Genomic DNA, 42,169 nt, shown 5'->3' with positions numbered 1-42,169 from the left:
AATGCCAAGGGCCTCCTAGAGGGCGGCATCGATCTGTTCGTGGCCTGCGGGATCCTCGCCATGGAACGTGGTGAGCCCACCATTGGCGAAATCTACCGCCTCGCCTCCTCAGGCGGTGACAAGTCCAAGCAATATGCGGGCTATGCAGAGGAAGTGCGCAGCGCACCTGCAAAGCTGATCTTCGAGCGGCTGGCCTCGACCAATGACCGCACACTGACTTCCTATCTCTCGCTTCTGATGACGTCGGGGCTCAGCGCCTGGGACAACCCGACCATCGACCGTGCGACATCTGTGTCGGATTTCGACTTCGCAAGCTTCCGGCGCAATCCGCAGACAGTTTATCTGGTCGTTTCACCGGACAATATCAAACCGCTGGCCCCGCTGATCAGGCTCTTCTTTTCGGATATGATCGCTTGTCTGCAGGACCATGAGCCGGGTGAGGAAGAACCCTGGCCCGTGATGATCCTGCTCGATGAATTTGATCGCCTTGGCAAAATGCCGATCGTCGCCGAGAGCATCAAGACCCTGCGTTCCTATGGGGGCCATCTGGCAATCATCACCCAGACCATCCCAGCCCTCGACGAAATCTATGGCGAGAACACCCGCCTCTCTCTTCAAGGAGGTGCCGGGGTCAAGCTTTACATGACCCCATCCGAGAAGCGCACGGTCACCGAGGTCAGTGAATCCGCGGGCATGACCACCAAGCGTGTGGTGTCGAAATCCCGCTCCATGGGGCGGGGCATGTTCGACACCAATGTCAGCGAGCGGACCGAGGAACGCCCGCTGCTGACCGAGGATGAGGCCGCGCGGCTCGATCTTGATGACATCATCCTCGTGATCGACGGTCAGCACCCGGCGCGCGCCAAGAGGATCAAATACTATGAGGACACGAAGCTGCGCCATTTCTTCGAGGGGCAGACAGGGGATTATCCCTTGCCGCTGGGGGGCAAGCTGAATGCGCAGGATGCGTCTGAGATCGATGACCGGGTGGTGGCCATCGTCCAGCGGCAGACCGAAGGTATCATCGCCGTGCAGAGGGTTGGAGCGGGCAGTGTCTCCACACCCCCGCCCGTCACAGCGCTCAGCCCAAGGCCACGCCGTGTGAGCAGGCTATTGATGGCGGCCCAGGTCATCGACCTCTCCGCCTTCGATCCCTCCAAGGCACCACAGCCGATCTTTGATCGCGCGAAGACCACCACACGGCTTCTCAAGGTGCGACGCGGTCGCAGTAGCAACATCCTGGCAAAGGCAAACCTCATCGCGCCAACACCCGAGAATTGCAATGCTGTTGAACGCATCGCGGATATTCTGGAGGGTGGTGCAGGCAGTGCAGCCGCTTGAGACGCAGTGCTCGGCCAATGCCTGTTGGTCTGCCTTTGCCTTGGAAGTAGGCACCGCACCCAACGCTGAGCGCGGCAAGCCGACGGTGAAGCTGCAGCATGGCATCTGCAGCATTTTGCTAAAGCTGCCAGTTGTCATGTCGGCCTGGATAGGCAGCAGTATGCAAGGGGCGAAGCTTGCAAAGTCAGGAAGCGAAGGTGTCGGTTTTTGGCTTTGCTAAGACCCTGCGCTACGTTTGCGCATTGCAGAATAAACGCCCCAGATCAGCAGACAGAGTGTAATGAACAAAACGCTCGCACTAATTGGGCGCTGAAGGAATGTCATCGGATCGCCCCGACCAAGCAGCATGGCACGACGGAAATGCTCCTCCATCAAGGGGCCAAGAACGAAGCCCAGTATCATGGGCGCAGCAGGAAAGGATAGGTAGCGCAACACATAGCCCAAAATGCCGAAGAATGCGACCAGAAGCACATCGAAGCCGCTGTTATTGACGCTGTAGGTGCCGATGCAGACGAACATCAGGACAGCAGGAAACAGCCATTGATAGGGAACGGTCAGCAGGCGGACCCAAAGTCCGATCAGCGGGATATTCAGAACCAGAAGAAGCAGGTTTCCAATCCAGAAACTCATGACCAAGCCCCAGAACAACGCCGGTTGCTCTGACATCAGCTGCGGCCCCGGTGCGATGCCGTGGATCATCAGGGCCCCCAGCATCAGGGCCATTGTGGCGGATCCGGGTATACCAAGGGCAAGCGTCGGAATGAAGGCAGTCTGGTCAGCCGCATTGTTGGCTGATTCCGGCCCCATGATCCCTTCAATTGCACCCTTCCCGAACCGTTCGGGTTCCTTGGCGACCCTCCGTTCCAGGGCGTAGGACATAAACGCGGCAATCGAAGGCCCCGTCCCGGGCAAGGTTCCGAAAAACGATCCAACGGCAGAGCCGCGCAGCATTGGAAACCATGAACGGCGCATGTCATCCCGCGTAGGCTTCATCGCCTTGAAGCGCACCGCGTCCGGGTCCACCCCTTTCGCGCTGATCTTGCCGACACTTGCGATCACCTCGGATATTCCGAACAGCCCAAGCGCAAGGGCAACCAGTGCAATACCATCTGCAAGTTCAACAAGCCCGAATGTAAAGCGCCGCGCACCGGAATATATATCAGACCCCACCAGACCGAACAGAACCCCCAGACACACCATGATCAACCCTTTGATCATCGCCCCGTTGGACATGCCTGATGCCGCAATCAGGCCCAGCAGCATAAGCGCGAAATACTCGGTGGAGGAAAACTGCAACGCCATCTGGCTGATTGTGCCGGAAAACCCCATCAGCAGGATGATCCCGACAGAACCGCCAAAGAAGGACGCAAAGGTCGTCATCAGCAACGCAACACCTGCACGGCCTTGCTGTGCCATTGGGTATCCATCCAGCGCGGTGATGGCGCTTGATGGGGTGCCCGGCACGTTTAGAAGGATTGACGCCGTGCTGCCGCCATAGGTGGTGCCATACCAAATGCCCGCCAGCATGATAAGTGCCGCTGTCGGTTCAAGCTGGAAGGTAAGCGGAAACAGCATCGAGATTGCAGCCAGAACGCCAATGCCGGGGATGACACCCAGAAGCGTGCCCATGAACACGCCGACGAAACACCACATCAGGTTGTTCAACGACAGCGCGGTTTCCAGGCCCAGCAAGATGTTGTCAAAAAAGGTCATGACCAGTTCCATGCAATCAGGGAGAAGGACAGGCCAAGGCCAAACTTGAATATGACCGTGGCAAGCACGACCAGAATAAGCGCCAGCACCGCGATACCAAGCGGCTTGTTTCGTGCATCTGACAGCGCGGAAATACTTACCACCGCGATTACCGCAGGGATCAAACCCATTGGACGCAACAACACTGCAAAAGCGACCACGCCAGCCACGGTCAGGCCGACTGTGCGCAATTCAAACTGGACCGGGGGCCAGTCATGGCTGGCATTCGCTTGCAAGCTGCGCCAGCTATTGAGCGCAAGCACCATCCCAAGCAGCGACAGGACCGCGCCCAATCCGGCAGGGAACATGCCCGGACCCATGCGGCGCAAGGTTCCCATCGGATAATTTCCATAGGCATAGATGACGATGATACTGCCAACTGCGCAAATCAGCAGTCCTGCAACTATGTCAGCGCGCGCGTTCTGGATCATCTCTCCCCCTCCCGATTGGAAACGACATGCGGGCCGTGGCATGTCAGCCACAGCCCGCATTCTGCCACTTACGCTCTAGCGCAAGCCTGCGGCATCAACAACGTTGGCCCAGGCGGCGACTTCGTCAGCCAGAAAGGCGCGGAACTCCTCTGCGGTGCCGCCAAGGACAACACTACCCTGTGCCTCAAGCGCTGCACGCAATTCGGGTTCTGCAAGGGCGTCATTCACTGCCTGATTCAATGCCGCGACTGCATCTTCGGGCATACCGGCCGGACCCACGACTGCCTTCCAGTCTTCGGCCAGATACCCGTCAAACCCAAGCGAGGCGACAGTCGGAACATCCGGCACCAGCGGGTGAGGTTGGGCCGAAGTTACGGCCAGCAGACGCACATTTCCAGCCTCCACATGCTGCATGACGCTGGGCAGCGACCCGACATAGATATCAACCACGCCGCCCATCACATCAGAAATTGCCTGCGCAATACCCGTATAGGGCACATGTTCAAACACCAGATCGTCCTGCGCCATCAGGCGTTCAATCGACATGTGGGACACGGTTCCGGTGCCGGGCGTGCCATAAAGGACGGATCCGGGTTCTGCGCGCACAGCCTCCAGCACCGCCGCAAAATCCGCAAACGGGCTGTCATTATGGGTGATAATCCCCATGGGCTGGGTGTTGACCAGGGCGATGGGGGTAAAGTCCGCCAGCGGATCGTATTGCACCTCGGGGTTCAATGCCGGATTGACGGCCAGATTCGATGTCTGCCCCATCCCGATAGTCTGCCCGTCACCATCCGCACGGGACAACTGGTCCATCCCGATTGTCCCGCCAGCGCCGGGCTGGTTCAGAATGACAAAATTCCAGCCGGTACTGCGCGCAATCTGGTCATTCAGCTGCCGCGCAAGCACATCGGTGCCACCGCCTGGCGGATAGGGCACAATATAGTCAATGTTTCCGCTGGGATAGGATTGTGCAAAAGCACTTCCCCCCAAGGCAATGAATGCAGCGCCTGCCAGCGCGAAAAGTTTGGTTTTCATGGTTTCTCTCCTCCTTAAGTAATCGATAGGGTCTTGCTCAGGCAGCGGGAAGCGCGCAGCCAAGGCGGCGCAATGTCTCGTCTATCCAGCTGCGGTCGTTTGTTCGCGCGGTGATTTGCGCCATGAGTTTGGCCTCGGCCATCTGCTTGGCCTCCGTTTTTTCCAGAACTTCAGAAGCAACCTCAAAGGGCACGGCCAGAACCCCGTCCCCATCGCCGATGACCAGATCACCGGGCTCGATGACCATGCCATCCAATGCAATGGGTACGTTGATTTCGCCGGGGCCGTCCTTGTAGGGACCGCGATGTGTAACGCCCGCAGCCCAAAGCGGCAGGTTCGCTTCAGCAATAGCATCTGCATCGCGGATCGCGCCATGAATGACAAAACCTGCGACGCCGCGGTTGATTGCGTGGGCCAACATCAATTCGCCCATCAGCGAATTGGTCAGATCGCCCCCCCCGTCGACGACGATCACATCGCCGGGCCCAGCCATGTCGATGGCCTTGTGCAGCATTAGGTTGTCACCCGGTCGCGCCTTGACCGTGATGGCCGGCCCGGCCATTGCGCCGCTGCGATGCATCCGCATCAGGCGCGGCCCTGCCCCTGTCATGCGGTGCATAGCATCGCTGACATTTGCTACGGGTAGTGCCGCGAAGCGGGCGATCAGATCAGTGGAAACCGCGCGTTCACGGTTGAGGATACGAAAACCGATGGACATGTTATTCTCCTGTCGCCGGAGCCAGTTGGGCCAGCAAGTGCCGGTTCATGATGCGATGCGCGGGAATTTCGCGCCCTTCAAGCATGTCGATGATCCCGCTCACGGCTTCTGTGCCGACGCGGGCATTGGCCTCATCGGTGACACCACCGATATGCGGCGTGACCAGAACGCGGGGATCGGACAGGAAAGGATGGTTCGCGGGCGGGGGTTCCACCGCAAATGTATCCAATCCCGCCCCCGCAAGATGACCTGACCGGATTGCTTCCAACAACGCATCTTCGTCGATCAGCCCGCCGCGTGCGGTATTGATAACGTAGGATCGCGCGGGCATCTGGGCGATGTTCGCGGCATTTACAACCGCGCGCGTAGCGTCGTTCAAGGGGCAATGCAGACTCAGGATATCCGAGTTGCGCAACAGTTCGGCCAAGGTCTTGCAGCGGTCAATATCGATGCGTGCAAATGCGTCATCGGGTGCAAAAGGGTCAAAGGCGTGCAGCTTCAGGCCAAGCCCGCATGCCATTCGCGCTGTGGCCTGTGCGATTGCCCCCATCCCCAGCAGGCCCAGCCGCAACCCGGCCAGTTCCCGCCCTGAATACTCCGGTTTTTCCCAACGACCGGCCCGCAAACCCGCATCGAGAGGACCCAGTCGCTTAACAACCCCAAGTATAAGCGCAATCGCGTGTTCGGCCACGGAAATGGCATTCGCACCAGTCGCGGCCAGAACCGGAATACCGCGAGCGGCGGCGGCGTCCAGATCGATATTGTCCACGCCGGCACCATGCTTGGAAATAACCCGCAGGCCGGGCGCGGCATCCATCACGGCTGCATCAATCCGGCCCATCCGCGCGATGATCGCTGCAGCGCCGCTCTCGGCGAGCGCTGCCACCAGTTGGTCGGGGCTGGCATAGGGCGGGGCGTAGTGAAGCGCATATCCCGATGCGGTTGCCAACCTGACAGCGTCGGGGTGCAGGTTCGGTCCAGTAACGAGGATGGATTTCGACATAATGTTCCTTGGCGCAGAGAGCTTGTTGCCCTGCTGTTTCTGAGTCTCATAATTGATTGGGTCGGCCCCTTCTCCCAAGGGGTTGGCATTCTCCTGCCACCTGTCATATCGAATAATATTGCTTTACAAAAACGCCAATTTTGACATATTAAGTTTAGAAAAATTGGATTAATATGGATACGAGACAGCTTCGCACCCTATTGGCCATCGTCCAGCATGGCGGTTTCGCCAAAGCGGCGGAGGTTGTCCATATCACCCCGTCGGCGGTCAGCCAGCAAATCCAAGCCTTGGAGAAGGAACTAAACGTAAGGCTGTTCGAACGCAGCTGCCGCCCCCCGTCGCTGACACCACAGGGCCTGCAAGTGGTCGAAATGGCAACGAATATTCTGCGTATGGTCACGGAAACACGCACAGATCTGTCAGGCAATCAGGTGAATGGCACGCTTTTTCTTGGGTCGGTGCGCACCAGTGCGTTGGGGGTCCTGCCGCGCGCGATCATGAAAATGCGCACGAAATATCCACAACTCAAGATTAATCTTCGTGTGGGCAATTCCTCCAGCTTGATCGCTGAAGTTGCCGCCGGGCGACTGGATGCAGCTGTTGTCGCGGAAAATATGAGTATCCCGCAACTGATCCGCTGGAGTCCCTTCCTGCGCGAACCCCTTTGGGTAGTAGCCCCAAAGGACCTGGCGTCTGATGATCCTGTCGCAATGCTCAAAACTCTGCCCTTTGTCCGCTTTCAAAGCCCGGTGCCGTTGGCAGGGCTCATCGACACCGAACTGGCCCGATTGCAGATCGCAACGCAGGATATCGCGGAAATGGATTCGATCGCATCCATCATCAATTGCGTGGCAGAAGGGATGGGCATTTCCATTGTTCCGGACATAGCGCTGCGCGAACCAGAAGCTGAAAACCTTATCTACCGTCCCTTTGGCCAGCCGCAGGTTTATCGCCAGATCGGCCTGATCGAGCGGATTAATTCCGGCCGGGCTGCGGTTATCAACCATTTCCATGGGATCCTGGCCGAGATATGCGGCGAACATGGGGTTGTGCGCGACGCGACAAGCGAAGGTTATCTTTAAAAGGTGACGCCGCAAGCTATCATCGATTTTGTTTGCCTTGATTTGCCGATCGTCACGCATATGTGGCATCCAGCTTTGCGGTTCGCAAATCGGCTAGTTGCGTGCCTTCGCTGCGATGTGTCTGAGCAACCGCATCGGCTAACCCAGATCAACCGGGCGCCAGTCCGCAAAGGGCCGACGACGTATATGTAGATGCTGTCTTTACCTTCGCAACGGGCGGACAACCGACTGTGACCTTGCAGCAATGCATCCGCAGCATCTTGCGAAAGCGGCCAGTCGCCCTGACGCGCTTGAGCGGCAGTACTGCGCAGATATGCGCGCCGATATCGTCGCAGCGCCCCGTCACGAAATCGCGTCAGTTTCCGCTATGGATTGCGGCCCCTCGGCCTGCGCCTCGCCCGAGCCATTGGGTATGGACACTCTCGGCCAGCCCTGCGCCAGTCTTGTGCCAACTCAGGTCAGTGGGGCCGCAACTGAACTGGGACAAGCGCTGGCTAAGCAGGATGACAGTGCGCAAACGTTGCATTGGCTGGTCGAGCATGGCCTGTGGCAAGCCGATGCAATGCAGATCATCGCTTTTCAGGCAGGTGTACCGTAGGCGTGTTACTGGACTTCCCAGCGCACCGATTAATGGAGGTCACGGCAAAGTAAGCACCCGCCTCCATGCACGCCCCCTCTGTTTGAAGGGGGAAGTGCCGCGCGGATGTCAGTATCCTTTGCAATGACGTTATTTGCAGAGGGCCATGACCGATGATCGATCCTGTATTTCGAACCAGCCTTGGGACACTCGCCCTTGTGCTTGGCATGAGCATAAGCGCCGCCGCGCAGGACCAGTCTGAGCGGTATGAACAGCTGAAAGCCGACGCCGCGCGCGGCGATGCAGATGCCATGTATGAGCTGGGCGAGATGTATTATCTGGGCATGCAGGCGCAGCGCGGCGGGCCCGAGCGCGATACCGAGCGCGGGGTGGAACTGTTCCGTCCCCTGGCCGAGGCCGGGCATGTGCGGGCGCAGTGGCGGTTGGGATGGGCTTATGAAATGGGCAGCGGGGTCGAGCGCGATGCAGAAACCGCTTATCGTCTGTATACGGAAGCGGCTGCGCAGGGGTTCATCCATGCCAAGCAGACGCTGGGCAAGCTGTATATTGATGGGCGCGGCACTGAGTCCGATTACGACCGCGCATATGCGCTGCTGCGCGAAGCGGCCGAGGCCGATGTCGTGCGCGCCATGACCGATCTGGCGCGGCTGTATCAGGACCCTGCGCGCGGCCCCGTGCATGACCCGGCCCGCGCCGTGCACTGGTTCCGCATGTCGGCAGAGCAAAACCAGCCTACTGGTGTGCAGGGATTGTCCGAGGCTTATCTGAACGGCATCGGGGTCGAACGTGACCCGGTCGCGGCGCTGCGCGCCTATGTCGAGTATGAGGAACGTACCGGACGCGAGCAGACCACTGCGCTTCTGCGCATCCTGTCGCAACTGAGCGATGAGGAGCGTGCCATGGTAGAAAAGGTCGCAGAGGCCGAAAACTGGCTTGCCGATGACTGACGGGCACATGCCGTTCTGATAACTTGCCCATATGCACCAGAAATCGCGCCGGCCCCTCTGTTTGAAGGGAGAAACGTCAGTCTTGTGCGATTAGACTTTCGTGCAAGATTCACGAAACGAAGGAACTACAGGATGTTCAGAAGCAAGATCGCATTCGTCATGGTCTTCCGGCTGGTGATGTCAGCACAGAAGAAGTGGCGGAAGATCTCTGGGCCAAACCGTCTGCCCGAGGTCATTCAGGATGTCGAGTTCAGAGACGGGATCAAGCAACCTCAAGCTGTCGTCTGATGACGGCCTTCACCAACTTTTGAGCGTATCTCAAGAAAGTGAATATGATGACAAATCGTATGTTAGCGTGGCTTCTGACCGTAATCGTTTGTCCAGCAGAGGCCGCGCAGGCGCAGGACAAGCAGCACATGGGAAACCTGATCGCCGAGCTTGACGGCGAGGTTGCCGAACTCGAGATCTTCCACGGCCCCATCATGGGCTTTATCCGATCCATGGCCAGCTACCGTACGGGTTTTGGCGGCGATGGCGGTCTGATCAGCATTGAGGCATTGCCGCTTCAGGCACCGGTCGGGGTTCACCCGCTGCAGGGCATGGCTGTCCTTCGACTGGAGTTTAGTGCCCCTGCGCCGCTTGATGCCAGCAGCCCAGCAGACGAAATCATTATGAATTATGTGCGCGACTGGTCAGCTGGCGAGGAAGAGCCGGATTTGGTGTTCCAGAGCACGGATGACGTGATACTGGAACTCGAAAGGTTGGATTTCACGGAAGGGGCGGCCTCGGTTGCCGGGATGGTTGCTGGAACGCTCTGCCCCCATGACATCAACAGCGAGGAAACGGATGTCGTCTCTGCCGAGTGTTTCGAGGCAAGCTTCCAGTTTGATACCGCGCTTGCACCCTTCGCCCCTGCGGTCCCTGTCGAGACCCCGCCCGAGGCTGGCGCCACGGCTGACGTCGCGGCTGCCGATGACAGCCCGGTGACGATGAATGTCTTGGGTCGCGTGACAGCAACTCTCGATGGCGAACCGCACGAATGGCTGACCATCGCAGGCGAGATCCAAGGCGGGCAGGGCGCCAGCGCCAACTGGCAACGCACCGAAATCTCGATCCCAACCTTTGCCGACTCCTTTGGCGCCATTGCTGATCAGCTGTCGCCAGAGGAGCGCGCCCAGCTTGAAGCGCTGGACGAGATGTTCGGGGGCGAGAATAACCCCATGGCGGAGATGATGGGGCAAATCACCGGCCAACCGATGGGTGGACAGGAGCATATCAACCTGACCATCAGCGGCCACGATCCGGCTAGCCCCAATATCCTGACCGAACAGGTTCTGGCGATCGATGTATACCTGACCAGTATGGATGTTCCGATAGGGACACCGATTCCAGCCGAGGTAAACTATTTCGTCGAGGCCTCGGGCAGCTTCATTCCGCAGCTCTTCTATGTCTCCAGTGACGGCGGCTCGGAGGCGAGCGTGACTTTCGAGCGGCTTGACCTCGAACCCGGTGGCGGCCATGCGACGGGCAGCTTCAGCGCCACATTGTGCCGGATGGAGGGCGCACGGCTCATGGACGGCCCCGACCTTTCGGATTGCATGACCGCCGAGGGCAGGTTCGACACCGCACTCGTGGAAGAAGACCCTATCAGTTTCTGAAGGGAGGGGCCGATGCCGCCGCGCAGCCTGCAAGCTATCCTTTTCGCGGCATGTATCGGGGCCATGGCCGCGACGGCGCCTGCACTCTCGCAAGAGACGATCGAGATACCACGCCAGCAGATTGAGGCTCTGCCAGACCTGCCTGTGCCGGAATTCGACATCGACCTGTCGACGCCCGAGGGGCTTTTCCGCTCGATGGAGGAAATCGCCCGCACCGACTGGACCGGCACCTTGCCCGAAGCAGTGACCGAAGCGATCCTCGGCGCATCGCCCATCGAGGCACATGCGCCGGTGGTCTGGGAGATGCAGGCCACCGGCGCCTGGAACGAGACCCTGCAGGGCGCAGGTATACTCAATGTTTTCGACCATGTTGCACTGCGCTCAAGCGGGCGTCAGTTTCTCGCGCTTCTCGACTCGGATGCCCGCGACTGGCCCTTGCAGGTTTTCGTCATGGTGCCGAACGACGGGCCAGGCGTCACGTGGCATCAATTCGCAGGCGCGGGCACAGGCAGTTCAACCGGCGGCACTGGGGTGGGCGCAGTTGCGAACCATATGTTCGATGCCGAGCAGATCATCGGCTTTGCAACACCTCAGGGCATGCGCAGCCCGAGCTTCACGGAACTGGAGGATGCCTATTACTACACGCAGGTCGAGGGCGGCCATGTGCGTCTTGACGAACGGGGCAATGCCTACCGGCTGAGTTTCGCCGCGAATGTGGTCGAGTATCACAGCGACGACCGCGAACCGACAGGCCGGCGGGCGCGCATCTCTGGCTGGATCTGCGAGGCCGCCGCCTGGGAAACCGACCCGGACAGCTGCCTTTACGAGCCGCTCGAGGTATTTGCCTCGACACCGGCGCATGATCGGGAGAACGTCAACTATCGGGAGCCAGCCGTTGAGGTCACTTTCAGTGATCCGGTCGAACCTGTCTCGCTGACCGAAGGCTTTTCGCTTTCCACGCGCGATGCGTCGGGCGAGCGGTTGACGGTTGATGGCGCCTGGATGCAGGCGGGCGCGCAGGACTATGCCTTCGTGCCCGATTTCCCCCTGCGCTCGGGCACGATCTATGAGGCGCGCATCACCGGCGGCGAAGACGGGGTGCGCGCCATCGACAGCGGCGAGGTGCTGGAGGAAGATTACTGGTGGCGCTTCTCGACGATGATCAACCTCGACGAACAGGCGCCCGCCGACGACCCCGCCTTTGACATGCGGGTCTTTCAGACCGTCCGGGACGCGCCGCTGGTGATGGACAAGCCCACGCTGACGCGGGTTTATGTAGACTGGCTGCCGCATGATGACATTCACCCGGCATGGCAACCTGAAAGCTACCCGATGGACATCGCGCTGGCGCCGCTTCATCCGCGGCTGGTGGGGCAGGGGGGCACGCCGCCCGGTGCCGAGGGCGAGTTGCGCATCTACCGTTCGTCCGGCTTTGGCGACCAGGACCGGCGACACGCCCGCAATACGATCAACTTCTTCGGCTGGGAGCCGGAATGGAACGGCTTCACCTCGGAACTGGAGCTTGTCGCCAGCCCATACGACCCCTTTCCGCAACCCCTGCCCGAAACGCTAGTGGAGGAGGTGCGCGAGGTCGAGAACTGGCCGGTCTGGCCCGATGATCTCGTGTTTCGCTATGGCGTGATCGAGGTCAATGAATGGGAGGACGGCCCACCAACCGAAATGCGGCAGGTCATTAACAGCGTCATTGCAGATGCCGAAGAGCTTGCGACGGCGATTATGCCGGTGCGCGCAGCGCGCGGTATGCGGCTGGGGTTGCGGATCGGACCCGAGCAACTTGGCACATCGGGCAACTACCTGAACCAGCTTGAACATCTCATGCGAAATGAACTGCCCCATGCCCTGGGGTCGGACAATGAGGTCGTGATGCTGTTTGCGCCCATGTCCTTTGCCGGGCCGGGGCTGGCATTCAGCGCGCTCTCGCGGGTCAGCGACCTGGACCGGCGCATGGCCCTTCTCAGCCCGGAAGATCATGTCTGCTATTTCGGGGATGAGTATGTGATGGCCTTCGTTCACGAGGTGCTTCACACCTATGGGATGTGGCACAATCCCGCTGAATCCGACGAGATCGACCTGGTGCAGGAATGCCTGCGCATCAACAGCGCGACAGGACATGTCGATCAGACGATCGAGGGGTTTCGTATCGATGCCTCGGGGCTCGACGGGTGGAACAAATCGGCGCAGGAAGGCAACGAGGAAAGCCACGACACGCTTGTTTCGGTGATGTGGCCCTATCTGACCTCGGCCCGACAGGTGTGGATATCCGAATGGGAGTACGAAGCACTTCAGCAGAGCTTCGGGACCCGCTGGGAACGTTTCGGCAGCCGCGATCTTCCGGTTTCCGGGATTCGTTTCGCTGACCTTCCCGGCCAGCCAGCGATACTGACCGACGCGCGCGCGCCAAGGCCCGAATATCTGACAGTGCTCGGGGTGGTCGCGCTCGACGGCAGCGCGCTGGAGATCGACGCGATTACCTTGCGACCACCGCCGCAGGTGACGTCGCGCGGACCACTTACAGCGGAACTTCTGGACGTGCAGGGACGCGTGGTATCGCAGGCACGGTTCGGCGGAGAGCTCGATCACCATGACCACGATCATGCCCATACTCACGCTCACACTGCGGAGGTCGTGCAACATCACCACCATGACGATGAAGCGCGCTGGCCGCTCTTCTCGGTCGCGCTCGAGGCCGACCCGCAGGCGCGACGGCTTGTGATCCGGCGAGGGGATACCGTGCTGGCCGAACGCGCGGCACCAGGCGTGCCGCCCAGGCTTGAGGTTCTGCACGACGCACCGGCGCTGGAGTTAGGCGAAGCGCCGGTCACGCTTAGCTGGGAAGCCGATGGCGCGGGACAGTTGCGTCATACTGTCCGCTACAGCCCCACCGGCGGGCCGCCCTGGGATGTGCTGGCACTGCGCCAGAACGAGCAGGCGCTAACCATTGCGCCTGAAGATTTGCGTGCCGGGCCAGCCCCGACGCTGCGCATCGTCAGTGATGACGGGTTTCACCACGCAGCGCGCGATCTTCCCTTGCGCCTGAACCGTGCTCCGGTGCCACGCCTACTGGCCGGTGCCGCCGGCGGTTCGCTTACGCTGGAGTTCGACACGCTGATCGATCCAGCAGCCCTGAGCGAGGCAGTGCAACTGCACGATTCAGAGGGCGTCAAAATTCCGTTCAAGCTGCATCAGGGCCGGAGGCAACATCTGGCAAGCCTGCTGCCCGACGCACATGCACAGGCCGGCGCCCCATACAGCGTGCGCCTGGGCGCCGGATTAGCGGATATCTTCGGAAATACCCTTCAGGAGGAGGTGGTCCTGCTGATCGAACCCGCCCCGCAAACCGGCCTGCAACACGGGCTCCAGGCCGACCCACCGGCAAGCCTGTTCGACTTGTTCGCGCAATGACCTCGTCGGGTTCTGTCGCAAATTTTCAGATTGGTTAAGAGGGGGCTTACGCTGGACATAATTATGCTGCGAGCTGGGCGAACTGCTGGAATGCGGTCATGCCATTGTTGTCGAATTGGCCTTTGCGGATCATGTGCGCGGCCTCGATGCCCTCAAGGGTTGCGGACGCTGAATGAAAGGCTTTGAAGCCAAGCATTCGCCTCGTGATGCGCTTAATGCACCGCTGGTCCTGCTCGAGGATATTATTCAGGTATTTGACCTGCAGGATTTTGATAGTCTGCCCTGTTCCAGTGACCTTCAGGATCACATTTACCGCCTCCAGCCCCGCCAGATTGGCGCCACTTTTGTCGATAACAATGCGGTCGGGGATACCGTTGGTGCCAATCGCACGCCGGAAGAAGCGTCGCGCTGCCGACTTGTCACGGCGCTCTGACAGCATGAAATCAAGGGTTTGGCCGTCCCGATCCACCGCGCGGTAGTGATACATCCACTTGCCCTTAACCTTGATGTACGTCTCATCCATCCGCCATGAGATGGCCGTCGGACGCTTTTTCGCCTGAGCTTTAGCCGCAATCGATAGGGAGTACTTGACCACCCAACGGTTCAAGGTTGCGTGGTCAACGTCAACACCTCGCTCTTCCATTATCTCTTCAAGATCACGATAGGAAACAGGGTAACGCAGGTAGAAAAACACCGCAAACAAGACCACCGATTTCGGGTAGTGCGCGCCCTTGAAGTCAACCATCGTCACCGTCCAATCATCCTTGCGAAGTCACTTTTTACTGCGCTGCATCCTGACAAGCTACACGCATGACCATGATATTTGCGACAGAAGCAAACCCCGTACCCACAATCGGCGGGCCGATCACCTCAGGCGCGCCGCTGATGGTCGGAGGCGCATTTGATCAGGTCGAGACGCAAGAGCTGTTCGGTGCCACCAGCCCTGGTATGCCGCTGGCAAGCCGCGCGGATGTGCTGGTCTTTGAGACGCCGCCCCTTGAGCATGCCATAACGATTGCTGGCGATGTCTCTGTCCGGTTGTTCATCAGTTCAGACCGCCCGACCACTGACATTACGGCAAAGCTGGTGGATGTGTATCCCCCGACGCCGGATTATCCTCATGGCTATGCCATGAACCTATCAGACGGAATTTTGCGCACCTGCTATCGCGACGGGTTCGAGCAACAGCGCGCCCTATCTGACGGGGAAGTTGTCGAAATAACCGTGCGCCTGTACCCCATCGCAAACCGGTTCGAGATCGGTCATCGGATCAGGCTTGAAATATCATCCTCGAACTTTCCGCGTTTCGATGTCAATCCGAACCACGAGGTCGGACATGATCTCAGCGCGGTGAAGTGCCGAGCGCTGAACATGCTTTACTTTGGATCAGACCATCCCTCTAGCTTGCAATTCAGCTTGCTACCGACGGATCAGTAAGCCGTTCGCTTGACATAAATCTCCGGAAGATAACGCAACTTGCGTTCGTGGACGGCAGGGCAACTGTCCGTTTTCGCACGATGCCGCGGATGCAGTGCCGCGCCTATAAAGTCGGCTCTCGATGCACGTCGACGATACCGCAGATGCGAACTAGGATTGCGCACGTTCAGCGGATGTCCGAAAGGTCCGCACTGCCCCTCAACCGCTCCAAATGCTGCGTGATTCACGAATGGACGGTTCGGTGATGCCGCAATGCAGCTTCCAATCATACCACGAGTGTCCGCTGTGGGCCGATCACGTAGGTCCTATCGTCGCCTCTGCAAGGGGCGTATTCTGTTGAAAAACTCTGCAGGGCCTGAATCATCCTGAAAAATCGGAAATTTGTTCCCGTACGATGCTGCTCAGAAAACGCCGTTTCCATAAACGCCCTTGCCAGGGATGGTTTCCTGGCAAAACGACCATCCTGCGCGATGGTGAGTTTTTCAACAGCATCGGCGGACTCCGGTCATTCGCTGCACCTGCGAGAATACGTGATCCGAATCCCCCATCATCGCTGATGTCACCCGTGATCAGCACCCCGTCCAGCGGACCGATGGCGGGCATTTGCGTAAGGATGCGGTCTACTGCCGCGCGCAAAATCCCACCAGTGTCCAGCACGCCCGAACACAGTGGCCGGGCGCCACTACATGCAGATCGGTAAGTTGCAGAAAATGCGCCATGGCTTACTTGATCCCCGCGCGCAAGAATGCCTGTACAAACTGGTGCTGGAACAGCAAAAACGCGATCAGCAACGGAGCAATCGACATGATGGTTGCTTCCGAAATGACCGAAATATTCACGCCGCTCTCGGGCGCACCAAACAGTGACAACTCGACGGTCAGCGGGCGTGTGGTTTCGGAATTGGTGACGATAAGCGACCATAGAAAGTTGTTCCAATGCGTTGACACCGAGACAAGCGCATATGCCAGATATGTCGGTTTGGCCGACGGGACATAGACGCGCCACAAGACACCGAACCAGCTGCACCCTTCAATGCGCGCGGCTTCGTCCAGTTCCTTGGGCACACTTTTGAACGCCTGCCGCATCAGGAAAATACCGAAAGCACTGGCCCCATAGGACGTGCCGATCCCAAAAACGGTATCAAACATTCCCAACCTCGACACCATGGCGTAATTCTCAACGATCAGCACCTCTGGCAGGATGAAAAGCTGCATCAGCACAATGATGAAAAGCACATCACGTCCCGGAAACTGGAACTGTGCAAACGCGTAGCCTGCCAGCGTGGTCACCACCAACCGCCCCGCCGGCACCACAGTCACCAGCAGAAAAGTGTTCAGGAAATACCGCAACCATGGGGCACCGTTCTAGGCCGTGCGGAAATTGTCGAGCGTCAATGCGCCGACAAGGTTAAAATTTACCGCATCCGACGTGGAATGGAACGCCGCCCATACTGCAAACAGAAGCGGCGCAATCCACACGGTGGCAAGCGTCCATGCCCCGAACGTGTCCAGGGCTAGTGTCAGGCGGGGCCGGAAGCGACGCTTGGGGGACATGACATATAGCGGGGCCTAGTCGAATTTGAGGACCGCGCTCATTGGTAATGTGTCCTGCGGTCCAGAATGATGAACTTGAACGCGGCCGTAACCCCCAGAACCGCAAGCACCATCACGGTCAGCGCCGCGGCCTGCGGCCTGTCAAAATAGGAAAACGCCAGTTCCCAGATGTGATACAGCACCAGTTTCGATGCATCCGACGGCCCGCCCTTCGTCAATATGAACAGGTGGTCAATCAATTTGACGGAATTGATCAGGGCATTGACGGCCACAAAGATGGTTGTAGGCATCAACAGCGGCAGGACAATCCGGCGGGTATAGGTCCAGGGGCTGGCGCCTTCGATATCGGCGGCTTCCTTCAGGTCTGGCGGAATGGTTTGCAGAGCTGCCAGATAGATGATCATGAAGAACCCGGCTTCTTTCCAGATGGTCACGATAATCACCGCCCAAAGCGCGGTTTCCAGACGCCCCAGCCAGTTGACCGACGCGAACCCGAATAGCGCGCCGATCTGGTCCAGCACCCCAAGGCCCGGTGTATAGAAGAACAGCCAGATATTGGTCGAAGCAATCATTGGCAGGATAGTCGGCGTAGCAATGCTGCGATAAACTTGGGGGGTCATTCCTTCAGGTTGTTCAACCGTTCCAACGCATCGAAAAATCCGCGAAGGGACAATGGTACTTCAGTCGCCTGCGCGTTAAATGGCGTCATGCGTATGCGCAGGGCGATACGTTCCCTGACTACCTGCAGGAAATCCGGTATCAGCGACAGAAAGGCATAGCATTCGCTCTGCTGACAGACGCTTGGTGATACGGTAGCGATCATCTCTTGCGATGTGCCGGGATAAAGTTCAAGTCCAGCGTCAAGGTCCAGACCAAGCGGCAGGATCAGCGTAAGGCGTGGTGTATCGTCGGCAAGCAGGTCAACCCGTGCCGATATAAGCCTTTCGGCCTGCCCCTGAGCCCGCACATCCTGAAGCATTGTGCAGATGATCGTGCCGCTTACTTCAGTGCATTGCACTGTCCAGTCTTCGAACTGTTCAGAAAGGCCGGATTCTGCATTCCTGCCCGTTTGTGCGTGAGCGGCACCCAAACCGAGTACACAGGCAACGATCAGAGATGTCCAGTTTCGTGCGTGTCTCAAAACCACCCTCGTTTTTTTGTATGACAGCTTGCGCTATCCGGTTTCTGTCACAGACTTGATTGAGTTTGCAACCTGGATGCAAGCAAAAGGGAAGGGGAGGGACCCGACGCCCCCCCGCATTGCCTGACAGGTTACCAGTTAAAGTTCAGGCCCAACTGACCGCGCACGTTCGTTCCACCGCCGCTGCCAATATTCCGGCTGACAAATACGCCGCCGTTCATATAGCTTTTGTCGTTCAAGGCGATCTGTCCGCCAGCACCGATTTCGGCAAGTGTTCTGGAACCACTAGGCGCATAAGTTGTTGTCTGATTTCCCGCTGTAACATCGATTTTCGGGCTGAAAGAGACATCGTTAATCAGGTTGGCACTTAAGAACACAGAACCGCTCGCGCCTGTTGCGGTCTGGAAGTAATAGTCAACCTCTGCCCCGATGCGCGCACGTACTGAGTCCATGCTGCGGAACGATACCTCTTCGCCAAGTGGCCCGGTGATGTCATTCAACCTGACCGAAGCATAGCTTAGCTGCATCTGCGGGGTGACACGCCAGTTATTGCCCATGTCAATCTCATGCCCAACTTCAAATGAAAGCGACGATGCGCTGCCACGCTGATTTTCATCCAGGAAATCAATGTTATTACGCAGCCACATGTGCCGACCAACGACGTCAACATACGTTCCGCCATGTCCATACCAGGTCAGCGATGCGCCAAGCCCCCTTGCTGTTGACGAGATGCTGTGGCTGCTATTGAAAATAGTGCTCTCAACCCGGCTGTTGCCTCTCTGATATTCGACAAAGGCCCCGAGAACCAGATTTCCACTATCCATACGGATACTGGGCAAATCATACCCGAACTTTATACCATTAATCGACTGGCGTACCTGATCGGCCAAAGCAAAGTCACCAGACCGCGGGCGCAATCGCTCAAACGATGTCGATAACCAGATTACACCATGCTCCGAGCCTGCCTGAGTCATACTGGGCGCATTCGGGTCATTGCTGGAACTTAACGTGACATTGCCGTCCACCGGAGTACCGCCAAGGCGGTTGCCAATACGCTGGCGCAAACTGCCAGTATGGGCAAGATTTGCCATCAGGCGCGGCAGCACTTCATAGGCGGGTGCGGTTGGCAGAGCCGCCGGTGTCGGTGTTGGGCCTGGCCCTGGCGATGCGCCGGCGTCGAAGCGCGTGGCGATTGTTGTCAGATAGCTGTCGAAGTTGTCGAAGCCTGCAATCATGGCAAGGAAATCTTCATCTGCACTAACAGTTCCAACACCTGCCTCGGCCAATTCGATTGTGCCATATACAAAGCCATCCAGTATTTCACGCTCGTCATAATCGGTTTGTTCAACCAGTACATCGTTGAGCAGCAATGAACCTTCGGCCTGTTCAGAGATCACCACCATCAGATAGTTTCTCTCGAAATCAGGTGTTGTCCCATCGCCGGGAATGGAAAAGACATAGGAATTGATCCATTGATCTGTTCCTGGCAGCACCGAGAAAGCCGGGTCACCCAAGCTACGACTGCCAGACTCACCTCGCATGTATTGCCCCAGCTGAACCGGATTGCTGGCGGTGATGTGGGCATTCCCGACATTGTCTATGGTCAGAAACTCGCCCCGATTGATTGTTCCTTGCAACACGCCGTCGATGGATATCTCGGTATTGTCACTTGCGGCGATCACGCGGATCAGGTCGGCATCACTTCCGGCAAGGGGGGTTTGTATCATGCGGAAATCATCTGAAAAATTCTCGACGCCCACATTCTGGCTGATCACATGATCACAGGCCGAGACGCCTTGGGGAATGTTGCCGCATTGCACGCCCCCGAAAACTGCGACAGGGGCAGAGGCGTTGATATAGGTTCCTGTCACATCAAAACCTGTCAGGCCTAGGGTTTCGCCCGCATTCAGGGTGACAGTATGTGCTTCATCGGCGGCAAAGCCGCTGAGAGGGTTCTTAGGCGTGAAGTTGACTTCGGTGTTGTCCTCGACAGCTGTGATGGACAATTGCGAAGACAGATTGGCACCAAGCTGTTCCCAACCCAGAACAAAATATTCGCTACCCAGCGCATTGGTCGACAAAAGCGACGTCATGTCACTGGATGCAGTCGCCAGATTGGTTGCCAATGCGCTGATCGGGCTATTTGCGGTCACGAAAAAGGCGTTATCCTGAACACTGCCATCCAACGGAATGATCGAGTCGGCCAAATCCAGATCTAACTGGAAGGCCCCGCCAGCATCTATGGTGAATGCCTGAGAAAAGCCTGCATTGTTCGTAATAGTCCCTTCTGTGCCCGGCTCTCCGAATATGTTCAGGAAAGTGGTAGAGGAAAAGTCGAAATTCTGGTGGAATGCCGCGATGAGAGTTGTGTCCTGCGCTTGAACCGGTTGCGCCAGACTTGTAGAGAACGCTGCTGCGGCTGTCACAGTCACCAGTCCGGTCCTGGTCCCTGATCTCATTGAACTTCGTTGAAATATAGACATAAAGCCTCTCTATTTGGTGTTTCCCGCGACCCGGCTCACAACCGAAACGATTCCAACCTGCCGCCCTGAGCACAGCATTGAAAACCCCAGGTCGGGGGTGAAAGGTGACAAGGTGCGACAGGTGGACCGCTCGGTCAGCCATCTGTTGCGCGAGCCAAGAAATTGGCACTGTTTTTGGGTCATCCTCTGCGGGTGACACTTTTTGCTAACATATACGCAATGGGCGATCCCCCTCTGTTTGAAGGGGATGTGTTCCTAGAATTGCAGTTGCGCATGCAATCGAAATATTTCGATATGGAATACTGGCTGACAGTTGGTGCTGTCGTGGCAGATGACCTGCCACGGGATTTTTCTTCCGCCGTCGACTAAAGTCCGCCCCAACCTGAGGACGGACAACGAAGCGAACGAGATTCACGGCCGAGCAGATCATCGGCATTTTGGCCAAGCACGTGACAGATGCGAACTGCGCTGACCTGTGCCGCAAACATGGCATGTTGGAAGGCAGCTTCTATAACTGGAAGGCCAAATTGGGCGGCATGACGGTTCCGGTGGCAAAGCGGCTGAAGGCGCTTGTGGATGAGAATTCCAGATCATCCAGGAGACTTACATCGCGCGCATCAGCCAACGCGCGCAGCGTTGGGACAGGGCCTTCTTGCATTCCTCATGATCTCCGCCCTGCGCGCGTAACAGATTCTGCGATTTCTGAGCCTGCGTCAGTCGAAAATCTCAACCAACTCCACGCGCCTGTTCTGCGCGCGGCCATTCTCTGTCCGGTTGGTGGTGATTGGTGACATCGGCCCCGCTCCGGCTGCGCGCAAACGCGCGCTGTCGATGCCCCCTGTGTTGCCAAGCCAGCTTACAACAGCCTGCGCGCGCTCTACCGACAGTCTGAGGTTGTAGTCGAAGCTGCCGACGCCGTCTGTATGCCCGACGACCAGAAGCTTCAGTTCTGGTCTGTTACGCAGCAGGTCAGCCACGGTTCCAAGGGCGCGGGCCGATTCCGGCAGAATTTCGGCGCGGTCGAATTCGAACAGGATCGCGTTGACGATGACGCGACCGTCACGCACCAGACCCGACTCAAGTTCTTCGACCTCCTGTGGAACCATCACCACCTCTGGTTCCTGTTCCTGCTCGGGTTCCGGTGCTGGGGAAAACAGGTCCAGCGGTGCCATCTCTTCAATCTCGACAGCATTGATTATCATCCGGCGTGCATTCTGTCGGCTGAAGAAAGAAACCCCGATGATGGTCTGTTCATCTGGACTGCGCACAAGGATATAGGCATTGCTCTCTGACGTGGTGCTGGGGGTGCGGGACAGGAAGCCGCTCTGGTACGAAATGAAGGTGAAACCGTCACGAATGCTGAGTTCTTCACCTATGCCGGAGAAGATGGTTTCAAATTCACTGCTCTCGAAATGCTGAAGATAGCCACGATACAGGCGCAGCAAGGACAGCTCCAACCCGTCGACCGTGTATTCCATCTGGCGCCACGCGCCCTCGACTTGCAGTGTTTCTTCGAATTCTGGCTCGCGGCCACCCGGATGCGGCGACGCCAGAAACTCGATTTCCGCAAAATCGGTGAAGTCGTCACGGGTGATGTAGCCTTCGGCAGGAAGGGGCACCATCGGGTGCGGGGCCGCATCTTCGATGGCGGGTTGTGCCATGACAGGCTGTGCGGCAACCGTTAAGCATAGTGCCGCGATCAGGCTGGCCGTGACGACTGCGATCGTGCTTCTGAACATCCTGTGGTTCCTTTGTTGCGTGAATGTTGGTAGAATTCTAGCCTCGCAAGCCTGATGCTTCCCCCTTCAAACATATGGGGCGCGTCAGGTTCGGTGTTTTGTGCGACGACGTCGGGGATAATCCGGACTTTGCATGGCCCACCAGCACACCAGCGATGTGCCTGATTGGGCAGATACGATCTGCATCGCATCGGCGTGCCACAGGCCATGCTCGACCAGCAATTCTGTTGCCTGCGCCCCCTCGTGCCGTGCGGTCGGCGCCTGTCCCAGTTCGGTTACGGCCCCGCTGACAGCGGAGGGTTGCAGATTTGTGCAGGACTGGCCAAAAGACTCCATATCCAGTGGATTGGGAGAGGTGCAGACCTAAGGGCCACAGTCGAGAGTGCCAGCTGTTGCGATTTCATGGCGTGCGGCGACCACGAACCGGCCCCCTCGGGAATGATCTCGACAATCTTTTCTGTTGTCCAGAGTCGGTCGTGGCGGACACATCCTTCCTGCGCAGAAAACATCTCAACCGCGCGGGCGACGGGCGGCAGATTGGCATCTGGCCAGCGGAATGCGCCGGGATCAGCCGGTTTGCGCACAGGCAGTGTTGAATCCAGTTTGGTGACATCCAGCGCCTCTGACTCACCAAGAAACTCTGCGATCAGGGTGTTCAGATCCGGTTGGGTTGGGATGCTGGCAGGGCGGTCGTTTGGTCAGGGCGTGGCGGAACCGGGGCCGCGATGACATGCCGCTCCAACCCCTCAAACCCCTGCCGCCAGACCGAGATCAGTGCGATAACGGGCGTGTCTGCTTGCGGATATCCGGCAGAGACGATAGCATCAATCCGATAGGATTCGGCGCAACCCCGCGAGGCGGGAATGCGCCGGTCCTCATGCAAACAATGGCAGCGCCACCGGGTTGCAGCAATTCCAGCCGATACCCGCGCAGCGTATCAGGGTGCAGACAGTAGTCGGCCGCAGCAGGCACGGACAGGTCAGACAACCTGAGCGCAAACTCCCTCATCGGTTGCGCAATGGGGCGATCCCGGTTCGGAATGGAAACGCGTATGACCTCTTGCGGCAGATGCGTCTGTCCTATGTCGGCCGCATACAGCACAGTAGCGGGGCGGCGAATGCGCAAGTCCTGCAACATGGTGGCCGCGCTGTCCATGGCTTCACGGCACACTTGCTCCAGCGCCTCGAACGGGACGGCTTCGACCTCGATCATCGAGGATTCGTTGCGACCAGCCCGAAAGGGGGTGCCGGAAACCCATGCATTTTGCGTCAGATCGACGACAAATACAGTCGCATAGGGCAGGCCAGAGCCGCGCTGCAAGCCATATGTCTTGAAGGCGAAATATTGTCCGTCCTCGGAAAACCCGATGCCCCACCGCCTAGTCCGCCCGCTCAAAGAGGCCCTCATATCGCTTCACTAACCCGGCGTCGTCGACGTGAATCATCGCTTCGAACCCCATGGCAAGGCCAAGATCGCGGTAACGAAAGCACCTGTTGTCAATTCGATCATAGGCTTGGCGCGACCGTGCGACGCTCACCGACACACCATCGACGTAGGCGATATCAAGAACAAGGGTGTCGCTATCGGCTCCCATGAGCCTGTGCAGTGCGAGCGTGTTGCAGAAAGGCGTAAGCGAGAGATCAACCTCGCTTGTTCCGTCCAGATCGGGCCGGTTCTGGCCATCGACCTTCCAACCGTCGCCTGTCCGGTCGAGGCGCAGCGCCTTATGACCGTCATTGCCGTCGCGTGAAACGGCAACGCTGAGAACTGACCATTTGCTGTCAAGATGCCAGTCATGGTCGATACGACAACCGCCGTCCTCAGTTGTCAGGATCGTCCCTTTGACGAAAATCCCGGCATCGTCCTCCACAACCAAGAGCCGCTCCAGCCCGTCGGTGTCCAAGCGCCGCCAGAAGATCGTTCTGGTGATAGCCATCAGGAGTTTCTCCGCTTTCTCATACTGACTCAACGACGCAACGGATGGCAGCTTCCAGACCATGCCTGATGGTCAATTAGTCTCCGACGGTGGAAGTGGACTCATCGCGTCGGATGTCGGCATTCATGCCCTTTCATTGAGCAGCGCCATCGTATCGGCTGTTTCCTTGTCGGCCGGAAAGAAGGCTTCTATCGTAACCTCGGACAACGTGACATCGACTGCCGTTCCGAAAACTGTTGTCGTGGTCAGGAAAGATAACGGCCCGGCACTGCTCTTCAGCCGGAGAGGCACCGCGATCGTCTGGAAGTGACCGTGAACGGCGCGATCAGGCCGCATCACCCTAGGATGCGGAAGCGCCTCCAACTCGTCTCTGAGAGCGGCAAGCGCCGGATCGGCTGAGCGCTCGATTTCGTGGGCGAGGCGGGTCAGGACGTGATGGCGCCATTCCGCTAGATTGAGGATGCGCGACGCCAGTCCGTCGGGGTGGAGGCTCAGGCGCAGAACATTCACATCCCCTTCCAGAAGATAAGGGGTGACTCCTGCCAGCAGGTGGGACACGGCAGTGTTTGCCGACAGCAATGTCCAGTGACGATCAACCGCCAGTGCCGGGTGAGGAAGATGCCCGCGTCGAGCGCAAGCGCGAGCTGACTAAGGTGGCGGCGCTGCCGCCACTGCTTTAGGAGAAACCCGATACTATCCGTATTCGCTTTCATTTGGTTACAGTAACCAACACCAAGCAGCATGACCATTACCTCTGAAGTAATCGACCTACGATCACGGCTGTACGATGATCGCTCCATCATTCCGCCACCCGCGATGGGTGGCCAATTGTAGATGGAGGCTACCATGACCAATCTCGAACGCCGATTCTCCTTGCAGACCATCCTCGCCTTCGATGCGACCACTTGTGCGGCTATGGGCATGCTGTTGGTTCTTGCATCCGGAACGATCGCAGACCTGACGGCGATCCAATGATCGCTCCTGTTCCTTGCTGGTCTTTTTTTGCTCCCGATTGCGATCTTCATGGCGATCTTCACCCATACTTCAACCGTCCCGGCCTGGGCCCTGCAGGTGATCGTCGCAGGTAAAACGTGCTTTGGGTTCTGGGCAGCATGCTTCTGCCGATCATCGGACTGATCGCACCCAACGGTTTGGGATGGCTCTTCCTAATCGTGCAGGCCATCGTCGTCGCCATGCTTGCGGGCCTGGAATGGGACGCGCGGAAACATTCCAATGTTGTCCCTTGCTCCCGGGAAAGGAGAGCTTCATAACCTGCTATGCCGTATGCCATCGTGGATGACGCCGAAAAGGAGTGCCGCGGTTCCGAACCGTTAGACGAAGCGGGGCGCATCACAGCCAATCCGACACATGCATGCAGAAGCCCATGAGAATAACGGGCCGGAATTGACTGCGAAGATATGCGCAACCCGGATGAGTGACATCGATCCCATGAGAACGGAAAACAGAAAAAAGGGCTTGTCCCAAATGCCCGATTAGAGAAGCGTCCATTGACTGCCCAGACCCACCGGCCTAACTTCTGCCAGTCTGAAACAGGTTAGGCTCGGGAAGGTTGGCCCGGCCCCCGCCCCTGCGGGTCCTTCCGTTGCTAGCCAACGGCCCAAGGCTATCAGGGCGTCTGCACGGTGCAGGGGCCGATAGAAAAGGGCATGACATGAAACCCAGAATCTCTGTTGTGACGCTCGGGGTTGCCGACCTTGAACGATCGCTTTCTTTCTACCGCGATGGGCTTGGGCTGCCGACGCAAGGCATCATCGGGCGGGAGTTCGAGCATGGCGCGGTCGTGTTCTTCGACCTGGCGGGCGGTTTGAAACTCGCCCTTTGGGCGCAGAGCGACATTGCCTATGATACCGGGTTGCCGATGCAGCCCGTCAGCCCGACTTCCGTCACAATCGGGCACAATGTGGCGCGGCGCGAGGAGGTTGATCAGGGCATGGAGGCTGCGGCGGGGGCAGGCGCGAAAGTGATCAAACCCGCGCAGGATACGTTCTACGGCGGCTACGCGGGCTATTTCTGCGACCCCGATGGCCACCTGTGGGAAATCGTCTGGAACCCGGACCTGCTTCCACCGGATGAATGATGACACTTTCAAAGGCCACTGGCCCCACCGAGGATGTTCCATGATATGCAGACAGGACACCAAAAGTTCGGGAGAAAGCTTGCTATGACCGTTCGACGCATTGTTGCCAACATTGACGCGGAGTCCGTCAACGCCGTTCGGAAATTCTACGTTGATTTGTTTGGGCTGAAAGCCGTTATGGATCATGGTTGGATCGTGACATTGGCTTCGGGCCAGACGGCAAGCGTGCAGTTGAGCATTGCCACGGAAGGCGGGTCAGGCACTCCGGTTCCAGACTTCTCCATAGAAGTCGAGGACGTCGATGCCGCTTATGCGCGAGCGAAGGCTCTTGGTCATGACATTATCTACGATCTCACCAATGAGCCGTGGGGCGTCCGCCGCTTCTATGTTCGCGATCCGGCGGGAAAGCTTCTAAACATCCTCTCTCACCCCAACTGAACGGCGGCTGCGGGCGCGTTTCAGCTTTGCGGCGGGCAGCTTGACTCCGCTCACCTGTTCAAGTGGAAATCAACACTCCGCCTATTCTGTTGAAAAACTCTGCAGGGCCTGAATCATCCTGAAAAATCGGAAATTTGTTCCCGTACGATGCTGCTCAGAAAACGCCGTTTCCATAAACGCCCTTGCCAGGGATGGTTTCCTGGCAAAACGACCATCCTGCGCGATGGTGAGTTTTTCAACAGCATCCGCCCAAAGCGATCACTCACCCCAAGTCTCGTCGCTGCAACGAGACGTCACCAAGCAGCCGTTGGCACTAACTGCCGTATCAATGCCGAACGATATCCGATTGCCCAAGTCTGTGTTGGCTTCAGGGTCTCTGAGATCCTTGACCTCCTTCATCAGGACGGCAAGCGAAGACAGAAAGTCCTGGTAGCCGGTCACAATAAGGCAGTCACCCGCGGTGATGTGGGTCCGGTAGAGGTTGATATCGGGGTGGTAGATATTGGTCCCGACACTAGGCGCGACGACACTGTCGGGCTTGCCCGGGGTAGAGACCTTCGGCTTGTCGATCTTGTGTGGTTTTTGGCGCAGCCAATTTGGAAGTGAAAACAATGGATAATACCGGATCAGGGCGAGGTATCATGACTATGGCGATTGATTGCAGCGTGCAGCAAGGGATCTATTCTCAGCTAGCGCAGTACAGAACGTCAGCTTTCAATTCACAACGGCTGACATCTGACACGAGCCCCAGTTTGCTATCTCCCAGTGAACTGCCATCGCTGGAGGCGGCCAGAGCAGCCGACAGCTTACAGTATGCTGCGTATGCAATGCCGCAATGTCATAGTCGGCATTCCGCCCACTGCGTTGGTGGGCTCTGTCTTGACGTGGTCTGGCCCAAAACGGTCGTTCTGCGTATGGCGCGGCTTTCCCGTCAATTGCCGTTCAGACGAAGCGCAGCGTTGTACCGGAAGCAGCTTCAAGATGGCCCCTCGGACAGCTTTCACTCTGAAGAGGCCCTATGCGAGAAGGGTGGGAGGGCTTTCGTCGGTGCCACATGGCATTTGCAGAGCCCTAAGCAAGTGGGGGTCCGCAATTTATGGCTTATCCCAACTCAATCCAGTGGAAAGACGGGCCTTGGCACTTTGTGATATGTCAGCTTGCGCAGGTCCGGAGAGCAGAGCGCGCCGCTGTCACTGACGATGATCCGGTCTGCAATGGGCGCGAAGGCTGCCCGGAAATGCTGTTGCGATTTGAGGGCCACGATACAGTGTTGCGCCGGATCAATGCCGAAGGCGCGGAATTGCTGCAAGTCCAGCATCTGGCCGGGGTTGGACACGATCAGCACATCCACCCCCGCCACACGCAGAACCGCCGTCGTCCCCCACTCGCCTTGCAGGCCACCCAGAATCGGGCCATCGCCGGTGTAATGTCCATCTGACAACAAGCTGACTGTACCGGTCACGGTGATCGGCCCACCTCCATATTGCGGATCGGTCTTGCCCCCCAGTGGCAGGGTCACCATGGTGCCGACAGCTTGCGTGTGCAGAAAGGCTGCAGCCTCGGGGTCGACCATCGGGCCGAAACACGCGCCACTCACGCCCGCGTTCAAGAGGGCCGACAAAAGACCCGGCGCATCGCCGTAGCTGCCAGCCCCTGGATTGTCGGCATAGTCGACGATGATCAGAGGGCCGGGGCTTGAATGCGCCAGCGCTTCGGCGGCGGCCTGATCGGGGGTAAGGAAGTGGTTTACGACCTCGTTGCGTCGCTCCCATATATCTTCGACAATCTTTTCGGCAAAGGCCAGATGCACAGCCGCATCGCCAGTATAGGTGACCAGCACGCTCGGCCCCAATTCGGGAATATCGGCATTGCCAAAGCCTGCATTGATACTGACTGCCAGCGCACCTGAACTTTCCTCATGCTCTCGGGCAAGGGCGTGGCGCGCGATCATTGGACCTACATCGGTGCGGCCACTATTGGCTTCTTCCAGCATCGGGCGGGTTACCCGCAGTGTGCGGGGGGTGATGATCTCGCCGCTCATGGTGCGGTGCAGGATTGACGCCGCGCGGTGGCCTGTCTCGCGCATGTCGACATGCGGATAGGTGCGGTAGGAAATCAAGATTTGCGCAAGCGCGCACATCCGCGCCGTGACATTGGCATGCGGGTCCAGCGTCACGGCTATCGGCAACTCAGGGCCAACGACTGCGCGCAGGCGTTCCAGCAATAACCCCTCGCCATCGGGGTAGTCTTCGACCACCATCGCACCATGCAGGCCAAGAATGATCCCGTCGAGTGGCCCGGCGCTGGCTGCCGCGATGATGTGCCCGGCGATGGTTTCAAACGCCTCTCGCGTCACAGGGCCCGAGGGCGAGGCCGACGTGCTGATGGCGTGGCGGGTCTTCCAGCCATGCAGTCGCGCGACATCCATAAAACCGGCAAGGTCGGTGTTGGCGTCGCTGCGCTGCGCAACGGCATTGTCCCCGACCAGAAACACCCGCCCGCGGAACGCGTCAATATCCGTGGGGCGGATGCTGAACGTATTGGACTCATGCGCAAACTCTGCTGTCAGTACGGAAAAACTCATGGCAGCTTCACCTTGTGTTCAGCCTTGCGGGTGGTGACAGGCGATCTGATGGCCACTGGACGCGCTCTCAAGCGCAGGCCGGTCAGAGTGGCAAAGGGGCGTGGCGGCAGGGCAGCGCGCGGCAAAGGCACAGCCGGGCGGCAGGTTGAAGGGGCTGGGAATCTCGCCCTTGAGGATTTGCACCTGTTTTCGCCGGGTCGGGTCAGGTTCGAAATGACTGTTTGTCAGGGCCTGCGCGTAAGGGTGATGCGGCGTGTCGCGCGCCTTTGGCAGTACCTCGACCACGCGACCCATATACATCACCACCACCTGATCGCAGAAATAGCGCACAAGGCTTAGGTCATGACTGATGAACAGGTAGGTCAGACCCAGATCACGCTGCAACCCCTCCAGCAAGGCAATGATCTGCGCCTGAATCGACACATCCAGCGAGGCCGTCGGCTCGTCCAGCACCAGAAACGACGGGTTCAGCGCCAGCGCGCGGGCAATGCCGACCCGTTGCTTCTGCCCGCCCGACAACTGATGCGGGTAGCTTGCTGCAAGATCAGGGTTCAGGCCGACCATGGACATCAACTCTTGCAACCGCGCCTCCGCGTCGGGCAACGGCGTGCGCTGCACCTGATAGGGCTCCAACAAGGTGCGGCGGATGGTGTAGCGCGGGTCGATCGCGGAATAGGGGTCCTGAAACACCATTTGCATATTCCGGCGCATCTTGCGCATCGCGCCGGGGGACAACGTGCCCAGATCGGTGTCGTCATAGGTCACGCTGCCAGATGAAGCCGAAATCAGGCGCAATACAAGCCGCCCCAGCGTGGATTTGCCACAACCGGATTCCCCGACAACTCCGGTAACGCTGCCGCGCGGAATGTCCAGCGTCACGTCATCCACCGCCCGCATGACACGCCGGGCCTTGAGAAATCCCGACCCGGTCGAGAAATCGCGTGTCAGACCCAATAGGGAAACCAGTGCGCTCATGTGACCACCTCGTGCAGATGGCAAGCGACACTGCCTGTGGGTTGCGCCGTTGTCGGGGGTACTGTTCGGGCGCACACCTGCATCGCATCGCCACAGCGCGGATGAAACCGGCACCCTTTCGGATAGTTCAGCACACCCGGCACTGTTCCAGGAATGCCCAGAAGCGTCCCTTCGGCCTGATCGCGCGAGGGGATGCAGCCGATTAAGCTGGCGGTGTAGGGATGACATGGGCTGGCAAAGATAGCCTGCGTGGTGTTCGTCTCGGCCACGCGTCCGGCATAAAGCACCACCACCCGGTTGCAGGCCTGCGCCACTACACCCATGTCATGGGTAATCAGTATTAACGCAAGATCACGCGCGCGCACCAGATCGACCATGATCTGGATGATCTGCGCCTGAATGGTCACATCCAGCGCTGTCGTCGGCTCGTCCGCGATGATCAAGTCAGGGTCTGCGGCCAGCGCCATCGCAATGACGATGCGCTGTTTCATCCCGCCTGAAAGCTGATGCGGATAGGCCCTGTGCAACGTCTCTGCATCCGGGATGCGCAATTGCTGCATCAGATCAATGCTGCGCGCTTTGGCCGCTGGCTTTGACAGACGCAGATGCAGAAGCGACACCTGATCAATCTGCGCGCCGATCCTTACGATCGGATCGAGCGAGGTCATGGGGTTCTGACTTATCAGCGCGATCCGCTTGCCGCGCAGGCGGCGGTAGCTGCTGTCGCGCAGCCCGACCAGTTCCTGCCCGTCAAACAGGATCGACCCAGAGCTAACGCGCCCCCCGATCCGCCCCAGAAGGCCCATGACCGCCATAGCCGTCAGCGACTTGCCCGAACCGGATTCGCCCACTAGCCCAAGGATTTCGCCTTTGTGCGCCTCGAAAGACACATCGTCCAGCGGCGACAGAGTGCCGATGGTCACGCCAAGACCGCTTACTGTCAGAAGCGCCATGTCACACATCCCTCAGGCGGCTGCGGATATTCAGCGCGTCAATCAGTGCATCACCGAACAGGTTGATGGAAATCACAGTCAGCGCGATGGCCGCCCCCGGAAACAGGATGATCCAAGGCGCGATGAATATCTGCGCCGTGCCCGACGACATCATCGCCCCCCAGCTTGGGATCGGCGGCTGCGCGCCCAGGCCGAAAAAGCCAAGTGTCGCCTCGAGTATGATCGCGTCACCGATAGCCAGCATGCCCGCCACGATGACCGGCGTGATGGCATTGGGCAGCAGGTGGCGAAAGATGACATGGAAATGCCCCGCGCCCAGATTTACTGTCGCCTCGATATACGTCTCTTGTCGCAGCGCCATTACTTGGGCTCGCGTCAGCCGGGTAAATTGCGCCAGATAGGCGATGGATATGGCAATGATGATGCTCTCAGTCCCCGTGCCGATAATCGCAATGAGGATCAGCGCAATCAGGATTTCCGGGAAGGACCATGTCAGATCTACCACGGCCGTCACGACCCTGTCGAACATGCCGCCGAAATATCCGGCGATGGCACCAAAGGTCATCCCGACAACGACCGATATGCTGATCGCAGTCACTGCCACGGTCAACGAGGTGCGCGCTCCGTGGATGATGCGGGACAGCAGGTCTCGGCCAAACTCATCGGTTCCAAGCCAGTGGAGGGCATTGGGCGATGTGTTGGACCCCGGAAGGTTCTGGAGTGCATAGCCATAAGGCGCGATGAGTGGGGCAAACAGCGCGCAAGCGATGACCAGCATCAGCACAAATGCCGAGGCCCCGCCGCGCGGGGTATGCACCACGCCCCAAAGAAACCGCAATGCCATCACTTCATTCCTTCGCGAATGCGGGGGTCCATTATGGCCTGCACGATGTCGCCCAGCAGCGTGCCCAGCATCACCGCAATCGCCAGCATCAGCAGACAGCCCTGCACCACCGGATAGTCGCGCTGGTTGAGCGAGGTGATCAGGAGCGACCCCAGACCGGGGCGCGCAAAGACAAACTCTACCGCTACGGCACCGCCCAGTATCCAGCCGATCCGAAGGCTGAGGATGGTGACCACTGGCATCATTGCGTGGCGCAGGACCGAGCCTAGTTCAATCCGCCAGCGCGACACGCCCTTGGCATGCAGCATCATTACGAAATCGCGCCGCGCTATGTCCATCATGGCCACGCGCGTCACCCGCGCGACCAGCGCTACCCCGCCCAGCCCGATTGTCAGTACCGGCAGGACCAAAGCCGAAGCCGTGCGCGCGCCAGAAACCGGAAACCAGCCCAGAGTGACTGCGAAAAGTAGGATCATCAGCAAGGCCAGCCAGAAGCTTGGAACGGTTGAACCGAGCAGGATGACGGTCATCACGCCGCGGTCGAACCATGTGTCGCGGTAGATCGCGGCGATTGCGCCGGCGGTTATGCCGACTACTGTGGAAAACACCAGCGCCAGAGACCCGAGCGCCAGCGAATGTGGCAAGTTTTGCGCGATTAAGTCCGCCACGGGGCGGCGCAGGATGATCGCATCCCCCAGATCGCCCTGCACCATCTTGCTGAACCAGTTGACATATTGCGCCCAAATCGGCTGATCCAGCCCGTAGCGCGCGACCAGCGCTGCCTTTTCCGCCGGGGTTGCACCCACACGGATGATGTTGTCGATCGGATCACCCGGCACCAGATGCACGAGCATGAAAATCACAACCGAAATCGCCAGAAACACCGGGATCAGCATGAGCAGTCGCTTGACAGTGAACAGAAGCATCACACCCCCAGATTTCGGCATCGCGACCGGGCGCACCTAACGCGCGCCCGGCCACAGGGCTTATTTTACATCGATGTCCAGAAAGGTCTGGCTCTGCACGCGAGTGGAGCGGATCTGCTCCGGCACGCTGAGCGTGGTGCTGGAATAGGCGAAGGACTGCACCGGCTGATAGATCGGCGCAAAGACGAACTGCGTCAGCACATATTCATGATAGGCGGTGAAATTTGCAACCCGCTCATCCCATGTGCGCGAGCCAGTCATGGCCAGAATGCGCATTTCCTCTGCAGGCTCATCGTCCCACATCGACACATTCGGGTAGCCGATACGGTCGGAACTGAAAAACCAGTCAAGGATATCCGCGTTCTCCCAGGAATAGGACCGGACCGCCAGCTGGTGTTCGGTGCCCTTGCGGTATTCGGCATTGATGCTCGACGGGTCCAGAACCGTGATATCCGCGTTGATCCCCACTGCTATCAGCTGCGCCTGAATAACCTCGGTGATGCGCCTGAACTCGGTGCCGTTCTGGGTCCAGAGTTTCACATTCAGTGCTTGACCATCCTTCGCACGCACGCCATTCGTGCCCACGACCCAGCCCGCTTCATCCAGAAGCGCCTGCGCGCGCTCGGGATTGTAGCTGATGCGCAGGGCGTCATCGACATTCGATTCCAGCAGGGAGTCATTGAGGAATGTGTCCGCTGCCGCACCAAGACCGCCATAGAGATTATCGACGATCTCTGCCTGATTGACCGCCAGTGCTGTGGCTTCGCGTACGCGAATGTCATCGAATGGGGCGACGGTCGTGTTGATGGGCATGTAGAACAATTCCCGACCGGGCAGCGTGACCATCGTCACGTCGGATTCATTGTCCAACATGCTGCGGAAATCGGCCGGGACGCTGAGCAACATATCGACGCCGCCAGTGCGCATTTCCAAAAATGCAGTGCTGTCATCGCCGATCTCGCGGAAGGTCAGGCGTGCCAGGTGCGGCGGGCCCTGATTGACCGACAGCGCCGAGGCGGCTGAATAGGCTTCATTGCGTACAAGCACAGTGTCCTGCCCGACAGTATAGCTTTCCAGAATGAACGGCCCTGTGCCGATGGCACCGGTCACACCGTACTGATCGCCCAGTTCTTCATAGGCCTTGGGGGACGGCACACCCATGAAACTGGATGCCATGTTTGACAACAGGTTCGGGTCCGGGTTCTTCATGATGAAGCGCACGGTCAGATCATCAACGATCTCCACGCTTTCGATGGCTTCAGTCATGAACGCGTTTTCGGTGCCTTCAAACTGCGGCACCCACCATGCAATTGTTTCTGCGTTGAACGGCTCGCCATCGTGGAAGGTTACATCGGGGCGCAGCGTGAATGTCCAGGTCATACCGTCCTCGGATGTCTCCCAGGCAGTCGCAAGCTGGCCATGATAGCTTTGGTCCGCGTCCTGCAGGACCATGCGGTCATAGATCAACGTGGTCGCGACATTCAGCTTGGTGCCGCGGATGGGATCATAGCTTGGCGCGCCGACTTCGCGCGCGGGCAGCACCATCGTCGCCTCCTGCGCGATAAGCGCCGAGGACAGGCCAGTGACAAGAAATGTTGTTGAAAGCAGCGTGCCCGCAATGGCACGCTTGGTAAGCGTTTGCATAGTTTATTCCCTTGTTGGTTCAAGTTTTTCGTGAAGTTTCTTAAGTGCCGCTTGCCCCGGCGGGGCCGGTCGGATCGCCGAAATAGCCAGTGTAGCGGCTATAGAGGCGTGCGATTTCATTCATGCGTTGCTCAACCGAGTGCCCAAGTTCCAAAAAGACGCCATTAACCAGAAGATTAGCAAGGCTTGCCATCTGGGCGGCAGATTCCCAGAATAGGTTGAACTCGGTCTGCACCACGAACATCTCGTCCGCGAGGGAGTGGCCCCAGTCGCAAAACGGATCGGTGATCAGCGTCACTGGAATTCCCGCGTTCTTTGCATCCTGCGCCAGAAGCTGCGCCATCCGCGAATACCGCCGCCCCTCAAAGATCACGAGGCAGGGGGAACCGGGGCCTGCAGCCAGCAGTTCCCCAAAATTGCCGCCCGCAAGATCCAGAAGATGCACACGGTCGCGGATATACTGCAGCTGGTTCACAAACACCTGCGCCATTCCACGCTCGGTCTGAAACCCGATCGCATAGACCGCCGAAGCCGAGGCCAGCCGTTTGACCGCCCGCGCCCATTCCGGGGTCCGTGCCAGCTCATAGACCGCGACCAATGCTGCAATTTCCAGTTTCAGCCCATGTGCGATCTGGTCTTCGCCTGCCTTTGCCTGGTTCTCAAACTCACGCAGGCGATCAGCAATCAGCCACGGCCGGTCACCGATATCGCGCCGCATGTGATCCTTAAGATCCCGAAAGCTTTTGTAACCCAAGGTGCGGCAGAACCGACCAACTGTTGCCTCGGACGCGCCCACCTTCATCGCAAGGCTGGCTGCTGTTTCGAACGGCAAATTGTTCAGCTCCGCCAGCATGTAAGACGCGATCAGGCGGTCAGCCTTGGAGGCCGTCGCGAGACTTTCCGAGAGGCGATGACGCAGCGAATCAGGCAACGGGAGCATCCTTTCGTTCTAAATACTGTATGACAGAAAACTTGCAAAAATCCCAACGAAATTATTTTACTTGCAAACGTAGTAGATTGGGGCGCTTGTAGGCGCGGAAGGCGATGCCTTTTGTCGCAGGTGATTTGCCGTGCGTCTGGTTGTGGCGCGCCTTGTTGGCGGCCCGAGGGGAGAACATCATGCAGTACGACTTCTTGGTTGTAGGCGCGGGGGTATCTGGCGCCGCAGTCGCGCATGAACTGGTCCGCCATGGCTCCGTTCTGCTGCTGGAGGCAGAGGCGACCCCCGGCTATCACGCAACCGGGCGTTCGGCGGCATTGTTCACCCCACATCAAGGCACGCCCCTTGTTCAGGCGATCAACCGCGCCAGCGCTGAATTCTTCGCAACACCACCCTCCGGCTTCAGCGCTCAGCCACTACTGTCCCCGCGCGGCGGGCTGACCATTGCCGAACCGGGGCAAGAGCATTGCCTTAGCGCCTTGCTGGCCCTGTCCGCACCGGGCCGCGACGTGAACGAGATCAGCGTCGAAGCCGCCCTGGCGCTGGTACCACTGCTGCGCCCAGAGCGCGTTGGCGCGGCTGTCCACGAGCCAGGCGTTGCTGACATAGATGTCGCAGCGCTGCATCAGGGTTTTTTGCGCAGCGTCAAGCGACATGGCGGCACTCTGGCCTGCGGGCAACGGATCTGTGGGCTGTCCCACAACGAGGGGCTGTGGACTGCACGCACATCCGACAGCAGCTTTCAGGCCCGCATCATCATAAATGCCGCCGGGGCCTGGGCCGATCATGTGGCCGCACTTGCGGGCGCGCGACCGATAGGTCTGGTCCCCAAGCGCCGTACAGCGATCATCGTAGATGCACCGCCCGACTTCGACCCCCGCCCTATGCCCGCTGTGGATTTCACAGCGAGCGATGCCTATTTCAAGCCCGATGGTGGCCGGATCATGGCCTCGCTCGGTGATCAGGAAGCTGTAGATGCTCAGGATATCCAAGCTGATGAATGGGAAATAGCGGTGCTTGCTGACTGGCTTCAACGCGAGACCCGGGTGACGATCCAGAAGATAAACCACAGCTGGGCAGGCTTGCGGTCCTTCGTAGTGGATGAAAATCCGGTCATTGGATTTGATGATGAGCTGCCCAATTTCTTCTGGCTTGCTGGACAGGGCGGCTACGGGATCATGATGGCTCCGGCACTTGGTCAAGCGGCCGCTGCCCTCGCGCTCCACCACGATATGCCTATCGAACTGACGAGCCAGGGCCTTGTCACGGCGGATCTGCAGAAAATTCGGCCAGCTTTGGAGCGACACGGCGAAGTCTTGAGATGACCGAACGGCTTCATGTGCGATCAATTCAGAAGAGTAGGAAGCGCGCCCACTGGGGCCCAGAATGCTGCTTCATATTCATTTTGCTGCGGTGACGTAAAGTTTTCGATGATCAGTTGAGCCAAATTCGCTGCAACGAATATGAATGACCGCTTCGGGGCGTCTCACTGTGGCAGCCAAATGGCCGCGTGGACCAATCGCGCCTTGCATGCTGATTTTGCGACCGGAACATTGCATAGACCGGTTCCTGCGCACTGGGGCCTTTTCACGGCGGACATCGCGACTGGCAGCTTTAGTCATATGCTGCGGATGCGATGCTGCACTGCCATCAGTCGGCTTCCCGCCCAGTGCGAAGGCGTTGGCCAGATCGGCGTACTCGGCCCTTACCTGCCGCTCGCCGACTTGCTCGGTGCTGCATCGCAGATTCACCAGACCGGACATTCTTACGTCATATCACGTGGCGCAAATTCGAGACCGAAGGGGTGTCTTATCCGCTACCGCCGCTCATTTGCCTTGAGTGTGCTGGGGGCTCTTGCCGTCCTGTTTCTTGCCACAGCGTGGTGCTGGTGGTCTGATCTGCGCAATTGGGACGCCGAGTTGGCCGCCGGCACCACACCACTATTGATCAATCAACCCTCTTTCTGGATGATAGACATGGTCGCGATCTCTATTCTACCCCTTTTGGGCAAAACATCGAAAGTCATGGTACACCGGAGCATCTTCGGCACGCTGATCCTCTGGGGGCTAGGGGCGCCTATAATTATCTATGTAGCCTTTCTGACGAAGGCTGAAGAACAGGGTTATCTGGTCGCTTCAAGATCAAAGGTGTTGTTGTTTGGCGAGCAGGTGCTGTACATTTCGCGAGTCAGGAAAACGCGCATGCCAGATAAAATCGAAAATCCTGATGCCTCCGGCCCAGATGGCCACCCCCAGATATTTACTGCCTTTGAGAGAATGGAAATCCGAAAGGTTCAGGATCTGATCGCTGCGGGTGCGAATCTAAATGCGCGCGGAAATGCTCAGGGGACACCCTTGCTGATTGCCGCGAAGGGCGAGAACTGGCAGACGGTAGAAGTGTTGCTACATGCTGGCGCCGAGCCACTTGCGGCGGATGTAACCGGTTTCACAGTGCTATGGGTGGCCGCAACGTCACGTATACGACCAGAAACCAAGGGTGGTCAGGCGCTCAATCGTGTTCGCCAGATCCTGAATGATCGCGGCATAATCCGGATAGTCTTGCCACCCCGCGAGGTCGAGCGGCTGCTGGCAGAGGGGCGTTGGCCGCCTGTGCCACAATGAGGGGCTCACGCTCCGTCATGGTCGCCATGCTGGTGGCGCTGGTTTCGTCTATTTCTGGGGTGCCCGTGGCAAAGTCTCAGATCGATATCACGGCCAACGGCCCGGATGGGCTGCCGGGGGTCTTCTGGCTGATCAAACAGCGCGATCGGGCCGCCGTCGAGGCTTGGCTGGATGCCGGTGGCGATATCGAGGCGCAGGGGTTCCATCGCGCAACCCCGATTCTTGCTGCTGCAATCGTGGATAACTGGCCGATGGTGCTGTATTTGATCGAGCGCGGCGCGCGTATGGATTTGGCGGATGGACGTGGCTATACCCTACCATATCGGGCCAATTCGACCCGTGTGGACACCAATGGCATCTTCGGATCCTCTCTGAATGCCGTGCGCGCGCATCTAGCGCAGGCAGGGCTGTTGAGCCAAGTCTACACGCCTGAACAGGTACGTGCGATGATGGCCGAGGGGAAATGGCCGCCTGCTCCGTGACCATCCGCGAAACGATCGGATGACACAGGCGGCTTCCTGCACCTTGCATGGACGACTGCCTGTTCAACGTGGTCGGCCCTCTGCTGCCGTTTAGTGTCTGTGTCATGCGGTAAAGCGGCTTCACCGAACCAGACATTCAGGCGCGGCGCAGCATAGGACCGAAGCGCAGAACTATCGCCGAAGATTGCCGTTAAGCAGGAGCATGATTCCCTTGCGTACCATTTCCAGATCCCGCCAGAACCTTCGCGCCGATCCACTCCTCACCCATCATCTGCAAACACATCGCCCGATGCTGCGTCCATCGCCCCGCCGCAATCAATTGAATCACCAAGCCGCGCGATGGGGCGGCCATTGACGAACACGCTGCCGGATCCGCCGGACACGCTGCGTGGATGTGGCGGGCACTTGCTGCACCCATGCGGCGCTACCGCATCGCCCTGCCGTAATGCGGGGATGCCGTTCAAATTGACATCGGGGCTGCCGGTGATCGCAGGCGATGGCGGAAAGCAACCATGTCCGGACGCGATGTCACCTGTTCGGGAAATTGCGGGCATTCAGGACCTCTCTGCAAAAGTTATGCGGCTGTGTTGATACCGATGCAAGCCGGTCCGTGCTCCGTTTTCGATCATCACATAATTTACCAGTGGCATGTTTCGCCACATCTCAGGGTGCCACTTGTTTTAGCGGGCCCACAGCATAACCAGCAAGACATGTACGGAAAAGGCGTGTGCTGTGCCAATCGACGGCGGGGTCCAGACTACGCGGACGGGAGCAATAACCCAAGTGGACGGCGCGATTACCCATCACAATAACACATTGTTTCTGGTCTTCGCGTTCTCGGCAGGACGCTAGGGCAACCTGCATGATGGGCGCGAATTCGGCAGCATCTATGGCCTCTTGTGTAATCTCGCCACCATTGCAGACTTCTGCGGTCGCGCGGGCAATTTCCGGCTGTTGTTGTGCAGCGTGCGAACACGGCATCGTGCTTGCCACCAGTGCGGGGAAATCTCGATAGACATGGTTCCCCTCGAGTTCGGCCAACCGGCGCAACCGGTCTCCAGATGTCGGGCCGATAGTATCTGAACTTATAACGCGGTCGCTCCATGTGTAAGGATACAACTTATCAAGGTCCTCTGGGCGATAGAGACTCTTGTCAAACCTTTCTCCATATCCTCGAGTCAGAAAGCCAGCAACAACCTCCTGACACTCGTCCTTTATGCTCTCCAATCCTGTGATGCTTCTTATTCTCCGACAATACTCTTTCGTGACATCTGGAGAGACAGCAAAAGTTATTTTGTAAAATACCTCGACATTGACGAGGTCCCGCAGAGCGTCACGCCCCTCTAGGAAACGGTTGAACAGGTCTGTTTCATGGAGGCTCAGATCCAGACTATGATCCATGAACCAGATTGCATCGTTTACAGGCATAGTGAGCAGCGCATCTCTGTCCAGCGTTGCCATAACTTCATCAAAATCCTCTTCGAGAATACCGCTGATCCGGATAGATTCCGCAATGACAGCTCCGCTACCGACAACCAGCAATAGAAAGGATAGCAAACCAGCTTTTAGCCGAGAGGGGTAAAACCGTATTCTCATTCGTCAAATGCTCCTTCCAACCCCATAATGTCAGTTTCGTCGAGTGCCTCTCGTTGTGCTGACGGGCTGATAGGCTTTGCCATGAGGTCGTCAAAGCCGATTTTGGGAATATGATGCGCATCAAACGCGGCCAATATAGCGTAGCTATCCAAATCCCATGAGGGGACGTCCTGAATGATCATTGCAAGACTGGTGACGAAATCTTCTACCGTATCATAGAATGGATCAACCTTTGAAATATATGCAGCTACCTCGACAAAATCGGGGTGCTGCGCACGGCTTTCAAGCTGCTGTCGGCAGAGCGCTTTCACCTGATTTCCTCTGAAATCCATAGCCCAACCTACCGTAAGTTGTTCATAAACGTCAGCAGTAGCGCCAAGACCGCGTGTGGCATATTGGACTCGTCTGGCGACACTAGCAATTCGATTGTAACTGGGTTGTGTTACTCCGGCGGATTGCAGGGCTCTTCGAGCATATATTGCATAGCGATCTGTGAAGGATTCTACTGATGCCGGTCCGCCTCTTGGCAAATTCATATTTTCAATCGTTGTCTGCAGCGCGCCGTCTGCACCGAAATCACCCTCGCTTGCCCAAGGTCTGTTCAGCGACAATGCCCCTCTTGCGTTGGAGCACGCTTCCTGGCCCAGTGAACAGAAGCGATTTGCAACAAATCTATCAATTTCGTCAGCCATCAGTTCAGATCCACCCTGCCAGATTTAACCTTGAAATGTTCCTTCATTTCAAAAACAGCCTTGTTGCCAATAAAGGTAATTGTACCGTCTTCCTGCAATGTGATAGACGAAGCCCCGCATGACAATGTGATCGTTTGATCTGCGATCACGTCTATACCATCCCTGCTTTCCATCTCGATACTTTCACCTGATCGCATCGCGATTCTGCGTCCTGCAATGATTTCCTTCACAAACCCCGCGACTTCAGATGATGCTAGTCCGACGACTTCAGCCTTGTTCTTTTCTATTACGATTGTTGCAGAACCCTCCCCAGGAGAAAGAATACCAGGGATACCAAGTCTGTAAGCGGCCTTTCCTACTCCGCCCAAAAGCATTGTCATCGTTTTTGATATAAAATGAGCTATCGCAGATGGACCAACTTGCAACGCATAATTGCCACCAATGATTTCGGAATGTGACCCTTCTACTTCAATTCGTTTGTTGTGACCCACGCTCTGGATCCAATTATTATCGATGCGCTCCGAGTGGTTGTTCTGGACCTTTTCATTCCGATCCTTCTGCGCATGGACGTATATCTCCTCACGCCCTGCCTCATCTTCGAACCGCAATTCGTTGAAACCTGCGCCTTTGTGCGTATCCGTCCGGAAGGTGCTGCGGGTCTTGTGCTTGCGCAGTTCATACGGCACCTTGTTGCGCCCGTTATAGACACAGCCCGTCACCAGCGGCTGGTCCGGGTCGCCGTCGAGGAACTCGACCACCACCTCCATGCCCACGCGCGGGATCACCATGCCGCCCCAGCCATTGCCAGCCCAGGATTGCGACACGCGGCAGCGCATGGAATTGGCCTTGTTGAGGTCCCAGTGGAAGCGCACCAGGATCCGGCCGTATTCGTCGCAATCGATCTCCTCGCCCTCGGCGCCCACCACCATCGCCGTTTGCGGGCCGCGCACATCGGCGAGGGGGGTCTTTCTCTCAGGCAGCATCGGCGCTGTGCCGGGCATCAGCACATAGCGCCCGCGATAGGCCAGATCATCGCCCCTGGTCCCGCCTGTGCCGTAATTATCCGAGGTATAGGAATGACTTGCCACAAGGCACA

General features: G+C 58.2%; 37 protein-coding genes and 6 pseudogenes. 16 read left to right on the top strand and 27 right to left on the bottom strand.

Annotated elements, in window-relative coordinates:
- On the top strand, positions 1–1,341 hold a 1,341-nt coding region (locus PUT78_RS19495), incomplete at its 5' end, for a type IV secretory system conjugative DNA transfer family protein (protein WP_274353941.1).
- A 216-nt stretch (positions 1,342–1,557) separates the two neighbouring features.
- Here PUT78_RS19495 and PUT78_RS19490 read toward each other — a convergent pair.
- From PUT78_RS19490 to PUT78_RS19470, 5 genes are all read right to left on the bottom strand, one after another.
- Entirely contained in the window at positions 1,558–3,054 is a 1,497-nt protein-coding gene (locus tag PUT78_RS19490) for a tripartite tricarboxylate transporter permease (RefSeq protein WP_274353940.1), read from the bottom strand.
- Positions 3,051–3,524 (bottom strand): tripartite tricarboxylate transporter TctB family protein, encoded by a 474-nt coding sequence (locus tag PUT78_RS19485; protein WP_274353939.1) that lies wholly within the window; start codon positions 3,522–3,524, stop codon positions 3,051–3,053. The genes PUT78_RS19490 and PUT78_RS19485 overlap by 4 nt, the downstream gene beginning before the upstream one ends.
- 75 nt (positions 3,525–3,599) lie before the next feature.
- Positions 3,600–4,562, bottom strand: a complete 963-nt coding sequence (locus tag PUT78_RS19480; RefSeq protein WP_274353938.1) for a Bug family tripartite tricarboxylate transporter substrate binding protein — start codon at positions 4,560–4,562, stop codon at positions 3,600–3,602.
- A gap of 37 nt (positions 4,563–4,599) precedes the next feature.
- Positions 4,600–5,280, bottom strand: coding sequence for an RraA family protein (locus tag PUT78_RS19475; protein ID WP_274353937.1), 681 nt, complete (start codon positions 5,278–5,280; stop codon positions 4,600–4,602).
- 1 nt (position 5,281) lies between these two features.
- On the bottom strand, positions 5,282–6,283 hold the full coding sequence (locus tag PUT78_RS19470; protein ID WP_274353936.1) for a hydroxyacid dehydrogenase: 1,002 nt from the start codon (positions 6,281–6,283) through the stop codon (positions 5,282–5,284).
- A gap of 173 nt (positions 6,284–6,456) precedes the next feature.
- On the opposite strand from PUT78_RS19470, the gene PUT78_RS19465 reads away from it, so the two are divergent.
- The 6 genes and pseudogenes from PUT78_RS19465 (at position 6,457) to PUT78_RS19440 (ending at position 13,991) form a co-directional block, all read left to right on the top strand.
- Positions 6,457–7,365, top strand: a complete 909-nt coding sequence (locus PUT78_RS19465) for a LysR family transcriptional regulator (RefSeq protein ID WP_274353935.1) — start codon at positions 6,457–6,459, stop codon at positions 7,363–7,365.
- 244 nt (positions 7,366–7,609) lie between these two features.
- Positions 7,610–7,963, top strand: a complete 354-nt coding sequence (locus tag PUT78_RS19460; RefSeq protein ID WP_274353934.1) for a hypothetical protein — start codon at positions 7,610–7,612, stop codon at positions 7,961–7,963.
- Positions 7,964–8,115: 152 nt separating this feature from the next.
- Positions 8,116–8,910 (top strand): tetratricopeptide repeat protein, encoded by a 795-nt coding sequence (locus PUT78_RS19455; protein ID WP_274353933.1) that lies wholly within the window; start codon positions 8,116–8,118, stop codon positions 8,908–8,910.
- 150 nt (positions 8,911–9,060) lie between these two features.
- Positions 9,061–9,198 (top strand): annotated as a pseudogene (locus PUT78_RS19450) (IS256 family transposase); the annotation flags it as partial.
- 44 nt (positions 9,199–9,242) lie between these two features.
- Positions 9,243–10,568, top strand: a complete 1,326-nt coding sequence (locus PUT78_RS19445; protein ID WP_274353932.1) for a hypothetical protein — start codon at positions 9,243–9,245, stop codon at positions 10,566–10,568.
- A gap of 12 nt (positions 10,569–10,580) precedes the next feature.
- Positions 10,581–13,991, top strand: coding sequence for an Ig-like domain-containing protein (locus tag PUT78_RS19440; RefSeq protein ID WP_274353931.1), 3,411 nt, complete (start codon positions 10,581–10,583; stop codon positions 13,989–13,991).
- Between the two features lie 61 nt (positions 13,992–14,052).
- Here the strand turns inward: PUT78_RS19440 and PUT78_RS19435 are convergent, their stop codons facing one another.
- Positions 14,053–14,736, bottom strand: a complete 684-nt coding sequence (locus PUT78_RS19435; protein ID WP_274353930.1) for an IS6 family transposase — start codon at positions 14,734–14,736, stop codon at positions 14,053–14,055.
- 65 nt (positions 14,737–14,801) lie between these two features.
- Here PUT78_RS19435 and PUT78_RS19430 point away from each other — a divergent pair, with 65 nt between their 5' ends.
- Positions 14,802–15,428 (top strand): CocE/NonD family hydrolase, encoded by a 627-nt coding sequence (locus tag PUT78_RS19430; protein WP_274353929.1) that lies wholly within the window; start codon positions 14,802–14,804, stop codon positions 15,426–15,428.
- A 360-nt stretch (positions 15,429–15,788) separates the two neighbouring features.
- Here PUT78_RS19430 and PUT78_RS19425 read toward each other — a convergent pair whose 3' ends face one another.
- From PUT78_RS19425 to PUT78_RS19405, 5 genes and pseudogenes are all read right to left on the bottom strand, one after another.
- The gene (locus PUT78_RS19425; protein ID WP_274353928.1) at positions 15,789–16,085 is read right to left on the bottom strand and encodes a metallophosphoesterase family protein; all 297 of its coding nucleotides are present in this window, start codon (positions 16,083–16,085) and stop codon (positions 15,789–15,791) included.
- A 65-nt stretch (positions 16,086–16,150) separates the two neighbouring features.
- Positions 16,151–16,981 (bottom strand): annotated as a pseudogene (locus PUT78_RS19420) (carbohydrate ABC transporter permease).
- A 38-nt stretch (positions 16,982–17,019) separates the two neighbouring features.
- Positions 17,020–17,571, bottom strand: a pseudogene (locus PUT78_RS19415) (carbohydrate ABC transporter permease); the annotation flags it as partial.
- 26 nt (positions 17,572–17,597) lie between these two features.
- Positions 17,598–17,999 carry an invasion associated locus B family protein gene (locus tag PUT78_RS19410; RefSeq protein WP_274353927.1) on the bottom strand — a complete coding sequence of 134 codons (402 nt, stop codon included), beginning with the start codon at positions 17,997–17,999 and terminating at the stop codon, positions 17,598–17,600.
- 254 nt (positions 18,000–18,253) lie between these two features.
- On the bottom strand, positions 18,254–20,554 hold the full coding sequence (locus tag PUT78_RS19405; RefSeq protein WP_274353926.1) for an autotransporter outer membrane beta-barrel domain-containing protein: 2,301 nt from the start codon (positions 20,552–20,554) through the stop codon (positions 18,254–18,256).
- Between the two features lie 270 nt (positions 20,555–20,824).
- Between PUT78_RS19405 and PUT78_RS19400 the strand changes: the two genes are divergently transcribed.
- Together PUT78_RS19400 and PUT78_RS23735 are read left to right on the top strand one after the other, a co-directional pair.
- Complete coding sequence (locus PUT78_RS19400) at positions 20,825–20,974, top strand: hypothetical protein (protein ID WP_274353925.1); 150 nt, start codon at positions 20,825–20,827, stop codon at positions 20,972–20,974.
- A gap of 29 nt (positions 20,975–21,003) precedes the next feature.
- Positions 21,004–21,219, top strand: a pseudogene (locus PUT78_RS23735) (transposase); the annotation flags it as partial.
- A gap of 99 nt (positions 21,220–21,318) precedes the next feature.
- Here PUT78_RS23735 and PUT78_RS19390 read toward each other — a convergent pair.
- The 4 genes and pseudogenes from PUT78_RS19390 to PUT78_RS19375 form a co-directional block, all read right to left on the bottom strand.
- The gene (locus tag PUT78_RS19390; RefSeq protein WP_274353924.1) at positions 21,319–22,344 is read right to left on the bottom strand and encodes an OmpA family protein; all 1,026 of its coding nucleotides are present in this window, start codon (positions 22,342–22,344) and stop codon (positions 21,319–21,321) included.
- A 655-nt stretch (positions 22,345–22,999) separates the two neighbouring features.
- A pseudogene (locus PUT78_RS19385) lies at positions 23,000–23,751 on the bottom strand (DUF2259 domain-containing protein).
- Positions 23,723–24,280, bottom strand: a complete 558-nt coding sequence (locus PUT78_RS19380; RefSeq protein WP_274353922.1) for a putative glycolipid-binding domain-containing protein — start codon at positions 24,278–24,280, stop codon at positions 23,723–23,725. The pseudogene PUT78_RS19385 and the gene PUT78_RS19380 overlap by 29 nt, the downstream one beginning before the upstream one ends.
- Positions 24,281–24,403: 123 nt before the next feature.
- Positions 24,404–24,889, bottom strand: a pseudogene (locus tag PUT78_RS19375) (MmyB family transcriptional regulator); the annotation flags it as partial.
- A gap of 237 nt (positions 24,890–25,126) precedes the next feature.
- Here PUT78_RS19375 and PUT78_RS19370 point away from each other — a divergent pair.
- The 3 genes from PUT78_RS19370 (at position 25,127) to PUT78_RS19360 (ending at position 26,816) form a co-directional block, all read left to right on the top strand.
- Positions 25,127–25,255: a hypothetical protein gene (locus PUT78_RS19370; RefSeq protein ID WP_274353921.1), complete on the top strand. Its 129-nt coding sequence runs from the start codon at positions 25,127–25,129 to the stop codon at positions 25,253–25,255.
- A gap of 697 nt (positions 25,256–25,952) precedes the next feature.
- Positions 25,953–26,378, top strand: coding sequence for a VOC family protein (locus PUT78_RS19365; protein WP_274353920.1), 426 nt, complete (start codon positions 25,953–25,955; stop codon positions 26,376–26,378).
- An 84-nt stretch (positions 26,379–26,462) separates the two neighbouring features.
- Positions 26,463–26,816 carry a VOC family protein gene (locus tag PUT78_RS19360; protein WP_274353919.1) on the top strand — a complete coding sequence of 118 codons (354 nt, stop codon included), beginning with the start codon at positions 26,463–26,465 and terminating at the stop codon, positions 26,814–26,816.
- A 258-nt stretch (positions 26,817–27,074) separates the two neighbouring features.
- Here the strand turns inward: PUT78_RS19360 and PUT78_RS19355 are convergent, their stop codons facing one another.
- The 8 genes from PUT78_RS19355 to PUT78_RS19320 form a co-directional block, all read right to left on the bottom strand.
- On the bottom strand, positions 27,075–27,428 hold the full coding sequence (locus PUT78_RS19355) for a hypothetical protein (protein WP_274353918.1): 354 nt from the start codon (positions 27,426–27,428) through the stop codon (positions 27,075–27,077).
- A 499-nt stretch (positions 27,429–27,927) separates the two neighbouring features.
- A complete protein-coding gene (locus PUT78_RS19350; protein ID WP_274353917.1) occupies positions 27,928–29,400 on the bottom strand; it encodes a M81 family metallopeptidase in 1,473 nt (490 codons plus the stop codon).
- Positions 29,401–29,418: 18 nt separating this feature from the next.
- Entirely contained in the window at positions 29,419–30,375 is a 957-nt protein-coding gene (locus tag PUT78_RS19345) for an ABC transporter ATP-binding protein (protein ID WP_274353916.1), read from the bottom strand.
- On the bottom strand, positions 30,372–31,328 hold the full coding sequence (locus PUT78_RS19340; protein ID WP_274353915.1) for an ABC transporter ATP-binding protein: 957 nt from the start codon (positions 31,326–31,328) through the stop codon (positions 30,372–30,374). The genes PUT78_RS19345 and PUT78_RS19340 overlap by 4 nt, the downstream gene beginning before the upstream one ends.
- 1 nt (position 31,329) lies before the next feature.
- Entirely contained in the window at positions 31,330–32,172 is an 843-nt protein-coding gene (locus tag PUT78_RS19335) for an ABC transporter permease (protein WP_274353914.1), read from the bottom strand.
- Positions 32,172–33,098, bottom strand: coding sequence for an ABC transporter permease (locus PUT78_RS19330; RefSeq protein WP_274353913.1), 927 nt, complete (start codon positions 33,096–33,098; stop codon positions 32,172–32,174). The genes PUT78_RS19335 and PUT78_RS19330 overlap by 1 nt, the downstream gene beginning before the upstream one ends.
- Before the next feature lie 60 nt (positions 33,099–33,158).
- Positions 33,159–34,742, bottom strand: coding sequence for an ABC transporter substrate-binding protein (locus PUT78_RS19325; protein ID WP_274353912.1), 1,584 nt, complete (start codon positions 34,740–34,742; stop codon positions 33,159–33,161).
- 40 nt (positions 34,743–34,782) lie between these two features.
- Positions 34,783–35,673: a MurR/RpiR family transcriptional regulator gene (locus tag PUT78_RS19320; RefSeq protein WP_274353911.1), complete on the bottom strand. Its 891-nt coding sequence runs from the start codon at positions 35,671–35,673 to the stop codon at positions 34,783–34,785.
- A gap of 188 nt (positions 35,674–35,861) precedes the next feature.
- Here PUT78_RS19320 and PUT78_RS19315 point away from each other — a divergent pair, with 188 nt between their 5' ends.
- From PUT78_RS19315 to PUT78_RS19305, 3 genes are all read left to right on the top strand, one after another.
- A complete protein-coding gene (locus PUT78_RS19315; protein WP_274353910.1) occupies positions 35,862–37,007 on the top strand; it encodes an NAD(P)/FAD-dependent oxidoreductase in 1,146 nt (381 codons plus the stop codon).
- Between the two features lie 138 nt (positions 37,008–37,145).
- Positions 37,146–38,303: an ankyrin repeat domain-containing protein gene (locus PUT78_RS19310; RefSeq protein ID WP_274353909.1), complete on the top strand. Its 1,158-nt coding sequence runs from the start codon at positions 37,146–37,148 to the stop codon at positions 38,301–38,303.
- Positions 38,304–38,320: 17 nt separating this feature from the next.
- Positions 38,321–38,785, top strand: coding sequence for a hypothetical protein (locus PUT78_RS19305; RefSeq protein WP_274353908.1), 465 nt, complete (start codon positions 38,321–38,323; stop codon positions 38,783–38,785).
- A gap of 260 nt (positions 38,786–39,045) precedes the next feature.
- Here PUT78_RS19305 and PUT78_RS19300 read toward each other — a convergent pair whose 3' ends face one another.
- From PUT78_RS19300 to PUT78_RS19285, 4 genes are all read right to left on the bottom strand, one after another.
- Positions 39,046–39,339 (bottom strand): PAAR domain-containing protein, encoded by a 294-nt coding sequence (locus PUT78_RS19300; RefSeq protein WP_274353907.1) that lies wholly within the window; start codon positions 39,337–39,339, stop codon positions 39,046–39,048.
- Positions 39,340–39,448: 109 nt separating this feature from the next.
- Complete coding sequence (locus PUT78_RS19295) at positions 39,449–40,381, bottom strand: hypothetical protein (RefSeq protein ID WP_274353906.1); 933 nt, start codon at positions 40,379–40,381, stop codon at positions 39,449–39,451.
- The gene (locus PUT78_RS19290) at positions 40,378–41,073 is read right to left on the bottom strand and encodes a hypothetical protein (RefSeq protein WP_274353905.1); all 696 of its coding nucleotides are present in this window, start codon (positions 41,071–41,073) and stop codon (positions 40,378–40,380) included. The genes PUT78_RS19295 and PUT78_RS19290 overlap by 4 nt, the downstream gene beginning before the upstream one ends.
- On the bottom strand, positions 41,073–42,169 hold a 1,097-nt coding region (locus tag PUT78_RS19285; protein WP_274353904.1), incomplete at its 5' end, for a type VI secretion system Vgr family protein. The genes PUT78_RS19285 and PUT78_RS19290, both read right to left, overlap by 1 nt.

Origin of the sequence: Roseinatronobacter alkalisoli (genome assembly GCF_028745735.1) — a bacterium.
GTDB lineage: Bacteria > Pseudomonadota > Alphaproteobacteria > Rhodobacterales > Rhodobacteraceae > Roseinatronobacter > Roseinatronobacter alkalisoli.
The sequence above is the reverse complement of the archived record's forward strand: the minus strand, read 5'-3'. Positions and strand labels throughout refer to the sequence as shown.

Coding starts and splice junctions, on each gene's coding strand:
- PUT78_RS19490 (WP_274353940.1), bottom strand. CDS start 3,054: ATGACCTTTTTTGACAACATCTTGCTGGGCCTGGAAACCGCGCTGTCG.
- PUT78_RS19485 (WP_274353939.1), bottom strand. CDS start 3,524: ATGATCCAGAACGCGCGCGCTGACATAGTTGCAGGACTGCTGATTTGC.
- PUT78_RS19480 (WP_274353938.1), bottom strand. CDS start 4,562: ATGAAAACCAAACTTTTCGCGCTGGCAGGCGCTGCATTCATTGCCTTG.
- PUT78_RS19475 (WP_274353937.1), bottom strand. CDS start 5,280: ATGTCCATCGGTTTTCGTATCCTCAACCGTGAACGCGCGGTTTCCACT.
- PUT78_RS19470 (WP_274353936.1), bottom strand. CDS start 6,283: ATGTCGAAATCCATCCTCGTTACTGGACCGAACCTGCACCCCGACGCT.
- PUT78_RS19465 (WP_274353935.1), top strand. CDS start 6,457: ATGGATACGAGACAGCTTCGCACCCTATTGGCCATCGTCCAGCATGGC.
- PUT78_RS19460 (WP_274353934.1), top strand. CDS start 7,610: ATGCATCCGCAGCATCTTGCGAAAGCGGCCAGTCGCCCTGACGCGCTT.
- PUT78_RS19455 (WP_274353933.1), top strand. CDS start 8,116: ATGATCGATCCTGTATTTCGAACCAGCCTTGGGACACTCGCCCTTGTG.
- PUT78_RS19445 (WP_274353932.1), top strand. CDS start 9,243: ATGATGACAAATCGTATGTTAGCGTGGCTTCTGACCGTAATCGTTTGT.
- PUT78_RS19440 (WP_274353931.1), top strand. CDS start 10,581: ATGCCGCCGCGCAGCCTGCAAGCTATCCTTTTCGCGGCATGTATCGGG.
- PUT78_RS19435 (WP_274353930.1), bottom strand. CDS start 14,736: ATGGTTGACTTCAAGGGCGCGCACTACCCGAAATCGGTGGTCTTGTTT.
- PUT78_RS19430 (WP_274353929.1), top strand. CDS start 14,802: ATGACCATGATATTTGCGACAGAAGCAAACCCCGTACCCACAATCGGC.
- PUT78_RS19400 (WP_274353925.1), top strand. CDS start 20,825: ATGGGCGATCCCCCTCTGTTTGAAGGGGATGTGTTCCTAGAATTGCAG.
- PUT78_RS19390 (WP_274353924.1), bottom strand. CDS start 22,344: ATGTTCAGAAGCACGATCGCAGTCGTCACGGCCAGCCTGATCGCGGCA.
- PUT78_RS19380 (WP_274353922.1), bottom strand. CDS start 24,280: ATGGCTATCACCAGAACGATCTTCTGGCGGCGCTTGGACACCGACGGG.
- PUT78_RS19370 (WP_274353921.1), top strand. CDS start 25,127: ATGACCAATCTCGAACGCCGATTCTCCTTGCAGACCATCCTCGCCTTC.
- PUT78_RS19365 (WP_274353920.1), top strand. CDS start 25,953: ATGAAACCCAGAATCTCTGTTGTGACGCTCGGGGTTGCCGACCTTGAA.
- PUT78_RS19360 (WP_274353919.1), top strand. CDS start 26,463: ATGACCGTTCGACGCATTGTTGCCAACATTGACGCGGAGTCCGTCAAC.
- PUT78_RS19350 (WP_274353917.1), bottom strand. CDS start 29,400: ATGAGTTTTTCCGTACTGACAGCAGAGTTTGCGCATGAGTCCAATACG.
- PUT78_RS19345 (WP_274353916.1), bottom strand. CDS start 30,375: ATGAGCGCACTGGTTTCCCTATTGGGTCTGACACGCGATTTCTCGACC.
- PUT78_RS19340 (WP_274353915.1), bottom strand. CDS start 31,328: ATGGCGCTTCTGACAGTAAGCGGTCTTGGCGTGACCATCGGCACTCTG.
- PUT78_RS19335 (WP_274353914.1), bottom strand. CDS start 32,172: ATGGCATTGCGGTTTCTTTGGGGCGTGGTGCATACCCCGCGCGGCGGG.
- PUT78_RS19330 (WP_274353913.1), bottom strand. CDS start 33,098: ATGCTTCTGTTCACTGTCAAGCGACTGCTCATGCTGATCCCGGTGTTT.
- PUT78_RS19325 (WP_274353912.1), bottom strand. CDS start 34,742: ATGCAAACGCTTACCAAGCGTGCCATTGCGGGCACGCTGCTTTCAACA.
- PUT78_RS19315 (WP_274353910.1), top strand. CDS start 35,862: ATGCAGTACGACTTCTTGGTTGTAGGCGCGGGGGTATCTGGCGCCGCA.
- PUT78_RS19310 (WP_274353909.1), top strand. CDS start 37,146: ATGAATGACCGCTTCGGGGCGTCTCACTGTGGCAGCCAAATGGCCGCG.
- PUT78_RS19305 (WP_274353908.1), top strand. CDS start 38,321: ATGGTCGCCATGCTGGTGGCGCTGGTTTCGTCTATTTCTGGGGTGCCC.
- PUT78_RS19300 (WP_274353907.1), bottom strand. CDS start 39,339: ATGCCCGCAATTTCCCGAACAGGTGACATCGCGTCCGGACATGGTTGC.
- PUT78_RS19295 (WP_274353906.1), bottom strand. CDS start 40,381: ATGAGAATACGGTTTTACCCCTCTCGGCTAAAAGCTGGTTTGCTATCC.
- PUT78_RS19290 (WP_274353905.1), bottom strand. CDS start 41,073: ATGGCTGACGAAATTGATAGATTTGTTGCAAATCGCTTCTGTTCACTG.